Origin of the sequence: Actinomadura sp. NBRC 104412, assembly GCF_030269515.1 — a bacterium.
In the GTDB taxonomy this organism is placed as follows: Bacteria; Actinomycetota; Actinomycetes; order Streptosporangiales; family Streptosporangiaceae; genus Spirillospora.
The window spans coordinates 1-40,394 of record NZ_BSTM01000046.1 but is presented as its reverse complement, the minus strand read 5'-3'; the positions used below and the strand labels follow the sequence as shown (position 1 = coordinate 40,394).

At 71.8% G+C, this 40,394-nt stretch carries 31 protein-coding genes; 20 read left to right on the top strand and 11 right to left on the bottom strand.

Annotated elements, in window-relative coordinates; all coding sequences use genetic code 11:
• The first annotated feature begins 334 nt into the window (after positions 1 to 334).
• From QSK21_RS33655 to mshC, 4 genes are all read left to right on the top strand, one after another.
• A complete protein-coding gene (locus QSK21_RS33655; RefSeq protein ID WP_285701705.1) occupies positions 335 to 1,108 on the top strand; it encodes an NRDE family protein in 774 nt (257 codons plus the stop codon).
• A gap of 169 nt (positions 1,109 to 1,277) precedes the next feature.
• On the top strand, positions 1,278 to 2,282 hold the full coding sequence (locus tag QSK21_RS33650; protein ID WP_285701703.1) for an ABC transporter permease: 1,005 nt from the start codon (positions 1,278 to 1,280) through the stop codon (positions 2,280 to 2,282).
• 8 nt (positions 2,283 to 2,290) lie between these two features.
• Positions 2,291 to 3,253: an ABC transporter permease gene (locus tag QSK21_RS33645; RefSeq protein ID WP_285701702.1), complete on the top strand. Its 963-nt coding sequence runs from the start codon at positions 2,291 to 2,293 to the stop codon at positions 3,251 to 3,253.
• Between the two features lie 50 nt (positions 3,254 to 3,303).
• Positions 3,304 to 4,545 (top strand): cysteine--1-D-myo-inosityl 2-amino-2-deoxy-alpha-D-glucopyranoside ligase, encoded by a 1,242-nt coding sequence (gene mshC / locus QSK21_RS33640; RefSeq protein WP_285701701.1) that lies wholly within the window; start codon positions 3,304 to 3,306, stop codon positions 4,543 to 4,545.
• A 10-nt stretch (positions 4,546 to 4,555) separates the two neighbouring features.
• Here mshC and QSK21_RS33635 read toward each other — a convergent pair whose 3' ends face one another.
• The 3 genes from QSK21_RS33635 to QSK21_RS33625 form a co-directional block, all read right to left on the bottom strand.
• A complete protein-coding gene (locus QSK21_RS33635) occupies positions 4,556 to 6,142 on the bottom strand; it encodes a serine/threonine-protein kinase (RefSeq protein WP_285701700.1) in 1,587 nt (528 codons plus the stop codon).
• Between the two features lie 197 nt (positions 6,143 to 6,339).
• Positions 6,340 to 7,182, bottom strand: a complete 843-nt coding sequence (locus QSK21_RS33630; protein WP_285701698.1) for a PAC2 family protein — start codon at positions 7,180 to 7,182, stop codon at positions 6,340 to 6,342.
• A 173-nt stretch (positions 7,183 to 7,355) separates the two neighbouring features.
• Positions 7,356 to 7,817, bottom strand: coding sequence for a universal stress protein (locus QSK21_RS33625; protein WP_285701697.1), 462 nt, complete (start codon positions 7,815 to 7,817; stop codon positions 7,356 to 7,358).
• Between the two features lie 189 nt (positions 7,818 to 8,006).
• Between QSK21_RS33625 and metH the strand changes: the two genes are divergently transcribed.
• The 8 genes from metH to QSK21_RS33585 all read left to right on the top strand — a co-directional run bounded on the left by metH (position 8,007) and on the right by QSK21_RS33585 (position 19,602).
• On the top strand, positions 8,007 to 11,486 hold the full coding sequence (gene metH, locus QSK21_RS33620; protein ID WP_285701696.1) for a methionine synthase: 3,480 nt from the start codon (positions 8,007 to 8,009) through the stop codon (positions 11,484 to 11,486).
• Between the two features lie 21 nt (positions 11,487 to 11,507).
• On the top strand, positions 11,508 to 12,167 hold the full coding sequence (locus tag QSK21_RS33615; RefSeq protein ID WP_285701695.1) for an HAD family hydrolase: 660 nt from the start codon (positions 11,508 to 11,510) through the stop codon (positions 12,165 to 12,167).
• A gap of 206 nt (positions 12,168 to 12,373) precedes the next feature.
• Positions 12,374 to 12,799, top strand: a complete 426-nt coding sequence (locus QSK21_RS33610; RefSeq protein WP_285701694.1) for a hypothetical protein — start codon at positions 12,374 to 12,376, stop codon at positions 12,797 to 12,799.
• 522 nt (positions 12,800 to 13,321) lie between these two features.
• Positions 13,322 to 14,362 carry an ABC transporter permease gene (locus tag QSK21_RS33605; protein ID WP_285701693.1) on the top strand — a complete coding sequence of 347 codons (1,041 nt, stop codon included), beginning with the start codon at positions 13,322 to 13,324 and terminating at the stop codon, positions 14,360 to 14,362.
• Positions 14,363 to 14,424: 62 nt separating this feature from the next.
• A complete protein-coding gene (locus QSK21_RS33600; RefSeq protein ID WP_285701691.1) occupies positions 14,425 to 16,152 on the top strand; it encodes an ABC transporter substrate-binding protein in 1,728 nt (575 codons plus the stop codon).
• Positions 16,153 to 16,247: 95 nt separating this feature from the next.
• Positions 16,248 to 17,258: an ABC transporter permease gene (locus QSK21_RS33595; protein WP_285701690.1), complete on the top strand. Its 1,011-nt coding sequence runs from the start codon at positions 16,248 to 16,250 to the stop codon at positions 17,256 to 17,258.
• On the top strand, positions 17,258 to 18,346 hold the full coding sequence (locus QSK21_RS33590; RefSeq protein WP_285701689.1) for an ABC transporter ATP-binding protein: 1,089 nt from the start codon (positions 17,258 to 17,260) through the stop codon (positions 18,344 to 18,346). The genes QSK21_RS33595 and QSK21_RS33590 overlap by 1 nt, the downstream gene beginning before the upstream one ends.
• A gap of 125 nt (positions 18,347 to 18,471) precedes the next feature.
• Entirely contained in the window at positions 18,472 to 19,602 is a 1,131-nt protein-coding gene (locus QSK21_RS33585; protein ID WP_502871623.1) for an ABC transporter ATP-binding protein, read from the top strand.
• Here QSK21_RS33585 and QSK21_RS33580 read toward each other — a convergent pair.
• The gene (locus QSK21_RS33580; protein ID WP_285701688.1) at positions 19,599 to 20,366 is read right to left on the bottom strand and encodes a class I SAM-dependent methyltransferase; all 768 of its coding nucleotides are present in this window, start codon (positions 20,364 to 20,366) and stop codon (positions 19,599 to 19,601) included. The genes QSK21_RS33585 and QSK21_RS33580 overlap by 4 nt on opposite strands.
• Positions 20,367 to 20,403: 37 nt before the next feature.
• Positions 20,404 to 21,396 carry a winged helix-turn-helix domain-containing protein gene (locus tag QSK21_RS33575; RefSeq protein ID WP_285701686.1) on the bottom strand — a complete coding sequence of 331 codons (993 nt, stop codon included), beginning with the start codon at positions 21,394 to 21,396 and terminating at the stop codon, positions 20,404 to 20,406.
• Positions 21,397 to 21,476: 80 nt separating this feature from the next.
• Between QSK21_RS33575 and QSK21_RS33570 the strand changes: the two genes are divergently transcribed.
• Positions 21,477 to 22,697: an MFS transporter gene (locus tag QSK21_RS33570; protein WP_285701684.1), complete on the top strand. Its 1,221-nt coding sequence runs from the start codon at positions 21,477 to 21,479 to the stop codon at positions 22,695 to 22,697.
• 107 nt (positions 22,698 to 22,804) lie between these two features.
• Here QSK21_RS33570 and QSK21_RS33565 read toward each other — a convergent pair whose 3' ends face one another.
• The 5 genes from QSK21_RS33565 to QSK21_RS33545 form a co-directional block, all read right to left on the bottom strand.
• Positions 22,805 to 25,318 carry an ABC transporter permease gene (locus QSK21_RS33565; RefSeq protein WP_285701683.1) on the bottom strand — a complete coding sequence of 838 codons (2,514 nt, stop codon included), beginning with the start codon at positions 25,316 to 25,318 and terminating at the stop codon, positions 22,805 to 22,807.
• On the bottom strand, positions 25,315 to 26,175 hold the full coding sequence (locus QSK21_RS33560) for an ABC transporter ATP-binding protein (RefSeq protein WP_285701682.1): 861 nt from the start codon (positions 26,173 to 26,175) through the stop codon (positions 25,315 to 25,317). The genes QSK21_RS33565 and QSK21_RS33560 overlap by 4 nt, the downstream gene beginning before the upstream one ends.
• Before the next feature lie 401 nt (positions 26,176 to 26,576).
• Positions 26,577 to 27,293 (bottom strand): response regulator, encoded by a 717-nt coding sequence (locus tag QSK21_RS33555; RefSeq protein ID WP_285701681.1) that lies wholly within the window; start codon positions 27,291 to 27,293, stop codon positions 26,577 to 26,579.
• Between the two features lie 77 nt (positions 27,294 to 27,370).
• Positions 27,371 to 28,591: a sensor histidine kinase gene (locus tag QSK21_RS33550; protein WP_285701680.1), complete on the bottom strand. Its 1,221-nt coding sequence runs from the start codon at positions 28,589 to 28,591 to the stop codon at positions 27,371 to 27,373.
• A gap of 232 nt (positions 28,592 to 28,823) precedes the next feature.
• Entirely contained in the window at positions 28,824 to 29,780 is a 957-nt protein-coding gene (locus QSK21_RS33545) for a RecB family exonuclease (protein ID WP_285701679.1), read from the bottom strand.
• Positions 29,781 to 29,848: 68 nt separating this feature from the next.
• On the opposite strand from QSK21_RS33545, the gene QSK21_RS33540 reads away from it, so the two are divergent.
• The 5 genes from QSK21_RS33540 (at position 29,849) to QSK21_RS33520 (ending at position 36,483) form a co-directional block, all read left to right on the top strand.
• A complete protein-coding gene (locus QSK21_RS33540) occupies positions 29,849 to 31,057 on the top strand; it encodes a site-2 protease family protein (protein ID WP_352231363.1) in 1,209 nt (402 codons plus the stop codon).
• A gap of 30 nt (positions 31,058 to 31,087) precedes the next feature.
• Positions 31,088 to 32,092 carry a tRNA (adenine-N1)-methyltransferase gene (locus QSK21_RS33535; RefSeq protein WP_285701678.1) on the top strand — a complete coding sequence of 335 codons (1,005 nt, stop codon included), beginning with the start codon at positions 31,088 to 31,090 and terminating at the stop codon, positions 32,090 to 32,092.
• A 351-nt stretch (positions 32,093 to 32,443) separates the two neighbouring features.
• Positions 32,444 to 34,207: a proteasome ATPase gene (gene arc, locus QSK21_RS33530; RefSeq protein ID WP_285701677.1), complete on the top strand. Its 1,764-nt coding sequence runs from the start codon at positions 32,444 to 32,446 to the stop codon at positions 34,205 to 34,207.
• 377 nt (positions 34,208 to 34,584) lie between these two features.
• Positions 34,585 to 36,102: a depupylase/deamidase Dop gene (gene dop / locus QSK21_RS33525; protein ID WP_285701675.1), complete on the top strand. Its 1,518-nt coding sequence runs from the start codon at positions 34,585 to 34,587 to the stop codon at positions 36,100 to 36,102.
• A 168-nt stretch (positions 36,103 to 36,270) separates the two neighbouring features.
• Positions 36,271 to 36,483, top strand: a complete 213-nt coding sequence (locus tag QSK21_RS33520) for a ubiquitin-like protein Pup (protein WP_285701673.1) — start codon at positions 36,271 to 36,273, stop codon at positions 36,481 to 36,483.
• 180 nt (positions 36,484 to 36,663) lie between these two features.
• Here QSK21_RS33520 and QSK21_RS33515 read toward each other — a convergent pair whose 3' ends face one another.
• Complete coding sequence (locus QSK21_RS33515) at positions 36,664 to 38,136, bottom strand: hypothetical protein (protein WP_285701672.1); 1,473 nt, start codon at positions 38,134 to 38,136, stop codon at positions 36,664 to 36,666.
• Between the two features lie 212 nt (positions 38,137 to 38,348).
• On the opposite strand from QSK21_RS33515, the gene prcB reads away from it, so the two are divergent.
• On the top strand, positions 38,349 to 39,197 hold the full coding sequence (prcB, locus tag QSK21_RS33510; protein ID WP_285701670.1) for a proteasome subunit beta: 849 nt from the start codon (positions 38,349 to 38,351) through the stop codon (positions 39,195 to 39,197).
• 21 nt (positions 39,198 to 39,218) lie between these two features.
• On the top strand, positions 39,219 to 40,007 hold the full coding sequence (gene prcA / locus QSK21_RS33505) for a proteasome subunit alpha (protein WP_285701668.1): 789 nt from the start codon (positions 39,219 to 39,221) through the stop codon (positions 40,005 to 40,007).
• Positions 40,008 to 40,394: the final 387 nt, after the last annotated feature.

Genomic DNA, 40,394 nt, shown 5'->3' with positions numbered 1-40,394 from the left:
AGCCCCTCAGCCCGGTGCAACCGACGGATCTCCGCCCAGTCCTCCACCTTCAACACCTCACCAGGGTCCAGGGGCGGGTCACGATTCGGCCGGAACCACAGGGTCAGTCTTCAGGCGGAATCAACACCCCCAACCCCGAACGGCGCCCAAGCGTTGCGATCGCGTCCGAAGGCAGGTTCCGAGCTTGCGAGGAACCTGATCGCGTAGCGAGCCTCTAGGCGAGTCGGAGCGATGCAGCGATCGCACGCGGTGCCGGAGAAGGAGGGCGCCCAGCGCCCGACGCCGCAGGCACCGCCAATAAACACAGCGCAGCTCGTGCTTGCAATATAGACAGATGTGCACGGCGATCTTGAGTGTTGACCCGTCGTCTTCGGTGCCGGTTCTTCTGGTGGGGGTGCGTGATGAGTTCGTGGAGCGGCCTTGGGTGCCGCCGGGGCGGCATTGGCCTGATCGGCCTGGTCTGATCGGCGGGCTTGATCTGCGTGCCGGGGGTACGTGGCTGGCGGTCGACACGGAGGCGCCGCGTGTTTCCACTGTGTTGAACGCGCGTGGTGTGATGGCGCCGGAGGACGGCAGGTTGTCGCGCGGTGAGCTTCCGTTACGTGTCGCGGCTGAGGGCAGGCTGGCGCCGGAGGATCTGGAGCTGCCGCGGTACGACCCGTTCCTGCTGATCGGTGCCGAGCCGGATCGTGTGCGGTTGTGGCATTGGAACGGGGTGGACCTGGACGAGCGCAATCTGGGGCCTGGCCTTCACATGGTCCTGAACAGTGGGCTTGAGGGGGAGGGACGCCAGATGGGCGCGATCGAGGACGCCCACATGGAGGCGCGTAAGGCGCATTTCCGGCCGTTGTTCGCGGCGGCCCGGCGTCCGGTGCCGCGCGCCGATGACTCCGGTGTCGAGGAGGCGTGGGGTGAGTGGTTACCGCTGGCGGCGGGCGGCGGCTTGGCCCGTTCCGACCAGGCGTCGCTGCTGCCGATGGTGAACCTGGACGATGGTCGCGTCTGGGGCACCACGTCGGTCTCCTTGATCGGCCTGGCCCGCGACGGGGTCCGCTACGACTTCGCCGCCGTCCGCGCTGCGGGCGCTGAGTGGACGCGCGTGGCCTGAGAACCCCCGAGATTCCCGCCGAAATTCTCTGAACGCCTTTTCTGGATCACGCTAAGTGCTACCTTGACTACTTCGTGCGATCTTTGTGGTGTCCGCGAGGGGGCGGGGCACCGGTCTAGGGAGGGCGCATGACCGGCAGGGCGGCGGGTGCGGCCACGGGGGCCGCGTGATGCTGTTCACCAGGACCCCCGTGCGGGATGCCCCGCGGCCGGAGGCGGAGCCGCCCCCGGGGGAGCGCGACATCCTGGACGGCGGCGCGCCGGTGGACGTCCTGGCACGCTCCTCGTTCGTGCTGGCGTGGCTGCGGCTGCGCCGCGACCGGACCGCGATGGCCGCGCTGGCGGTGCTGGCGGCGATCGTCGTGTTCGCGCTGCTGGCGCCGCTGTGGGCGTCCCTGACGGGGCATCCCTACGACGCGACGTTCCCCCGGACGGGCCTGGACGCCTACGGGCAGCCGGTGGGTCCCGGCCGGGAGTTCTGGCTGGGCGCCGACCAGCTTGGCCGTGACGTGCTGGTCCGTGCCGCCTACGGCGCGCGTGTGTCGCTGCTGGTGGGCGTGGGGTCGGCGGCGCTGGCCGCGCTGGCGGGCGTGGCGGCGGGGCTGGTCGCGGGGTTCGCGGGCGGGGTGCTGGACGCGCTGCTGGCCCGGCTGATGGACATCACGCTGGCGCTGCCCTACCTGCTGGTGGCGATCACGCTGGCGACCACGTTCCAGCTCTCCTCGACCGGCGCGGGCCTGGCCATGACCATGCTGGTGATCGCGTTCTTCTCGTTCGCCGCGCTGGGGCGGGTGGTGCGCGCCGAGGTGCTGTCGCTGAAGCGGCAGGGGTTCGTGGAGGCGGCGCGCGCGCTCGGCGCCGGCCCGGTCCGGATCATGTACGGGGAGATCCTGCCGAACCTGGCGGGGCCCGTGATCGTCCTGACCGCGCTGATGATTCCGACCGCGATCGTGTTCGAGGCGACGCTGTCGTTCCTCGGCGTGGGGGTGCGGGCGCCGGTGCCGAGCTGGGGCGGGATGCTGGGGGAGGGCGGTGAGGCGTTCCGGTCCGCCTGGTGGCTGCTGGCCGTGCCCGGCGCGCTGCTGCTGGGGACCACGCTGTCGTTCAACCTGCTGGGCGACGGCGTCCGCGACGCGCTGGGCCCGGACGGCGGCACGTCCGTCCGGAAGGGGTGAGCGGCGCCGTGCGCGCGTCGGAGGGTCTGGCCTCGCTCGCCGTGCGGCGCCTGCTGCACGCGGTCGTCGTGCTGTGGCTGGTGTCGACGCTGGTGTTCGCGTTCCTGCACCTGTCGCCCCTCCCCGTGGAACGTGTGCTCGGGGGGCCGCGCGCCGACGCCGCCGCCCTCAGGTGCATCCGCCGGAACCTGGGGCTGGACCGCCCGCTGCTGGTGCAGTACGGGGAGTTCATGCTGCGCCTGATGCGCGGCGATCTGGGCGACTCCTACGTCAACGGAACCCCCGTGGCGAGCCTCATCGCCGAGCGGCTCCCGACCACGCTGTGGCTCGTGTCCGGCGCCGCGGTGCTGTGGCTGGCCGGTGGCGTGGCGATCGGCGTGCTGTGCGCCACCCGTGCCCGCGGCCTGTGGGACCGCGCGTCCACCGTCGTCGTGCTGGCCGGGATGTCCACCCCGGCCTTCGTGATGGCGCTGGTCATGCTGTACGTGTTCTCCACCAAGGCGGGTGAGGCGGGGCTGGGCTTCTTCGAGGCCGGTCCGCCGCTGCGGGAGCATTTCTGGCAGCGGATGGTGCTGCCGTGGGTGTCGCTGGCGTTCCTGCTGCTGGCCGCCTACGCCCGCCTCACCCGTGGCGCGTTGCTGGACGTGCTGGACGAGGACTACATCCGCACGGCCCGCTCGAAGGGCATGCGCGAACGCCGCGTGATCTACCGGCACGGGCTGCGGGCCGCCCTGGCCCCGGTGGTCACCCAGTTCGGCATCGACGTGGGGACGCTGGTGGGCTCCACGATCGTGACCGAGAAGGTGTTCGGGCTTCAGGGGGTGGGCCAGCTTGTCTACCAGTCGGTCGCGGCGGGCGACACGCCTGTGATCATCGGGGTGACGCTGCTGGTCACGGTGTTCGTGGTCGCCGCGAACCTGGTGGTGGACGTGGGGCACCGCAGGCTCGACCCGCGGATCGCCCGCGCCTGAAAACGATCTCGGCGTGGGGGCAGGAAACGGGCATGGCTAAGCTTTCGGGTATGCGATCGTGGCCCGCTCCCCCTGTGCCCAGCCTCACCGCTGCGGGACTGCCCTCTGCCGACCATAAGGGGGACGGTGCCCTGCGCCTTTACGACACCGCCTCCGGTTCGGTCCGGCCCACGGCGCCCGGCGAGACGGCCCGGATGTACGTGTGCGGCATCACGCCCTACGACGCGACCCACATGGGGCATGCCAACACCTACCTCGCCTTCGATCTGGTGAACCGGGTGTGGCGGGATCTGGGGCACACGGTGCGCTATGTCCAGAACGCCACCGATGTCGATGATCCGCTGCTGGAACGCGCCAGAGAGACCGGCCAGGACTGGCGGGAGCTGGCCGACCGGGAGATCGAGCTGTTCCGGCAGGACATGGTCGCGCTGCGGATCCTGCCGCCGGATGTGTACGTCGGCGCGGTCGAGTCGATCCCGCTGGTCGTGGAGATGGTGGAGAAGCTGCGGGGCAAGGGCGCCGCCTACGAGGTGGACGGCGACGTCTACTTCCCCGTCGCGGCCGACCCGGCGTTCGGCGCGGTGAGCGGGCTGTCCCGGCAGGAGATGGGGCCGCTGTTCGCCGAGCGCGGCGGCGACCCGGACCGGGACGGCAAGAAGGACCCCCTGGACGCCCTGCTGTGGTCGGCGCGCCGCCCGGGCGAGCCGTACTGGGACTCCCCGTTCGGCGAGGGCCGCCCGGGCTGGCACGTGGAATGCTCGGCGATCTCCATCGAGTACCTGGGGATGGGCTTCGACGTCGAGGGCGGCGGCTCGGACCTCGCGTTCCCGCACCACGAGATGAGCGCGTCGCACGCCCAGGTGGCCACGGGGGAGCGGCCCCACGCCAAGGTCTACGTGCACGCGGGCATGGTCGGGCTGGACGGCGAGAAGATGTCCAAGTCCAAGGGCAACCTGGTGTTCGTCTCCAAGCTGCGGCGCGGCGGGACCGACCCGATGGCGATCCGCCTGGCCCTGCTGGCGCACCATTACCGTTCCGACTGGGAGTGGACGGACTCCGGGCTGGAGGCCGCCGGAGCCCGCCTGGACCGCTGGCGCGCCGCCGTCGCCCGCCCTTCGGGTCCCGCGGCCGCCCCCGTCGCGGCCGAGGTCCGCGGCCTCCTGGCCGACGACCTGGACGCGCCGTCCGCCTTGGCGGCCATCGACCGGTGGGCCGCCTCCCCGGGCGACGACCCCGACGCGCCCGCCCAGATCCGTGCCCTGGCCGACGCCCTCCTCGGGGTCGCCCTGTAGCGGACGCGGGTCAGCGCAGGACGTAGCAGTCCCAGTCGGCGGGCACGCCCGCGTCGCCGCCGAGGCGCGACCCGGCGGCCGGGTCGTACTGTGACCGGCACACCTGCGTCATCGTGATCGGGGTGTCGATGCCCACGCCGTCCCCCGTGCGCACGCAGTACCACCGGCCGGAGCGGAAGGACGCCTTGCGGTCCCCGTCCGCGGCGCAGTACCGCTGCGGGTCGGGGGCGCCCAGCACCACGGGCTCGGGCGGCGGGTCGGACGGCTTGTCCTCGTCCTCGCCGTGCCCGCCGGTCGGGGCCGGTCCGCCGCCGGGTCTGGACGGCCGCGTGCCGGGGCTCCGCGGGACGTGCCGGGACGGGGTGGCGCGCGAGGGGTCGCTTGGGGCGCGGCTCGTGCGGCCGGTGCCGGTGGGCGCGTCCGAGGCCGCGGGGGAGACGCCGGACGGCCCGGACGCCGAGGTGCCCTGGCCTTCGCCGGAGGCGGCCAGGGCCATGACGCCGTAGGTGCCGCCGCCGGCGGCCGCCGCGATGCCCAGCGCCGCCAGCGCGGCGGGCAGCCTGCTGCCCCGCCTGCGCCTGCCCCGCCTGCCGCGCCCGCGCGGACGGCGTGGACGGTGTGGACCGGACGGTCCGGACGGCGTGACGGGCGCCCCGCTGCCGCCGTCGTTGCCGGCCGTCGTCTCCGCCTCGACGGGCGCGGTCGGCGCCGTGCCCTGCTGGGCCGGAGGAGGAGGGTCGGTGCTGGTGGCGTCCGGTGGGGCCGCGGCGGTCTGCGTGGCGAACGCCTCGTCGTGGCCGACCAGCCGCAGCAGGACCTGCGCGGCGGTGGGGCGCCGCGCCGGGTCCTTGTCGAGGGCGGCGGCGACCAGGCCGCGCAGCTCGCCGCCGAGGTCGCCCAGGTCGGGCTCCTCGTGCAGCACGCGGTGGGTCACGGCGGTGATCGAGTCCGAGCCGAACGGGGGACGCCCGGTGGCCGCGAAGGTCATCGTGGCGCCCCAGGCGAACACGTCGGCGGGCGGCCCGACATCGCCGCCGGTGACCTGTTCGGGCGCCATGTAGCCGGGGGTGCCGACGGGACGGCCGCCGGTGGCGCCGGCCGCGTCCAGGACGCGGGACAGGCCGAAGTCGATCACCCGTGGCCCGTCGGGTCCCAGCAGCACGTTGTGCGGCTTGAGGTCGCGGTGGACGATCCCGGCGCGGTGGATGGCGGCCAGCGCGCTGGCGGTGTTGACCGCGAGCCGTTCCAGCGCGCCGCCGGTGATCGGGCCCTCCTGGGCGACCTGCCGGCTCAGCGAGGGGCCGGGGACGTACTCGCTGACCAGGTAGGGGTTGTCCCCGGCCATGTCGGCGTCCAGGACCTGCGCGGTGCAGAACCGGGCGACCTGCCGCGCCACGGCCGTCTCGCGGATGAACCGGGCGCGCGCGGTGCCGTCGTCCTCGAAGGTGACCCGCAGCAGCTTGACCGCGACCCGTTCGCCGCCGGGCCCGGTGGCCAGGAAGACCGTGCCCTGGCCGCCGGAGCCGAGCCGCCCGACCAGTTCGTAGGCACCCAGGCGCCTGGGATCCTCAGGCTGCAGCGGCTGGGCCTCCGGCACAGGCCCTCCCTTTCGTTCAGCGGCGTTTCGCGGGCATGGGGAGCTGTCGCATTATCCCGTCCAAAGCGCACCTTCGCAGCGGTCGCCCGCCGTCCGCAAGGGAAACGCCTCACCTCGCGGACGGCTCCGGCGCACGCGGAGGCCCGGATCGCCGCCGTGGCGGGCGATCCGGGCCTCCGCCGAAAGCGGGACGGGCCTCAGCCCGCGTCGCGGCGTCTCAGGTAACGCTCGAACTCGCGGGCGATGGCGTCGCCGCTGGCCTCGGGCAGCTCGGTGGCGTCCTTCTGCTCCTCCAGCGTCCGCACGTACTCGGCGACCTCGGAGTCCTCCTCGGCGAGCTCGTTGACGCCGTTCTCCCAGGCTCGCGCCTCCTCGGGCAGCTCCCCGAGCGGGACGGTGACGTCGAGCAGGTCCTCGACGCGGCGCAGCAGGGCGAGGGTGGCCTTGGGGGAGGGCGGCTGGGCGACGTAGTGGGGGACCGCCGCCCACAGCGACACGGTGCTCAGCCCGGCCTTGGCGCAGGCGTCCTGGAGGACGCCCAGGATGCCGGTGGGCCCCTCGTACCGGGTCGGCTCCAGGTGCAGGGTGGTGACCAGCCCCGCCTCCGACGCCGCCCCGGTCACCGGGACGGGGCGGGTGTGCGGCGCGTCGGCCAGGAGGGCGCCCAGCAGGACGACGTTCTGCACGTTCAGCTCCAGCATCAGCCCGACCAGCTCGCGGCAGAACGACCGCCACCGCATGTTGGGCTCGATGCCGTGGACCAGGACCACGTCCCGCCCGGACGGCAGACGGCTCCAGGAGACCCGGGTGGTCGGCCAGATGATGCCGCGGCTCTCGCCGTCGCTCATCTCGATGATCGGACGGGTGACCTGGAAGTCGTAGTAGTCGTCCGGGTCGAGTTCGGCGATCGGGACGGCCTCCCAGGTCGACTCCAGGTGCTGGATGACCCCGCTGGCGGCCTCTCCGGCGTCGTTCCACCCCTCAAAGGCCGCCACGAGCACCGGATCGACGAGTTCGGGCACGCTTTCGAGCTCGACCACGCGCTGCCTCCTTCCGACGTCGGGTACAGCGTCACCGCGGGAGCCGTCATTCCCGGGGCAGGGGTCCCGGGCCATGATCGGTGCCTGTCAGCCTACGTCCTGAGCGGGCGCGTCCCCTACCGTTGCGGCGCCCCGATCTCACCGGGGCGCTCGCCGGGGCGGCCCGCCGGGGCTCACCGCTTCCCATCGGTGGTGTGGACGATCAGCACGTCGCACGGCGCCCGGTGGGAGAGGTTGGCGGGCACCGACCCCAGGATCCGCCCGGCCAGGCTGTTGAGGCCGCGGTTGCCCACCACGACCAGGTCGGCGGCGCGGTCCCTGGCCAGCTTGCTGATCACATCGACGGCGTCGCCCTCGCGGGCCTCCTGCTCGATGTCACCGGCGCCGGCGGCGACGGCCCGTTCCCTGGCGGCGCGCAGCGCGTCCTCGGCGGGGGTGGAGCCCTGCACCTTGTAGGCCAGGTCGCCCAGGCGGTCGGCGGCCTCCAGCCGTTCCCGCTCGGGCATCTGGTTGTAGGCGGTGGCGAGCAGCAGCGTGGCGCCGGTGGCGGCGGCCAGCTGGGCGGCCCGGTCGACCGCGCGGAAGGAGGAGTCCGAGCCATCGGTGCCGACGAGGATGGTGCGGTACGCGCTCATTGCTGGTTCCTTGGGGGCCGGGGGGATTCGGGAGTGTGTGTGGGTCCAGGGTGTGCTTACCGGGGAGTAGGTCCGGTGGCAACTTATCCTCCCGGTGACCCATCCGTCACGGGCATGCGCGAAGGGGACGCCCGCCCGCCTCCGAGGCGGCGCACGGGCGCTTTACCGTCCCGGCTAGGCTGGGGCACCATGAGCATTCCCACTTCGCAGTCATTGCGTCAGGCCCTCAGGCAGCGTGTCGTCGTGGCCGACGGGGGCATGGGGACGATGCTCCAGGACGCGGGTCCCACGCTGGACGACTACGAGGGTCACGAGGGCTGCAACGAGATCCTGAACGTCAGCCGCCCCGACATCGTCCGCGGCGTCCACGCGGCCTACCTGGACGCCGGAGTGGACTGCGTCGAGACCAACACCTTCGGCGCCAACCTCGGGAACCTCGGCGAGTACGGCATCACCGACCGCATCCACGAGCTGGCCGAGGCGGGGGCCCGGCTGGCGCGGGAGGTCACCGACCGCTACTCCACCCCGGACCGGCCCCGCTGGGTGATCGGGTCGATCGGGCCGGGCACCAAGCTGCCCACGCTGGGCCATGTGACCTTCGCCGAGCTGCGCGACGCCTACCGGCGCACCGCCGAGGGGCTGCTCGCGGGCGGGGCGCACGCGCTGCTGGTGGAGACCTGCCAGGACCTGCTGCAGGCCAAGGCCGCGCTGATCGGCGCCAAGCGCGCCATCGCCGCCGCGGGCGCGGACACGGTGCTGATCGCGCAGGTCACCATCGAGCAGAACGGCGCGATGCTGATGGGCTCGGAGATCGGCGCGGCGCTGACCGCGCTGGAGCCCCTGGAGCTGGACCTGATCGGCCTGAACTGCGCCACCGGCCCCGCGGAGATGAGCGAGCACCTGCGTTACCTGGCCCGGCACGCCCGGATCGGGCTGTCGTGCATGCCGAACGCGGGCCTGCCCGAGCTGACCGCCGACGGCGCCCACTACCCGCTGACCCCGCACGAGCTGGCCGACGCGCACGACACCTTCACCCGCGACTTCGGGCTGTCCCTGGTGGGCGGCTGCTGCGGGACGACGCCCGAGCACATGCGGCAGGTCGTGGAGCGGGTCGGCGGACGCCAGATAGCCGAGCGCAGGAGCCGTCCCGAGCACGGCGCCGCCTCCCTCTACCAGCACGTCCCGTTCCGGCAGGACACCTCCTACCTGGCCATCGGCGAGCGCACCAACGCCAACGGCTCCAAGGCGTTCCGGGAGGCGATGCTGGAGGAGCGCTGGGACGACTGCGTCAAGATCGCCCGGGACCAGGCGCGGGACGGCGCGCACATGATCGACCTGTGCGTGGACTACGTCGGCCGCGACGGCGTCCGCGACATGAAGGAGCTGGCGTTCCGGTTCGCCACCGCCGCCACGCTGCCGATCGTCCTGGACTCCACCGAGACCCCCGTGATCGAGGCGGGCCTGGAGATGCTCGGCGGCCGCGCCGTGGTCAACTCGGTCAGCTTCGAGGACGGCGACGGCGAGGGCTCCAAGCTGCGGCGGCTGATGCCGATCGTCCGCGAGCACGGCGCCGCGGTCGTGGTCATGTGCATCGACGAGGAGGGGCAGGCCCGCACCGCCGAGTGGAAGGTCCGGGTCGCCGACCGGATGATCCGGGAGCTGACCGGCAACTGGGGCATGCGGGTCGAGGACATCATCGTCGACTGCCTCACCTTCACCATCGGCACCGGCCAGGAGGAGTCGCGCCGCGACGCGCTGGAGACGATCGAGGCGATCCGTGAGCTCAAGCGGCTGCACCCGAACGTGCAGACGACGCTGGGCCTGTCGAACGTGTCGTTCGGGCTGAACCCGGCCGCCCGCATCGTGCTGAACTCGGTGTTCCTGCACGAGTGCGTGGACGCCGGCCTGGACTCGGCGATCGTGCACGCGTCCAAGATCCTGCCGATGGCGCGGATCCCCGAGGAGCAGCGCAAGGTCGCCCTCGACCTGGTCTACGACCGGCGCTCGGAGGGCTACGACCCGCTGCACCGGTTCATGGAGCTGTTCGAGGGCGTGGACACCAAGGCGCTGAAGGCCGGCCGCGCCGCCGAGCTGGCCGCGCTGCCGCTGTGGGAGCGGCTCAAGCGCCGCATCGTGGACGGCGAGCTGGACGGCCTGCCCGCCGACCTGGACGAGGCCCTCACCCAGCGGCCCGCCCTGGAGATCGTCAACGACGTCCTGCTGGACGGCATGAAGACGGTCGGCGAGCTGTTCGGCTCCGGCCAGATGCAGCTGCCGTTCGTCCTCCAGTCCGCCGAGGTGATGAAGACCGCGGTGGCCTACCTCGAGCCGCACATGGAGAAGTCCGAGGACGGCGGCAAGGGCCGGATCGTGCTGGCCACCGTCAAGGGCGACGTGCACGACATCGGCAAGAACCTGGTCGACATCATCCTGTCCAACAACGGCTACGAGGTGGTCAACCTCGGCATCAAGCAGCCGATGTCGGCGATCGTGCAGGCCGCCGAGAACGAGCGCGCCGACGTGATCGGCATGTCCGGGCTGCTGGTGAAGTCCACGGTGATCATGAAGGAGAATCTGGAGGAGCTGAACTCCCGCGGCGTGGCCGACAGGTGGCCGGTGCTGCTGGGCGGCGCCGCCCTCACCCGCGCCTATGTCGAGCAGGACCTGGCCGAGCTGTTCGACGGCGAGGTCCGCTACGCCCGTGACGCGTTCGAGGGCCTGCGGCTGATGGACGCGTTCATGGCCGTCAAGCGCGGCGAGGAGGGCGCGAGCCTGCCGCCGCTGCGCGAGCGCCGCGTCAGGCGCCGCGGCCCCAGGTTCGAGGTCACCGAGCCGGAGGACCTGCCGTCCCGCTCCGACGTGGCCACCGACAACCCGGTGCCCGAGCCGCCGTTCTGGGGCGACCGGATCGTCAAGGGCATCCCGCTGAACGACTACGCGGCGTTCCTGGACGAGCGGGCCACGTTCATGGGCCAGTGGGGCCTCAAGCCCGCCCGCGGCGGCGACGGCCCCTCCTACGAGGAGCTGGTGGAGACCGAGGGCCGTCCCCGGCTGCGGATGTGGCTCGACCGCGTCCAGACCGAGGGGCTGATCGAGGCCGCCGTCGTGTACGGGTACTTCCCGGCCGTCGGCGAGGGCAACGACCTGGTGCTGCTGAACGACGACGGGTCGGAGCGGGAGCGGTTCACCTTCCCCCGGCAGCGCCGCGACCGGCACCTGTGCCTGGCCGACTTCTTCCGTTCGCGCGAGTCGGGCGAGGTGGACGTGGCCGCGTTCCAGCTCGTCACGGTCGGGTCGAAGATCAGCGAGGCCACCGCCGAGCTGTTCGCCAAGAACGCCTACCGCGACTACCTGGAGCTGCACGGCCTGTCGGTGCAGCTGACCGAGGCGCTGATGGAGTACTGGCACGCGCGGATCCGCGCCGAGCTGGGCTTCGGCGCGGAGGACCCGGCCGACGTGGAGGACTTCTTCAAGCTCGGCTACCGCGGCGCCCGGTTCTCCTTCGGCTACGCCGCCTGCCCCGACCTGGAGGACCGCGCCACCCTGGTGCGGCTGCTGGCCCCCGAGCGGGTGGGCGTGAGCCTGTCGGAGGAGCTCCAGCTCGTCCCCGAGCAGTCGGCGGACGCGCTGGTCGTCCACCATCCCGAGGCCAAGTACTTCAACACCTGACCCGTGGGGAGGAACGCGCGCGTGGGGGACGTCGGGGGGCTGCGGGCCGTCCTGTTCGACATGGACGGGCTGCTGATCGACTCCGAGCGGCTGTGGCTGGAGGTGGAGACCGAGACCATGGCCTGGCTCGGCGGCACCTGGGGGCCCGAGCAGCAGAAGCTCCTGGTCGGCTCGTCGCTGGACAGGGCGTCGGCCTACATGGTGGAGCTGACCGGCGCGGACGTGTCGGCCGCCGAGGTGGGCCGGCGGATGGTGGACGGCATGGTGGAGCGGCTGAGCTCCTGCGTGCCGATGATGCCGGGCGCCAAGGATCTGCTCGTCCAGGTCCGGGACGCGGGCCTGCCCGCCGCCCTGGTCTCCTCCAGCCACCGCGTGCTGGTCGACCCGGTCCTGGACGCGGTCGGCCGGGAGTTCTTCGCCCTCAGCGTCGCCGGTGACGAGGTGTCCCGCACCAAGCCCGACCCTGAGCCGTACCTGACCGCGGTGGCGCGGCTGGGCGCCGTCCCGGGCCGCTGCGTGGTGCTGGAGGACTCGCCGACCGGCGTCCGGGCGGCGGAGGCGGCGGGCTGCGCGGTGGTGGCGGTGCCCTGCCTGCTGCCGGTGCAACCCGGCCCCGGCCGTACCGTCGTCGAATCGTTGCGAGAGGTTGACCTGGCATTGCTGCGTTCCCTCGTGTCCTGATGTCCCCTCGTGTCCAGATACTCACTCGTGTTGTGATACCGGGGCGGGTGCCGGTCCCTGATACCGCGGTGGGCGTCCCTAGGGGACGGATCACGCGAAGGGAGGAGCCGGGGCATCGCGGAAACCGTCCCCGCGGAGGAGCGCATATGGCGCGTACCGTGTGAGCATGGGGGAAAGGACGACCGCGGGAGAGTGAGGGGGCGGTCATGACGGACACCGCCGTTGACGCGATCTGTTTCGGCGTCACGCTGCTGGGCCTGATCATCAGCTGGGGGGTGTACCGCCGGCGCGGCGCCGCGCCGGCGCTGCGCGGGGCCGCCCTGTCGCTGGTGCCGCTGGCCGCCGCCATGACGGGCGTGACGGAGTTCTTCGTCGAGCTGACCTTCAGCCCGTCCCGGTGGGCGGGCGTGGGCGTGGCGGGCCTGGCCGTCGTGCTCTACCTGACCTCCGGTGTGATGCTCAGCCGCCGCGCGGGCGCCGTGGGCGGCGCGTCGGCCCGGGGCGAGACGGGCGGCCGTGCGGAGCGCAAGGCCGCGGGCCGAGGCTCCAAGGCGCCCAAGGCCGTCGAGCCGGCCGCCGATCCCGAGATGGCGGAGATCGAGGAGATTCTCCGTAATCGTGGTATCAAATGATCACACCGATTGGGTAAAGACGGCCCGCCAGGGGTCGTGAGCGAAATCACAACGAACGCCGACCGGCGCGACGCCGGTCGGCGTTCGCGTTCCCGGGGGGCGGCGCGCCCCCGGGAGGCCGTCACACGGGCCCCGCGGGCATCCTCCGCCCCACCCGAAGCCCTGCGTCCATTTTGTCCATCGCGGACGCCCTGACCTGCGCACGAACGGTATCGAATCGGACTCAGAACGGTAAAGCTTCCTGGTCTAGACCGGTCCGGGTGTTGCGGTGCACTTGCCGGGCGCGCGTACTATTCGTGCGCTTTGCCATTGCATTGTGCGGATCGCGTGTGCCCGAGATGACGACGAGATCACAAGTCTGAAACGGGTACTGGCCGAGGCCGCCGCAACGGATGGACAGTCGTCCTCGAAGGACTAGGTTTCCCTCCAGCAAACGTGGCGTAACGGGCATGAGCGGCGGACGATCTCCGCCTCCTGACCCCGTTAGGCGGCGCGGCGTCGCGAGGGTAGGAGGTACGGAGCGTGACCGCACCGATCGAGGTGTCCGGGTCGGACCAGCAGGCCCAGCCCGACGCCGTGCTCACCGGTGTCGAGCGCAAGGCCATCCAGGGACGCTCCCTCGGGCAGATCGCCTGGATGCGGTTGCGTCGCGACAAGGTGGCGATGGCAGGGGGCATCTTCGTCCTGCTGCTGATCGTGGTGGCGCTGCCGGGAGTGACCGACCTGCTGGTGCGCCTGGGCGGCTCCCCGCCCAACGAGTTCCACCAGAACCTGGTGGACCCCACCCTGGGCAGCCCGACCGGGTCGTTCGGCGGCATCAGCGGCGACCACATCTTCGGCATCGAGCCGGTCAACGGGCGCGATCTGTTCAGCCGCATCCTCTACGGCGCCCGGGTGTCGATCCTGATCGGCGTGCTGGCGACCCTCCTGTCGGTGGCGCTCGGCACGATCGCCGGCATCCTGGCCGGCTACTTCGGCGGCTGGGTCGACACCCTGATCGCCCGGCTGATGGACATCTTCCTGGCCTTCCCGCTGGTGCTGTTCGCGATCTCGCTGGTCGGGGTGATCCCGAACCAGATGGACATCCTGCCGTTCGGCCCGGACCTCCTGCACGTGATCACGCTGGAGGGCAACGCCCTGCGGATGGCCGTGCTGGTGTTCATCATCGGGTTCTTCAACTGGCCCTACATCGGGCGCATCATCCGCGGGCAGACGCTGTCCCTGCGGGAGCGGGAGTTCGTGGACGCGGCGCGCAGCCTGGGCGCCCGCAACTCCCACATCCTCTTCAAGGAGATCCTGCCCAACCTGGTCGCGCCGATCCTGGTGTACTCGACCCTGCTGATCCCGACCAACATCCTGTTCGAGGCCGCGCTGTCCTTCCTGGGCGTCGGTATCAACCCGCCCGACCCGTCATGGGGAGGGATGCTGTCGGCCGCCACGGAGCTGTACACGGTAGCCCCCCACTTCGTGATCGTCCCGGGCCTCGCGATCTTCGTCACCGTGCTGGCCTTCAACCTCTTCGGTGACGGGCTGCGCGACGCCCTGGACCCACGCGCCCGATGACCCCGGCCAAGAACCGGTATAGCGAAAGGGAAGCAATGAAATCTCCCAAGGTCGTGACCAGCATGGCGGCCACAGCCGTCGTGCTGAGTCTCGGACTGTCCGCCTGCGGCGGCGACTCCGGCGATGATGGGGACGGCGGAACCGGTCAGTTCAACGCCGCCGCCACGCAGGTCGTGAACCCGTCCGACCGCAAGGGCGGGGTTCTGAAGATGGCCCAGCCGGACGACTTCGAGTCCCTGGACCCCGCCAACATCTACTACGCCTACGGCAACAACTTCCTGCGCCTGTACTCCCGGACGTTGATCACCTACGCGTCCAAGCCGGGCCAGGAGGGCGCCACGTTCTCGCCGGACCTGGCGCAGTCGATGGGCACGCCCAGCGACGGCGGCCGCACCTGGACCTACAAGCTCAAGCGCGGCATCAAGTACGAAGACGGCACCGAGATCAAGGCCAAGGACATCAAGTACGCGGTCGCGCGCACCTTCGACCGCAGCGTGATCCGCAACGGCCCGTCGTACTTCACCCAGCTGCTGGACGCCGAGGGCTACGAGGGTCCGTTCAAGGACAAGAACCTCGACAACTTCAAGGGCGTCGAGACCCCCGACGACTACACCGTCGTGTTCAAGCTGAAGGACCCGTTCGCCGAGTTCGACCAGCTCGTCGGGTTCAGCGGGCAGACCGCCCCGGTGCCGCAGGCCAAGGACACCGGTGTGAAGTACACCGAGCGTCCCTTCTCCAGCGGCCCCTACAAGTGGGAGGGCAACTACCGGCCCAAGCAGGGTGGCGCGCTGGTGCGCAACACCTACTGGGACCAGTCGACCGACCCCAACCGCAAGCAGCTCCCGGACCGCATCGAGATCCAGTCCGGGCTGAAGGCCGAGGAGATCGACAACCGGCTGCTGGCGGGGACGCTGCACATCGACCTGCCGGGCTCCGGCGTGCAGACCGCCGCGCGGCAGAAGATCCTCACCGACCCCAAGCTGAAGGGGAACGCCGACAACCCGCTGGCCGGCTTCCACTGGTTCGTGCCGATCAACCGGAAGACCATCCCGAACATCGAGTGCCGCAAGGCGATCGTGTACGCGGCCGACCGGGCGGCGATGTACCGGGCCTACGGCGGTGCCGTCGGTGGCGAACCGGCCACCTCGATCCAGCCCCCGAACGTGATCGGCCGCCAGAAGGGCACCGACTACTACACCAAGGCGGACCCGAACTACACCGGTGACGTGAACCAGGCCAAGGCCGCCCTCGCCAAGTGCGGGCAGCCCAACGGCTTCTCCACGACGATGGTCTACCGCAGCGACCGCCCGAAGGAAAAGGCGGTGGCCGAGGCGCTGCAGCAGTCGCTCGCCAAGGCCGGCATCAAGCTGACGCTGAAGGGCTTCCCGTCGGGCACCTACACCAACGAGCAGTTCGGCGCGCCGGCGTTCGTGGCCCGCGAGAAGATCGGCCTGGGCACCTACGGGTGGGCCCCCGACTGGAACACCGGCTACGGCTACCTGCAGCCCATCACCGACGGCAAGGCGATCGTGCCGACCGGCAACGCCAACATGTCGGAGCTGGACCTGCCTGAGATCAACAAGATGTGGAACGACGTCGTCAAGCTGACCGACGCCAACGCCCGCGCCCAGATCTACAACCAGGTGGACGACATCTGGCGCAAGGACGCGTCGGTGATCCCGAACGTGTACGCCAAGTCGCTGGTGTACCGGCCGGCCAACGTGACGAACGTCTACTTCCACGCGGGCTTCGGGATGTACGACTACGCCAACCTGGGCGTGGCCGGCTGACGTCCGCACCAACCCCGTACTACCTGAGAGAAGGCAGGTGAAGGCAGCGGGCGGCCGGCGGGGCCAACCCCCGCCGGCCGCCCACGCCGGACACTGTGGTCACATTCATCGTTCGCCGTCTCATCGGCTCGATCGGCCTGCTGCTGGTCATCAGCGCGGTGGTGTTCGGCATCTTCTTCCTCGTGCCCAAGGCCGCCGGTGTGACCACCGACCAGCTCGCGGCGCGCTACGCCGGCAAGACCCCGGACGCGGCGACGCTTGAGGCGATCAAGGACAGGTTCGGCCTGGACGACCCGGTGGCCGTCCAGTACGGCAAGTTCGTCAAGGCCATCGTGGCGGGCGACACCTACGACACCGGCACCCAGACCATCCGCTGCCCGGCGCCCTGCCTGGGCTACTCGTTCCGCACCAACCAGTCGGTGCTGAGCGAGATCGGGCACCGGCTGCCGGTGACACTGTCGATCACCTTCGGCGCGGCGGTGCTGTGGCTGGCCGGCGGCATCTCGATCGGCGTGCTGTCGGCGCTGCGCCGCGGGACGATCTTCGACCGGGCCGCGATGGCGCTGGCGCTGGCCGGGGTGTCCCTTCCGATCTTCTTCACCGGGCTGCTGGGCCTGGCGTTCGTGGTGCACCAATGGGGGTTGCTCCCTGAGGTGAACTATGTCGCGCTGACCACCAATCCGGCGAAGTGGTTCACGGCGCTGATACTGCCGTGGATCTGCCTGGCGTTCCTGTACGCGGCGCTGTACGCCAGGCTCACCCGCGCCGGCATGCTCGAGACGATGAACGAGGACTTCGTCCGCACGGCGCGCGCCAAGGGGCTGCCGGAGCGGACCGTGGTGGTCAAGCACGGGCTGCGCGCCACGCTGACCCCGATCATGACGGTGTTCGGCCTGGACCTGGGCCTGTTGCTGGGCGGTGCGATCATCACCGAGCGGACATTCTCGCTGCCCGGGCTGGGCCAGCTCGCGCTGGACGGGATCTTCCAGAGCGACCTGCCGGTGGTGCTGGGTGCGACGATGGCCGCCGCGTTGTTCATCGTGCTGGCTAACCTGGTCGTGGACGTTCTGTACGGGGTCGTCGACCCGAGGGTGAGGCACAGCTGATGGGGGACACTGCGGAGGCCGCGGGCAAGGACACCGCCGCGAGTCCGGCGGAGGCCGCGGGCGCGGCGCCCGACGCCTTTCTCGAGGTCCGCGACCTGCGGATCCACTTCCCGACCGACGACGGCCTGGTGAAGTCGGTCGACGGGCTGTCGTTCCGCCTGGACCGCGGCCGCACGCTGGGCATCGTGGGCGAGTCCGGGTCGGGCAAGTCGGTCACGAGCCTGGGGATCCTGGGCCTGCACAACCGGCGCAACGCCCGGATGTCGGGGGAGATCTGGCTGGACGGCCAGGAGCTGGTGTCGGCCTCGCCCGAGCAGGTCCGTCGGCTGCGCGGCCGCACCATGGCGATGATCTTCCAGGACCCGCTGTCGGCGATGCACCCGTTCTACACGGTGGGCCATCAGATCGTCGAGGCGTACCGGGTGCACAACGACGTGTCCAAGCAGGTGGCGCGCAAGCACGCCATCGACATGCTGGGCCGGGTGGGGATCCCGCGGCCGGACCGGCGGGTGGACGACTACCCGCACCAGTTCTCCGGCGGCATGCGGCAGCGCGCGATGATCGCGATGGCGCTGTCGTGCGACCCCGAGCTGCTGATCGCCGACGAGCCCACCACGGCGCTGGACGTGACCGTGCAGGCGCAGATCCTGGACCTGATCCGGGACCTGCAGCAGGAGTTCAACTCCGCCATCATCATGATCACCCACGATCTCGGGGTGGTCGCGGAGCTGTCGGACGACATCCTGGTGATGTACGGCGGCCGGTGCGTGGAGTACGGCAGCGTCGGCGACGTGTTCCACCGTCCCGAGCACCCCTACACATGGGGGCTGCTGGGGTCGGTGCCGCGGCTGGACCGGCCGCCGCAGGAGCGGCTGATGCCGATCAAGGGCACCCCGCCCAGCCTGATCAACCTGCCGCCGGGCTGCGCGTTCAACCCGCGCTGCGCCTACGCGCAGGAGAACGGCGGCAAGTCGACCACCGAGCGTCCCGAGCTGGTGGAGGCGGCGCCCGGGCACAGCGTGGCCTGCCACCTGCCCGTCGAGCGGCGCCGCCAGATCTGGACCGACGAGATCGCCCCGCACCTGTGACCGGGGGCACTGGAGACATCGTGAGCACTTCCGACGACGGCCGTCCCGCGGACGCGGCGACCCCGCAGCCCGAGGCCGACGGCACCGCCACCACCGGGGCGACCACCGGAGTGACGACCACCGGCGTGACGACCAAGGAGTCCCCCGCCGCGTCCGGTGGCGGGGCGGGCGGGGACGTGCTGCTGGAGGTCGACGGCCTCGGCAAGCACTTCCCGGTGACGGCGGGGCTGCTGCGCCGCCAGGTCGCCGCGGTGAAGGCCGTGGACGGGGTGTCGTTCTCGGTGCGCAGGGGCCAGACGCTGGGCCTGGTGGGCGAGTCGGGCTGCGGCAAGACCACCACCGGCCGGATGATCATGCGGCTGCTGGACCCCAGCTTCGGGACGATCACCTTCGACGGCCATGACATCACGTCGATGTCGCAGAAGCGGATGCGCCCGCTGCGCCGCGACATCCAGATGATCTTCCAGGATCCGTACTCGTCGCTGAACCCGCGGCAGACGGTCGGCGCGATCGTCGGCGCCGCGTTCCGGCTGCAGAAGATCGACACCCCGCAGGGGGTGAAGAAGGCCGTCCAGGAGCTGCTGGAGCTGGTGGGCCTCAACCCCGAGCACTACAACCGGTACCCGCACGAGTTCTCCGGCGGGCAGCGGCAGCGCATCGGCATCGCCCGCACGCTGGCGCTCAAGCCGAAGCTGATCGTGGCGGACGAGCCGGTGTCGGCGCTGGACGTGTCGGTGCAGGCGCAGGTGGTGAACCTGCTGGAGGACCTGCAGAACGAGCTGGACCTGACCTATGTGGTGATCGCGCACGACCTGTCGGTGGTGCGGCACATCTCCGACCGGGTCGCGGTGATGTACCTCGGCAAGATCGTGGAGATCGGCGACCGGGACGACCTCTACGGCCGGCCGATGCACCCGTACACCAACGCGCTGCTGTCGGCGGTGCCGATCCCCGACCCGTCGCAGCGGGAGGGCCGGGAGCGGATCCGGTTGCAGGGCGACGTGCCCAGCCCGCTGGACCCGCCGCCGGCATGCCGGTTCCACACCCGCTGCTGGAAGGCGCAGGACATCTGCAAGCAGGTGGAGCCGCCGCTGGTGGAGCTGAGCCCCGGGCACCAGGCGGCCTGCCACTTCCCGGAGAACACCACGATCAGCGCGACCGACCTGGTCGCCGCGCAGTCGGCCGCGACCTCCAAGGCCGACCAGGCCGCCCTGAAGGACGGGGCGGTCCCGAAGCCGGCCGAGGGCGACGACTAGTCACGTCCCGTCGCGGCGTCCGGTGCGCGGCGTCCGGTGCGCGGTGGGCGGTGCGCGGTGGGCGGTGCGCGGTGGGCGGTGAACCAGGTGCGGCCGTCGTCGAGGAACCGGCCGAAATGCAGCCCGGCCCGCGCGAGCGTGCCATTCAGGTCGTGGTCGGCGAGCCGGCGCGAGGTGAAGGTGTGCACCCAGGTCCGGCCGCCGGTGGAGTACTCGATGCTCGCGGTGAGCAGGTCGGCGGCGGGGCGGCGCACGTCGAACAGGCGGTAGCGGACGCCGTCGCGTTCCCACTGTGAGGGCGCGGCGGCGTCGAACCATGCGGGGCTCTCCCGCTGGACGACCAGCACGCCGTCGTCGTCGAGGTGGCGGTGGCAGGCGCGCAGCAGCTCCTCGCGCGGGCCGTAGCAGATCAGGAACGACATCAGCAGCACGCCGCCGAACCGCTCACCCAGGTCCAGGTCCTGGATGCGGGACCGCACGGTCCACACCCCGGCGGCGCCCGCCGCGTCGATCCGCGCCAGCATGCCGGGGGACTCGTCGACGGCGACGACGGGATGCCCGAGCGCGGCCAGCGGCAGGGTGACCCGCCCGGCGCCGGCGCCCAGGTCCAGGACGGTCGCGCCCGGCCGCAGCGCGCCGTGGACGAGGGCGGCGTCCCCGTCGCCCGGTGGCAGCGCGGCGTAGAACTCGACCGCCGACCCGTCCGGCGCGATGGCGCCGGGCCCCGTGCCGTGCGCTCCGGGCGAGCCCGTGGTGTCGTCCATGCGCCGATTGTGCGCGACCCCGAGGCCCCGCGCCAGATCACCGTCGCGGGTCGGCGGGGTGCGCGGCGCGGGCGAGGGCGTCGCCGAGGGGCGTGCGCCGGTACAGGACGGCGCGTCCGGCGCGGGTTCGGTCGAGCAGCCCGGCGCGGCGCAGGACGGCCAGATGGTCGCCGGCGGCGCCGACGGCGATGCCGAGGGCGCGGGCGATCTGGGTGGTGCCCGCGGGTTCGTCCAGGGCGAGCAGGACGCGGGCGCGGGTGCGGCCGAGCAGCCCGGCCAGCGCGCCGGGTTCGGTGCGCGCGGGCGTCTCCCACAGGGCGGCGATGCCGCGCGCCGGGTAGATCAGCGCGTGCGGCCAGGGGTCGTCGGTGTGCGCGGCGACCCGCGGCCACACGGACACCGAGGGGATGAGCAGCAGCCCGCGGCCACCGAGCACGACGGTCTCGTGCGAAGCGGTCCGCAGGATCTCGATGCCGCGGTCGCGCCAGCGGACGCGGGGGTGCAGGTCGGCCAGCGCGGCCTCCCAGCCGCCCTGGCCGAGCCGTCCCGCGCGGTGCAGCACGTCGCGTTCGCAGATGGCGCGCAACTGCGGCCAGGACGGCGCCACCAGCTCCCGCCAGGCGATCTCCAGCGCGTCGGCGATCAGTTCGGTGACGTCGTCGCGGCGCAGCAGCGCGGCGGCGCGGTCACCGGCGGGACGGTGCCGCAGGCACAGGTCGATCTCGCGGCGGGCCAGGGCGAGCGGGGTGGCGCGGACCTGCGCGAGGTCGTCCTCGATGGTCTGGGCGAGGCCGAGCCGGGGCGGCGGCGCGGCGAACGCGGCGCCGTAGGAGGGGGTGTGCAGGGCCAGCACCGCGTCCAGGGCGGTGCCGGCGCGCAGCCGCCGGAACGCGGGCCGCAGCCGGTCGGCCCACGGTGGCCGCCCGGAATGCCCGGCCAGCCCCCGCAGCAGGCCGTTGAGCTCGAACAGCGGTGAGAGCGCGAACCGGCTGTGCAGGAGGTCCTCGGTCTCCGCCTCGAAACGGATCATGCCGCGACCCTACGTCCCGGAGCTTACGTTCCAGGACGTAACGATGGCGGCGGCGGCCGGGCGGCGGCAGGCTCCGCCGCATGACGACACGGGACCGGGACGCGCCGCGGGCGTCCTACCGGGAGGTGCTGGCCGAGCCGCGGTTCCGGGTGCTGTTCGGCACCCGGTCACTGGTGATCGCGGCGGACACGCTGCGGATGGTGGCGCTGTCGGTGCTGGTGTACGGGCGGACGGGATCGCCGCTGCTGGCGTCGGTGGCGTTCGCGGCGGGGTTCGCCCCGCAGGTGGCGGGCGGTGCGCTGCTGGGGGCGCTGGCCGACCGGATGCGCCCGCGCCCCCTCGTGGCGGCCGTGTACGCGATGGAGGCGGGGGCCGCGGCGGCGCTGGCGCTGCTGGACCTCCCGGTGGCGGGCTGCCTGCTGCTGGTGGGGGCGGTGGCGTGCGTGACGCCGGTGGTGTCGGGCGCGGTGAGCAGGGTGGCGGTGCAGGCGTTGCCGGGCGACCGGTACGTACTGGGCCGGTCCCTGATGGTGGTGGCGTCGTCGGTGGCGCAGCTGGCCGGGCTGGCGTTCGGCGGGGCGGCGGTGGCGGCGCTGGGCCCGCGCGGCGCGCTCCTGGGCACCTGCGCGGTGTACGCGACCGCGGCGGCACTGGTCGTGCTGTTCCTGGACGACCTGCCCGCCGCCACGACGCGGGACCCGGCGGGGCCACGGCGGGGGCTGGTGGGGGAGAGCGGCGCGGTGAACCGGCGGCTGCTGGCCGACCCGGCGGTGCGGGCGCTGCTGTTGGCGCAGTGGCTTCCCGCGGCGTTCGTCGCGGGAGCGGAGAGCCTGCTGATCCCGTTCGCGCACGACCGGGGCCTGCCCGCCGGGATGGGCGCGGTGCTGATGGCGTGCCCGCCGGCGGGGATGATCGTGGGGAATTTGGCGTGCGGGCGGCTGCTGCGCCCGTCCGCCAGGGAACGTCTGGTGGTGCCGCTGATGGCGCTGGTGGGGCTGCCGCTGCTGCCGCTGGCGGCCGGGCCGCCGGCCATGGTGACTGCGGCGCTGCTGGCCTGCACGGGCGCCGCGTTCGCCTACGAGCTGGGCATCCAGCGCCGGTTCGTGGACGCGGTGCCCGAGGCCGAGCGGGGACAGGCGTTCGGGCTGCTGTCGACCGGGATGATGACCTTGCAGGGTGTCGGCCCGGTGCTGTCCGGCGCGCTGGCCGAGGCCGCCGGTCCCGGCACGGCCATCGGCGCGGCGGGCGCCGCGGCCGTCCTGGCGGCGGTGTGGCTGCGCCCCATCCTCGGCCGGGCCTGAACACGGCGAAGGGCGCCCCGGCCGCTGCACGGGGCGCCCCTCTGAGCGGGGTCGAGCGGGGTCCTCCTTGATGCCTCTCGGTTCCTTTTCGGTTTCCTCTTCGGTTCCTATTCGGTCGCGATGGCCTTCAGGACGTCCATGCGCCCGGCCCGCCACGCCGGCCACAGCGCGGCCAGCACGCCGATCACGGCGGCGATCACCACGTAGACCGCCAGGGTGACGTACGGGATGCTGAGCCGGGTCAGGCCCTCGCCCTCCAGCGCGTGCTGCACCGCGGCGCCGAACGACACCCCGATCGCGATGCCGAGGACGGCGCCGAACAGCGCGATCACGATCGACTCCAGCCGGATCATGCGGCGTAGCTGGCGGCGGCTGATGCCGATCGCGCGCAGCAGCCCGATCTCCCGGGTCCGCTCGATCACCGACAGCGCCAGCGTGTTGATCACCCCGACCGCCGCGATGATCACGGACATGATCAGCAGCGCGGTGAGGAAGGAGACCAGCCCGTCGATCTGCTGCCGTGCCTCATCCTTGATCGCGGCCTGGTCCTGCACCTCGACGTTGGGGTGGTCGCTCAGGGCCCGTTCCAGCGCGGTCTTGGTGGCAGGACCGGTGGACGCGGCGTCGACCACGACCAGGGTGAGGGTGGGCCGCGCGGCGTGCGCCCGATGCGCCGCCTCCGCGATCACCCGCGGGCCGACCAGGTCGCTCTTGGCGTAGATCCCGGTGATCCGCAGCCGCTCGGTGGCGCCGTCGGGGAACTGCACGGGGACGACCGAGCCGACCGCCCAGCCCTGCGAGCGCGCGGTCTCGGCGTCCACGAGCATCCCGTCCCGCCCGGTCTCCAGCGTCCCGGACGTCGCCTTCACCCGGGCGCCCTTCTCCAGCGCATAGGCGCTGGCGACGGCGTAGCCGGCCCGCTTCCCGGCGAAGTTCGCGATGCCGTCGTAGATCGCCGACACCTGTGTCACCCCGGGGACCGCCTGGACCTTCCCGAGCACGTCGGGGCCCATGGCCACGCCGAACGCGACGGGCGCGACGATGTAGTCCGCGCCGAACTGCGCGTCGATCTGCTCGTCCACCGAGGACCGCATGGACGCGCCCAGCACGTTCACGGTCGTGATCAGCGCGAGGCCGATCATCAGGGCGGCGGCGGTGGCGGCGGTGCGGCGCGGGTTGCGCAGCGCGTTCTGCCTCGCCAGCCGCCCGGGGGCGCCCATCAGGCGCGCGGCGGGAGCACCCAGCACCCGCACGATCGGGACGCTGATCACCGGGGCCAGCATCGCCACGCCCAGCAGCACCGCGAACGCGCCCACGCCGACCGGCACGATCGGGTTGCCCGCGGTGTCGTCACCGGCCAGTCCCACCGCGATCAGGCCCCCGCCGATCAGGGTGAGCAACGACCCCAGCGCGACGCGGACCCGCAGGGACCGCTGCGGCAGCGCCACGTCGTCCCGCATCGCCGCCACCGGCGGGATCTTGGCGGCGCGGCGGGCCGGGAAGTACGCCGCCACCACGGTCACCACGATCCCGACCAGGTACGACCACACGAACATCATCGGTGTGAACACCAGCCCGCCGCCGCCGTCCCCGCCGATCATCTGCGAGTACAGCAGCGCGGCCAGGCCCGTGCCGACGCCCAGCCCCAGCGTGGACCCCAGGAACCCGACGGCGACCGCCTCGCCCAGCACCGCCCGGGTGACCTGCGGGCGGGCGGCGCCGATCACGCGCAGCAGCGCCAGCTCCCTGGTGCGCTGCGCCACCAGCATCGAGAAGGTGTTCACGATGATGAACGCCCCCACGAAGATCGAGATCAGCGCGAACACCAGCAGGAACGTCCGGAAGAAGTTCATGATCTGCTCGACGTCGCTCTGCGCCTCGTCGCGCATCTGCGTGCCGGTGATCGCCTCGAGCTGGCCGGGGAGCACCGCCGCGACCCGGTCGCGCAGCTCCTTCTCGCCCACGCCCGACGACTCCATCTGGATGTCGGTGAAGAACCCGGGCTTGAGCATCAGCCGCTGAGCGGTCGGGGTGTCGAACGCGGTGACCGTGGCGCCCAGCAGCGCGCCGGTGTCGATCGTCCCGCTGAGCCGCATCTTCTGCGGTGGGCCGGCCGTCACCACGGACACGGTGTCGCCGACCTTCAGCCCGCCCTTCTCGGCGGTCCGGTCGTCCACGGCGACCTCACCGGGCCCGGACGGGGGCCGCCCGGTCGTCATCGTGTACCCGCCGGTGCCCGTCCAGTTCACGCCGAGCTGCGGCGCGCCCTCCTGACCCGACACGAGCTTGCCGTCGCGGCCGGTGACGGCGGCGTACCCGGTGACGTTCCCGACCGGGTTCCGCACGCCCTCGACCTGCTTCAGCCGTTCCAGCACCGATGCCGGCACCGGCTGCGCCGACATCCCGTCCTGGTCGGCGCCCTCCACGACCTTCTTGGCACGCACGTCCACCGCGATGCCCTTGCCGATCCGGTCGAACAGGTCGTCGAACTGCCGCCCCATGGTGTCGGTGAAGATCAGCGTCCCGGACACGAACGCCACACCGAGGATGACCGCCACCGCGGTCAGCATCAGGCGGATCTTGTGCGCCGCCAGATTGCGGAGCGTGACCCTGGCCATCATCGGGCGACGGCCCCCTGCTGCCGGTCCTGCTGCTCAGCCTGCTGCTGGGCCTGCTGCTCGGCCTCGTCGTCGTGCACCGTGGGCGCGTCCAGGCCCTTCATCCGCTCCAGCACCCGCTCGGCGGTCGGCTCGGCCATGGTGTCGACGATCCGCCCGTCGGACAGGAACACCACCTGGTCGGCGTACGCGGCCGCCGACGGGTCATGGGTGACCATCACGATCGTCTGGCCCATCGACCGCACCGACTCGCGCAGGAACCCCAGCACCTCCGCGCCGGACCGGGAGTCGAGGTTGCCGGTCGGTTCGTCCGCGAAGATGATCTCCGGGCGGGACGCCAGCGCACGCGCGCACGCCACCCGCTGCTGCTGCCCGCCCGACAGCTCGCTGGGACGGTGCTTGAGCCGCGGGCGCAGCCCCACCGTGTCGATGACGTGGTCCAGCCACTCCTTGTCCTGCTTGCGGCCCGCGATGTCCATCGGCAAGGTGATGTTCTCCAGCGCGGTCAGCGTCGGCACCAGGTTGAACGCCTGAAAGATGAAGCCGACCTTGTCGCGGCGCAGCCGGGTCAGCTGCTTGTCCTTCAGCCGCGTCAGGTCGGTGTCGCCGATGAACACCTGCCCCGAGTCCACCGAGTCCAGGCCCGCCATGCAGTGCATCAGCGTGGACTTGCCGGACCCGGACGGGCCCATGATCGCGGTGAAGCGGCCGCGCGGCACGCCCAGCGTCACCGCGTCCAGCGCGATGACCTTGGCGTCGCCCGAGCCGTAGACCTTGGCGATCCCCTGGGCCCGTGCGGCGAAGTCGCCCTCCTCCGGTGCCAGGTGTGCGCCGGAGGCCGTCTGGGCGGATTCCGTCACAGTGAACTCCCTGCCTGTCGTAAAGCGCACGCCATGCGGCGCCTGTTTCCTTCTGGGCACCCGGCTGTGGACAAGGCCGGAACCGGGTGGAACGTGCGGAACGCGCGCCGGCCGCCCCCGGCACCGGCGCGCTGCGGGATCGCTCCCTCTCGTGATCCCTGCATCTAGAACATTAAGGGCATCCAGGTGGTGGGCGGATGAGCCGCAGGAAGGGACTTGCGGCTCCGCCTAGTGCAGGAGGGACCTCCCGCCTATCGTCCTTTCGGAGTAGGGGAGACCCTGCGGCCAACCCCCCCGTCGACCCTGAGGAGAGCCATAAAAGCCCAGGTGAGACCACGTGGCTCCGGACGGGCCCGCTCAGCCTGCGGGACGAGGGGTCAGGGCGGGGTCAGGGGGTGGGGTCAGCTCTGGCCGGGACGGCTCAGGCCGGTCTCGTACGCGTACACCACCGCCTGGACGCGGTCGCGCAAGCCGAGTTTGGCCAGCACGTTGCCCACGTGCGTTTTCACCGTGGTCTCACTGACCACCAGCTCCGCGGCGATCTCCGCGTTGGACTGCCCCCGCGCCACATGCGTCAGCACCTCGCGTTCCCGCTCGGTCAGGGTGTCCAGGCCCGGCGGCGGCGTGGCGTCCCGCACGGCGGGCAGCCGCGTGGCGAACTTGTCCAGCAGCCGCCTGGTCACGCTCGGCGCGACGATCGCGTCCCCCGCTGCCACGATCCGGATGGCCTGGACCAGGTCCTCCGGCGGCGAGTCCTTCAGCAGGAACCCGCTGGCGCCCGCCCGCACCGCCTCGATCACGTACTCGTCCAGGTCGAACGTGGTCAGGATCAGCACCTTCGGATCGTGCGAGGCCGCGCCCTCCCGGATGATCCGCCGGGTCGCCTCGATGCCGTCCACCCCGGGCATCCGGATGTCCATCAGCACCACGTCCGGCAGCATCGCCCGCGTCATCTCCACCGCGACCGCGCCGTCCCCGGCCTCCCCGACCACCGCGATGTCCGGCTCGGCCTCGAGGATCAGCCGGAACCCCGTCCGCAGCAGCGGCTGGTCGTCCACCAGCAGCACCCGCACCGTGCCCGATTCCGTGCCGCCCGCCGTGTTCATCTCGCCGCCCATCTCCGAAGTCTCCCGGCCGATCCCAGTGTCCCGCACATCCATCACCCCCCGGTCCCGCCTCTGCCTGCAACTCCCGCCTATGCCTGCAACGGGAACCTGGCCCGCACCCCGAAGCCGCCGCCGACCCGCGGGCCGATCCGCAGCTCGCCCCCGTACAGCGCGACCCTCTCGTACATGCCGACCAGGCCGTGCCCGGGACGGTCCCCGTTGTCCGCCATGATCGTCGCGGTGCCGCGCCCGTCGTCCTCGATCTCCACCGTGAGGTCCTGATCGGTGTAGTGCAGCCGCACCCAGGCGCGCGCCTGCGGTCCCGCGTGCTTGAGCGTATTGGTCAGCGCCTCCTGGATCAGCCGGAACGCCGCCACGTCCACGCCCGGCGACGGCGTCCGCGCCTCACCCTCGATCCACAGCTGCACCGACAGGCCGGTGTCGCGCACGTGGTCCAGCAGCTCGCCCAGATCGCCCAGGCCCGGCTGCGGCGCCAGCTCACCGCCCGCCGTCTCCGGATCCCGCTCGGTGCGCAGCACCCCCACGATCCGCCGCATCTCGCTCAGCGCCGTGCGCCCGACCTCCTCGATCGTGCTCATCGCCTCCCGGGCCCCCGCCGGATGCTTGTCCATGATCCGCCGTGCCGCGCCCGCCTGCACCGTCATCACGCTCACATGGTGCGCGACCACGTCATGCAGCTCCCGCGCGATCCGCGAACGCTCCTCCACCCGCGCGGCGCGCGCGTCCGTGCCGCGCGCACGCTCCAGCCGCGCCGCCCGGTCCTCCAGCTCGGTGAAGTACGCCCGCCGCAACCTCAGGTTGCGGCCCAGCGCCCACACCCCGATGCCCAGCGCGTTGTTGGTCAGGTACGACAGCAGCCCCATGTTCTCCGGGAACGCCACCATGTACAGGTTCAGCCCGATCAGCGCCAGCACCCCGCCGAGGGCCCCCACCGCCAGCCCGCGGAACGCCGCCACGCTGTACACCGCCAGCAGGAACGCCACCAGCTCGGGAACGGTGGGGGGATAGTTGGCCGCGACGATCAGCGCCTCGCCCACCAGCACCGCGCACAGCGTCAGCAGCGGCCGCGTCCGGCGGAAGGTGAGCGACATCGTCAACGCCACCACCAGCAGCAGATGCCGCATGTCGGTGGAGGCGAACTCCCGGCTCAGGTGCCGGGGCACCTCCTCCAAGTACAACTGCGGCAGTCCCACCGCCAGCACCAACAGCGCCAAGGCGGCGTCAGACGCCTGCGGGTGCGCCTGAAGCCAGGCACGGCAGGTGGCGAGACCACGGATGCGGGGTGACACAATCCTCACCCTAGGAGTTCGGGCCTGGTCGCAACCCCTCCTGTACGCCGAACCGCGATCCTCCGCAAGGAGGATCCTGGCACAACCTCGCCTCCCCGGCCACCCCACCGGCGCCTGATCCCCGGCTTGATCAGGCACGGGAACGGGCGGTGTCCGGATCTTGCCGTGGATCCCGCGCCGGATCCCGCCTGGGTCTGGGCAGGGGCGCGTCCCGTGTCCCCGGCCGATCGGGTCAGAGGTCGTCGCGTTCGCGCGCCACGGGCTCCAGGTCGGCCGGGGAGGGGCGGTCCACGAAGGTCTCGGGCAGCGGCGGCGGGGTGCCGCCGAAGGCCGGACAGCGCTGCTTGTGGTCGCACCAGTCGCACAGCCTGCTGGTGCGGTGCCGCCACTCACCGGTCTCGGTGGCCCGCCGGATCGCCTGCCACAGCGCCTCCACCTTGCGCTGGGTGGCGCGCAGGTCGGCCTCGTCCGGCTCGTACCGCAGCATCTCACCGTTGCCCAGGTACATGAGCTGGAGCAGCTTGGGCACCCGGCCGCGCAGCCGCCACAGCACCAGCGCGTAGAACTTCATCTGGAACAGCGCCCGCGCCTCGAAGTCGGCGCGCGGCGCCGTGCCGGTCTTGTAGTCCACGATCCGCACGTCACCGGCGGGCGCCACGTCGAGCCGGTCGATGTAGCCGCGCAGCTTCAGGCCCGACTCCAGCACCGTCTCCACGAACAGTTCCCGCTCGGCCGGCTCCAGCCGCCTGGGGTCCTCCAGGGTGAAGTACCGCTCCACCATCGCCCGCGCCTGCTCCAGCCACGCCTCCTCGCCCGTGCCGCCGCGCGGTGTGCGATCGGCGGGGGCGCCGTTCCCGGGGGCGCCGTCCTCGGGGTCGTCGAACAGCGAGGCCAGCTCGGGCTCGGCGGCCAGCAGCCGCTCCCACTCCGGGCCCAGCAGCGCCACCGCCTCCTCCGCGGTGCGCCGCGGCGCCGGCAGGTCGTACAGCCGTTCCAGCACGGCGTGCACCAGCGTCCCCCGCACCTGCGCCTGGCTGGGACGCTCGGGGATCCGGTCGATCACCCGGAACCGGTACAGCAGCGGGCAGGTCATGAAGTCGCCCGCCCGCGAGGGCGACAGCGATCCGATCACCGCCGGGCCCGTGGTGGTCTTTGCGCTCGCCGCGGGGCCCGTGCCGGTGCTCGTCATGGCACAGCAGGGTAGGGGACGCCACCGACGAAATCCCGTACCCGCCGCGGGGCCGTAGCATCATGGGCGTGGCAGACACCGCACCACCGGCGCAGGACAAGAGCGGGAACGGCACCGGCGAGACCGGCGGGGACGGATCCGGCCGTCCCGGGCAGGGCCGTCCCACCGGCCCCGGCCTGTTCATCGGGCGTCCCTTCGGGGTGCCCGTGTTCGTCTCACCGAGCTGGTTCCTGGTCGCCATCCTCGTCACCGTCGTGTTCGAGGGACAGGTGGACGGCGTCGTCCCCCGCCCCGGCAGCTTCGTCGTCGCGTTCCTGTACGCGGTGCTGCTCTACGGGTCGGTGTTCGTGCACGAGCTCAGCCACGCCGTGACCGCCCGCGCCATGGGACTGCCCGTGCGGTCGGTCGTCCTGCACGTCCTGGGCGGTGAGACCGCCATCGAGCGCGAGGCGCCCACCCCGGGCCGCGAATTCCTCATCGCCTTCGCCGGGCCCGTCACCAACCTCGTCCTGGCCGTCCTGGGCGTTCTGGCGCACCTGCTGCTCCCGCTGCCGCCCGTCGCCGACCTCCTGGCGGACGCGCTCACCTTCGCCAACCTCCTCGTCGGCGTGTTCAACCTGCTGCCCGGCCTGCCCCTGGACGGGGGCCGCCTGGTCCGCGCCACCGTCTGGAAGATCACCGGGAACGGCGCCAGGGGCGCCGTGATCGCCGCCTGGATCGGCCGCGGCGTCGCCCTGGCCTGCCTCGCCGGCGGGGCGTTCCTGGCCGCCTACCCCGCGCCCGGCGAGGATGGCGGGATCGGATGGATCGCGCTGCTGTGGTCGGCGTTGGTCGCCTCGTTCATCTGGGTCGGCGCCACCCAGGCCCTGCGGGCCGAGAAGGTCCGCGACCGCATCCCCACCCTGTCGGCCCGCCGCCTCGCCCGCCGCGCCACCCTCGTCACCGCCGACGTCCCCCTCGCCGAGGCGATCCGCCGTGCCCACGACCACCGCGCGGGCGCGCTGGTGATCGCCGACCACGACGGCCGCCCCCGCGGCCTGGTCAGCGAGAAGGCCGTCACCGCCGTCCCCGAGCACCGCCGCCCCTGGATCCAGGCCGGCGAGCTGTCCCGCGCCGTCCACGACGACCTGGTCCTGTCCGCCGACCTGAGCGGCGAGGAACTGGTCGCCGCGCTGCGCCGCGCCCCCGCCACCGAGTACCTCCTGGTCGAACCCGACGGCCGCGTGTACGGGGTGCTGGCGGCCACCGACGTCGACCGCGCCTTCGACGGCATCTGACACCCCGCGGCACGGATAGCCTTGGGGGCCATGAGCGAACCCACCCCCGGCACCGCGCCCTCGGGCACCGGCCGCGTCCCCCACGGCCCGTTCCGCCCCGGCGACCAGGTTCAGCTCACCGACCCCAAGGGCCGGGTCAACACCATCACCCTCCAGCCCGGCAAGCTCTACCACTCCCACAAGGGCGCCATCGCCCACGACGACATCATCGGCAGGCCCGAAGGCTCGGTGTTCCGGTCCACCGGCGGCGTCGACTACCTCGCCTTCCGCCCCCTCCTCGCCGACTTCGCCCTGCGCATGCCGCGCGGCGCCGCCGTCGTCTACCCCAAGGACGCCGGGCAGATCATCGCGATGGCCGACATCTTCCCCGGCGCCCGCGTCGTCGAGGCCGGCGCCGGCTCCGGCGCCCTGACCTGCTTCCTGCTGCGCGCGGTCGGCGAGCACGGCCTGGTCTCCTCCTACGAGCGCCGCCCCGACTTCGCCGACATCGCCCGCGCCAACGTCGAACGGTTCTTCGGCGGCCCCCACCCCGCCTGGCGCCTCACCGTCGGCGCCCTTGAGGACGCGCTCGCCGAGACCGAGGTCGACCGCGTCGTGCTGGACATGCTCGCCCCCTGGGAGTGCGTCGATCCCGTCGCCAAGGCCCTCATCCCCGGCGGGATGGTCTGCGCCTACGTCGCCACCACGACCCAGATGTCGCGGATCGTCGAGGAACTGCGCGGTCACGGCACGTTCGCCGAGCCCTACGCCTTCGAGACCATGCTGCGGTCCTGGCATGTGGAGGGACTGGCCGTCCGCCCCGACCACCGCATGGTCGGCCACACCGGCTTCCTGGTCACCGCCCGCCGCCTGGCCGACGGCGTCACCCCGCCCATGCGGCGCCGCCGTCCCGCCAAGGGATCGCCCATCCCCGGCACCCCGGTGCCCGCGGCGGTCGGGGGCGGCTCCTCCGAGGCACCGGAAACAGCACCGGACACAGCACCGGACGAATCACCGGCCCAATCACCGGACGGAGCACCGGACGAGACGCTCTGACGGGCCGAGCGAGGCGAAGATCACATGTGCCGGGCGCCGCGCACCCCCTTCATGCGTCCCTGCCCGGAAGTAACACGGAATTCACACCGGCATTCACACCGGTGCGCGCACAACGCGAGCCGTCCTCACCAGGGATGAAATCCGCTGAACTCGCGTCCCCGCGCCACCGGATCCGCCGTTTCCTCCTCCCCGGCGCCACGGCCGCGCAACCGTGGCCGTCCCCGTCGGACCCCGTCCACCAGCGGCGACGCCCCGGGCACGACACGAGAACCGAATGGGCAGGTTACGGAAGCCCTCCAGATAGGTAGGGTCTCAGTAGGTCGTCGGCTCTTCGTGAGGAGGTGACGGGGCGTGGCCGCTCGTGATGATGCTGGGGCGCGCAGGGCGCAGCACGAAAAGGAGGTCAGGGACCTCCAGACGCAGATCTCCTTCCTGGAGGAGGAGATCTCCGTGCTGCGCCGCAAGCTCGCGGAATCCCCCCGCCAAGTACGTGTTCTAGAGGAACGGCTCCATGAGACGCAGGCCAACCTGGCCGCCGTGACCGGGCAGAACGAGCGTCTCGTGGCGACCCTCAAGGAAGCCCGCGAGCAGATCGTGGCGCTCAAGGAGGAGGTCGACCGGCTCGCGCAGCCGCCGTCCGGTTTCGGCGTCTTCCTGGGGGCCCGCGACGACGGCACCGTCGACATCTTCACCGGCGGCCGCAAGCTGAGGGTGAACGTCAGCCCGGCCGTCAACGTCGAGGAGCTCCAGCGCGGCCAGGAGGTCATGCTCAACGAGGCCCTCAACGTCGTCGAGGCCCTGGACTTCGAAGAGCAGGGCGAGGTCGTCATGCTCAAGGAGCTGTTCGACGACGGCGAGCGCGCCCTGGTCATCGCGCACGCCGACGAGGAGCGCGTCATCAAGCTCGCGGAGCCGCTGCGCGGCGTCCCGCTGCGCGCCGGCGACTCCCTCATGCTCGAACCCCGCTCCGGCTACGCCTACGAGAAGATCCACAAGGCCGAGGTGGAGGAGCTGGTCCTCGAAGAGGTCCCCGACATCTCCTACGAGGAGATCGGCGGCCTCGGCCCCCAGATCGAGATGATCAGGGACGCCATCGAGCTGCCCTACCTGCACGCCGACCTGTTCCGCGAGCACCAGCTGCGCCCGCCCAAGGGCGTCCTGCTGTACGGGCCGCCCGGCTGCGGGAAGACGCTCATCGCCAAGGCCGTCGCCAACTCCCTGGCCAAGCAGGTCGCCGAGAAGACCGGCCAGGAGGGCAAGAGCTTCTTCCTCAACATCAAGGGCCCCGAGCTCCTCAACAAGTACGTCGGCGAGACCGAGCGGCACATCCGCCTGGTCTTCCAGCGGGCCCGGGAGAAGGCGTCCGCCGGCACGCCCGTCATCGTCTTCTTCGACGAGATGGACTCCATCTTCCGCACCCGCGGGTCCGGCGTGTCCTCCGACGTCGAGAACACCATCGTCCCGCAGCTGCTCAGCGAGATCGACGGCGTCGAGGGGCTGGAGAACGTCATCGTCATCGGCGCCTCCAACCGCGAGGACATGATCGACCCCGCCATCCTGCGTCCCGGCAGGCTCGATGTGAAGATCAAGATCGAGCGGCCGGACGCCGAGGCGGCCAAGGACATCTTCTCCAAGTACATCCTCACGGGGCTCCCGCTGCACCCCGACGACGTGAAGGAACACGGGGGCGACGACGCGGCCACCGTCGACGCCATGATCCAGCGCGTCGTCGAGCGGATGTACAGCGAAAGCGAGGAGAACAGGTTCCTGGAGGTCACCTACGCCAACGGCGACAAGGAGGTCCTCTACTTCAAGGACTTCAACTCCGGCGCGATGATCCAGAACATCGTCGACCGCGCGAAGAAGATGGCCATCAAGCAGTACCTCGACACCGGGCAGAAGGGCCTGCGCGTCTCGCACCTGCTCGCCGCCTGCGTCGACGAGTTCAGTGAGAACGAGGACCTGCCCAACACCACCAACCCCGACGACTGGGCCCGCATCTCCGGCAAGAAGGGCGAGCGGATCGTCTACATCCGCACGCTCGTCTCCGGCAAGCAGGGCGCGGAAGCCGGGCGATCCATCGACACCGTCGCCAACACCGGCCAGTACCTGTAGCACCCACGCGCCCCCGCGCCGCCGGCGGCGGCGCGGACGGCGACCGGGACGACGACCGACCGCCACGCGGCGGCCACCCGAGAGATTGGGAGGCCGCCGCGTGGCGTTTTCCGCACCGGATTCCGCACCGAATTCCGCACCGGATTCAGCACCTGTTCCAGACCAGTTCCGCACCCAACCTTGGGGAAGCCTGTGCGTCCTGTAACACCTGGCACATCAGTCCGCCGACACGGCGGAACCTCACGACACGACGCCGCCCAACTCGTGTTCCGCAACCCCGTAATCACAAGGGAAACGCAACTCCCCGCCCACGCGCACCCGCACCACGCCCACGAGCCCCATGGCTCCACCCACGCGCCCCCGATAGGCTCGACGATATGAGTGTTCGGCGGGTGATGGGCATCGAGACCGAGTACGGCATCTCCGTACCGGGACAGCCAGGGGCCAACGCGATGGTGACCTCCTCCCAGGTCGTCAACGCCTACCTCGCGGCGTCGGCCGCGCGGGCAAGGCGCGCCCGCTGGGACTTCGAGGAGGAGAACCCCCTCCGTGACGCCCGCGGCTTCGACCTCGCCCGCGAGGTCGCCGACCCCAGCCAGCTCACCGACGAGGACCTCGGCCTCGCCAACGTCATCCTCACCAACGGCGCCCGCCTCTACGTCGACCACGCGCACCCCGAATACTCCGCGCCCGAGTGCACCAACCCCCGCGACGCCGTCATCTGGGACAAGGCCGGAGAGCGCGTCATGGCCGACGCCACCCACCGCGCCGCCATGGTGCCCGGCACCCACCCGATCCAGCTTTACAAGAACAACACCGACAACAAGGGCGCGTCCTACGGCTGCCATGAGAACTACCTCATGAAGCGCGAGACGCCCTTCGCCGACATCGTCCGGCACCTCACCCCCTTCTTCATCTCCCGCCAGGTGGTCTGCGGCGCCGGACGGGTCGGCATCGGCGTCGACGGGCGGGGCGAGGGCTTCCAGATCAGCCAGCGCGCCGACTTCTTCGAGGTCGAGGTCGGTCTGGAGACCACCCTCAAGCGCCCGATCATCAACACCCGCGACGAACCCCACGCCGACCCCGAGAAGTACCGGCGTCTGCACGTCATCATCGGCGACGCCAACATGAGCGAGATCTCCACCTACCTCAAGCTCGGCACCACCAGCCTCGTCCTCGCCATGATCGAGGACGGGTTCCTGACCGTGGACCTCTCCGTCGACATGCCCGTCGCCGCGCTCCGCGCCGTCTCCCACGACCCCACCTGCAAGCACCAGCTCACCCTCCGGGACGGCCGCAAGATGACCGCCGTCCAGCTCCAGATGGAGTACCTGGAACAGTCCCGCAAGTACGTGGAGGACCGTTACGGCGCCGACGTCGACGAGATGACCAAGGACGTCCTCGACCGCTGGGAGTCGGTCCTGCACCGTCTCGGCGACGACCCCTCCCAGCTCTCCCGCGAGCTCGACTGGGTCGCCAAGCTCTCCCTCCTCGACGGCTACCGTGAACGCGACGGCCTGGACTGGTCGCACCCCCGCCTCCAGCTCGTCGACCTCCAGTACACCGACATCCGTCCCGACAAGGGCCTCTACAACCGTCTCGTCGCCCGCGGGAGGATCGACCGCCTCGTCACCGAGGACCAGGTCCAGTCCGCCATCGAGAACCCCCCGGAGGACACCAGGGCGTACTTCCGCGGCCGGTGCCTGCGCCAGTACGCCGAGTCCGTCGCCGCCGCCTCCTGGGACTCGGTCATCTTCGACGTCCCCGGCCGCGAGTCGCTCCAGCGCGTCCCCACCCTCGAACCGCTTCGCGGCACCAGGCAGCACGTCGGCGCCCTGCTCGACCGCTGCCGCACCGCCGCCGACCTGGTCGCCACCCTCACCGGTCAGGGCTGAGTCCGGCGCGACCTCGGCCGCAGCCTATCCGTGACCGGTTTGACCGTTTCATTCGTCGGCGGACCGGCGATAACCCCTGCAGACCCCCGCGCCGCCGCGGCACGGAATCCGCTCGCCGCCGGTGATCGGAGATAGGCTTGGGGGGGACCGGCGAAGTGGGAGGTAGGCATGGCCACGAAGGACAACTCGGGCGGCCAGAAGCAGGCCCCGCGGCGTACCGAAGAGGTCGAGGAGACCCAGGACGCCCCCAGCGAGGACATCCAGGAAAGGCAGGAGAAGCTTTCCGACGATGTCGATGCAATTCTGGACGAGATCGACGAGGTTCTCGAAGAGAACGCCGAGGAATTCATCAGGGCATATGTCCAAAAGGGTGGTGAGTAAATCCACGTAAATCCGCATTTGCCGGATTTAGGGGTTGGGTGGGGAAGGGCCTCCCTGGGCTCGTTGAGGGGTGGCCGGGCCGGGGCCGTGCTCGTGAGAACACGGCCCGCCGTTCTTTCCCCGCGCGGCGGGCGTCCCGTTCGACGGCGCCGGTAGCGGCCCGGCCGTCCTCCGGGGCGGCTAGCCGTCTTCCAGGGTGGCGAGGTGGCGGGCTTGGGCGTTGGTGGCGGTGAGGCCGTTCGGGGGCACGGGGACGCCGGTGAGGCGGCACCAGGCGAAGCCGAGCCCGGCGGTGGCGCTGAGGAGATGTGTCGTGGTGGCGGCGTCGCCGCCGGTGGGGGAGGGCCACAGGGAGCGGAGCGGATGGGTGTCGTCGTTGAGGATGTCGGCGAGAAGGGCCCGCAGTTCGGGATCGAGCCAGCGGCCGACGGGGGCGGCGAGGTCGGGGCGGTATCCGGCCAGGTCGGCGGCCAGGAGCGCGGTGGCGGCGTGCCGTGGCTCGATGAAGTCCGGTGAGCCGGGGTCGCCGCACACGGGCCGCAGCGCGGTGGCGAGGTCGTAGAAGGCGAGCTGGAGCGCCTCGCCGGGTGCCGAGTCGTTGAAGAGGGTGGCGAAGAGGGGCGCGGGGCAGCGGGTCCGCCATTCGCGTTCGACGACCTGGTCCCCGTAGGGGAGGGCGCGGTGGTCGAGCGCCGGGTTGGTCTGCAAGGGCTCGATCATGGAGAGCAGGGCCGAGGCGCGGACGCGGAAGCGGGCGTCGTCGCGCAGGGCCTGGGCGGTCATGACCATGCAGCGGATGAGCTGCGCGGCGGCGTCGGCGCGGCCGGAGCGGAGGCGCTCGGCGTACAGGCCGATGATGGTGTGCAGGGGCGGCGGGGGCAGCCATCGCAGGGTGCCGAGTGAGCCGGCGTTCGTGCCGTCCGGGCCGGTGGTACGGGGATCGGCGCCGGGCTGTGGCGCCAGGTGAGGCTCCCAGAGGTCGAGAAGGCCGAGGCGGGGGTCGAACAGGGGAACCGAGGCGCACCACAGCAGGGTGCTCCAGGTGGCGGCGATGGTGCTGGGCGTGCCGTGCAGGAAGCGGTTCCAGCCGAGGGGATAGTCGGCGGGCGGGGCCTGGGCGGCTTCGGACATCACGGAGCGCAGCCGGTAGGTGAGCGCGCCCGAGACGGGCCGGCCGACGAGGGCGAGGGGCGGGCCGTAGTCGGTGAGGTAGTCGGGCCCGGTGGGGATGATCTCGGCGGGGATGGGCGGCGGCGTGGGGGCGTGGACGGCGGACCGGCGGAGGTCGGCGCCCTGCGGCGGCGGTGAGGGGAACCAGCGGCTGTCGGCGGGGTGCCACCGGTACCAGCGCGTCCAGGCGGCGAAGAGCCACCAGCTGTGGTCGGGGAGGGACAGCAGGTGGGGGAAGAGGGCCTGGCGGCGTTGCAGCGGCGTGGCGGCGGGCCACCAGGGCGCGGTGACGACGGCGCGGGTGTGGTGCTCGGCGGCGGTGAACGGGTCGGCGTCGGGCGGGAGCGTGAGGTCCTCTTCGGTCGGCGGGGGGTTGTAGGCGGGCCGCCTGGGGGGCCAGCCGGGCTCGCCGGGGGCGCTCGGCCAGGTCGGTTGCCCGAGGGGGCTCGGCCAGCCGGGCTGGCCTGGGGGTCCCAACACCACGCCGTCATCGTAATGGGCGGCGGGGGCGCGCCCGGCGCCGGTGCCGTGCGCGTCCGATACAGGTCCCTCCCCGCCGCGCCGGTTCGCCGTGGGCGGACTGGTGAGGGTGGGCGTGGCATGCGGCGGGCGCTGGTTGAACAGTAGGGTCGGAGTGGTCAGCGCCGGTGGGTTCGTTGAGGGGAGCCGGTGCCATGGTGGAGGGAAGGAGTCGCGTGGCGTCGCACGATTCGCGCATCGGGCGTCTGCCGGGGTTGTTCGCCGGCCCCGACACGTCGTCGTTCACGGAGTTCCTGGGTGCCTACAATCCGGAGCTGCTTCCGGGGCGGAGGTCGCTGCCGGCGGCGGCCAGGGCGGGGGAGGAACTGCCGCACGCCACCACGATCGTCGCGGTGACGTACCCGGGCGGCGTGGTCGTGGCGGGTGACCGGCGGGCGACCGCGGGCAACGTGATCGCGCAACGCGATGTGGAGAAGGTGTTCCGGGCCGACGAGTTCTCGGCGATCGCGGTGGCGGGCACGGCCGGGATCGGGATGGAGCTGATCCGGCTGTTCCAGGTCGAGCTGGAGCATTACGAGAAGCGCGAGGGCCGGACCCTGTCGATGGAGGGCAAGGCCAACCGGCTGGCGACGCTGGTGCGCGGGAACCTGGGCATGGCGATGCAGGGGCTGGCGGTGGTGCCGCTGTTCGCGGGATACGACGAGGAGCGGGACGGGGGGCGGATCTTCTCCTACGACCCGGCGGGCGGCCGGTACGAGGAGCGGGACTTCTACTCGATCGGTTCGGGGTCGGTGTTCGCGCGGGGCGCGCTGAAGAAGCTGTGGCGCCCGGACCTGTCGCCGGAGGACGCGGCGCTGGTGTGCGTCCAGGCGTTGTACGACGCGGCCGACGACGATTCGGCGACGGGCGGTCCCGACCTGTCGCGCGGCATCTTCCCTGTGGTGGCGGTGGTGTCGGACGAGGGGTATCGCCGGCTGGGTGAGGACGAGGTGGGCGCGCTGGCCCGGTCCGTGGTCGAGGGACGTAACGACTCGCCGGGCGGTCCGACCGCCCCGCTGCGATAGAAGGGATCCAGACCGGTGTCGATGCCGTTCTATGTGTCGCCCGAACAGCAGATGAAGGACAAGGCGGACTACGCGCGCAAGGGCATCGCGCGTGGCCGCAGCGTGGTCGTGCTCCAGTACGACGACGGGATCCTGTTCGTGGCCGACAACCCGTCCCGGGCGCTGCACAAGATCAGCGAGATCTATGACCGGATCGCGTTCGCGGCGGTCGGCAAGTACAACGAGTTCGAGAACCTGCGGCTCGGCGGGGTGCGGTACGCGGACGTGAACGGGTACCAGTACGACCGCAGGGACGTGACGGCCCGCGGCCTGGCGAACGTGTACGCGCAGACGCTCGGCACGATCTTCACCGAGACCAACAAGCCGTACGAGGTGGAGCTGGTCGTGGCGGAGGTGGGCGACAGCGCCGACACCGACCAGATCTACCGGCTCACGTTCGACGGCTCGGTGGCCGACGAGCACGGCTACGTGGCGATGGGCGGGCAGGCCGAGGCGGTGGCGCAGGTTCTCAAGGAGCGCTACCGGGAGGGCATGCCGCTGGCGGAGGCGCTGCGGCTGGGCGTACGGGCGCTGGAGGCGCAGGACTCCGACCGCCGCCTGGAGGCCAAGTCGCTGGAGGTGGCGGTGCTGGACCGCAACCGCGAGCACCGCCTGTTCAAGGCGCTGCCGGCGGCGCGGATCGAGCGGCTGCTGAACGAGGCCGACGGTGCGGACGCGGCGGGGTCGGGCGACCAGGCCGCCACCTCGGACGGCGGCAACGGGGGCAACGGCGGTAACGGCGGCAACGGCGCAGGCTCGGCGGGCTCCTAGCACCGGCCCGGCACCCGCCCGCCACGACACGCCGAACGAGGCGACGCCGAAACGAGGGGCCCGTCCCGGAGACCACAGGCCGTCCGAGGCCGCCGGGGACGGGCCCTCGGCTTGCCCGAGCCCGGTTCGCGCACCGCCCGCGCCCCGTCCGCCGATTGTGATCTACAACGTAAAGGTGGCGGCCGGGTGGACGCCGGTGAAGCCAGAGGCGTCAGAGGCTGCCAAGTCGGGTCACGGCCGCATAGGCTCGCGGTGTGGACAGGCGCATTTTCGGGCTTGAGAACGAGTACGGCGTGACCTGTACCTTCCGTGGGCAGCGGCGGTTGTCGCCTGATGAGGTGGCGCGGTACCTGTTCCGGCGGGTGGTGTCGTGGGGGCGCAGCAGCA

Excerpts from the sequence above, each read along its gene's own strand:
- QSK21_RS33655 (WP_285701705.1), top strand. The coding sequence starts at position 335 with ATGTGCACGGCGATCTTGAGTGTTGACCCGTCGTCTTCGGTGCCGGTT.
- QSK21_RS33650 (WP_285701703.1), top strand. The coding sequence starts at position 1,278 with ATGCTGTTCACCAGGACCCCCGTGCGGGATGCCCCGCGGCCGGAGGCG.
- mshC (WP_285701701.1), top strand. The coding sequence starts at position 3,304 with ATGCGATCGTGGCCCGCTCCCCCTGTGCCCAGCCTCACCGCTGCGGGA.
- QSK21_RS33625 (WP_285701697.1), bottom strand. The coding sequence starts at position 7,817 with ATGAGCGCGTACCGCACCATCCTCGTCGGCACCGATGGCTCGGACTCC.
- metH (WP_285701696.1), top strand. The coding sequence starts at position 8,007 with ATGAGCATTCCCACTTCGCAGTCATTGCGTCAGGCCCTCAGGCAGCGT.
- QSK21_RS33610 (WP_285701694.1), top strand. The coding sequence starts at position 12,374 with ATGACGGACACCGCCGTTGACGCGATCTGTTTCGGCGTCACGCTGCTG.
- QSK21_RS33600 (WP_285701691.1), top strand. The coding sequence starts at position 14,425 with ATGGCGGCCACAGCCGTCGTGCTGAGTCTCGGACTGTCCGCCTGCGGC.
- QSK21_RS33590 (WP_285701689.1), top strand. The coding sequence starts at position 17,258 with ATGGGGGACACTGCGGAGGCCGCGGGCAAGGACACCGCCGCGAGTCCG.
- QSK21_RS33580 (WP_285701688.1), bottom strand. The coding sequence starts at position 20,366 with ATGGACGACACCACGGGCTCGCCCGGAGCGCACGGCACGGGGCCCGGC.
- QSK21_RS33575 (WP_285701686.1), bottom strand. The coding sequence starts at position 21,396 with ATGATCCGTTTCGAGGCGGAGACCGAGGACCTCCTGCACAGCCGGTTC.
- QSK21_RS33570 (WP_285701684.1), top strand. The coding sequence starts at position 21,477 with ATGACGACACGGGACCGGGACGCGCCGCGGGCGTCCTACCGGGAGGTG.
- QSK21_RS33565 (WP_285701683.1), bottom strand. The coding sequence starts at position 25,318 with ATGATGGCCAGGGTCACGCTCCGCAATCTGGCGGCGCACAAGATCCGC.
- QSK21_RS33555 (WP_285701681.1), bottom strand. The coding sequence starts at position 27,293 with ATGGGCGGCGAGATGAACACGGCGGGCGGCACGGAATCGGGCACGGTG.
- QSK21_RS33545 (WP_285701679.1), bottom strand. The coding sequence starts at position 29,780 with ATGACGAGCACCGGCACGGGCCCCGCGGCGAGCGCAAAGACCACCACG.
- QSK21_RS33535 (WP_285701678.1), top strand. The coding sequence starts at position 31,088 with ATGAGCGAACCCACCCCCGGCACCGCGCCCTCGGGCACCGGCCGCGTC.
- dop (WP_285701675.1), top strand. The coding sequence starts at position 34,585 with ATGAGTGTTCGGCGGGTGATGGGCATCGAGACCGAGTACGGCATCTCC.
- QSK21_RS33520 (WP_285701673.1), top strand. The coding sequence starts at position 36,271 with ATGGCCACGAAGGACAACTCGGGCGGCCAGAAGCAGGCCCCGCGGCGT.
- prcA (WP_285701668.1), top strand. The coding sequence starts at position 39,219 with ATGCCGTTCTATGTGTCGCCCGAACAGCAGATGAAGGACAAGGCGGAC.